The organism is Alteromonas sp. KC3 (assembly GCF_016756315.1).
Classification (GTDB): Bacteria; Pseudomonadota; Gammaproteobacteria; order Enterobacterales; family Alteromonadaceae; genus Alteromonas.
In genome coordinates this window covers 2,998,920-3,056,590 of the sequence record NZ_AP024235.1, presented here as the reverse complement: position 1 = coordinate 3,056,590, position 57,671 = coordinate 2,998,920, and the positions used below count along the sequence as shown (strand labels likewise).

Genomic DNA, 57,671 nt, shown 5'->3' with positions numbered 1-57,671 from the left:
AGTGTTGTTTTTTGTTTAGGTGAGGAGCCTATATAGATTCATGCGGTTTTTCGTTGGCTATCGGGTAGAAATGTAATTTTGATGCGTTTGTGTTTTACTAATGCGCTACCTAGCAGTTAAATACGAAGGAACGTGAATATGGTTAAATATCTAGCACCTCTATTAATTTTTTTCCCTTTTTTATCTTTTGCGCAGCAAGTGGTAGACCCTGATTTTACGCCACAACACACTGCTTGCTATTTTTGTCAGTTTGAATCTTCACCGGTTGTCGCCGTTGATAGTGCGCACCACAATTTTCATACCCTTGACGGACGCTACAAACCGTTCGCGAAAGTGCTTGAAGCCGATGGTTTAACGCTGAAAAATCATTCGAAACCTTTTTCTCGTGCGTCGCTTGCTGAAATCGACGTGTTGGTTGTGGCTAATGCGCTAAATGAAAGAAATACTCAGAACTGGGATTTGCCTAATTATCCGGCGTTTACTCGCGAAGAAGTCGAAGCTGTTTATCATTGGGTAAATAACGGTGGTTCACTATTTCTTATTGCTGATCATATGCCGTGGCCTGCTGCCATGTCAGACTTGGCAGAAATATTTGGCTTCGGGTTCATCAATGGCTATGTGGAGATAATTAATAAACAAGAGCAGTTTTTTGACCGTCAGTCACAGAGTATTTTGCGATCTCCTGTTACACCAGCAGATGGCGAAAACGTGGTAGATGTCATTCAGGGCTTTTTAGGTCAAGGTTTTACAATACCTCCGCAAGCACAGCCTGTACTTCAATTTACACAACAATCAATAAATTGGATGCCATCAAAATCATGGGCCATCGAAGACGATACGCCTTCACAAAGTGCCATTGGACTCTATCAGGGGGCAATAATGGAATTCGGAAAGGGTAAAGTGGCTGTATTTGGCGAAGCGGGTATGTTTACTGCGCAAGTTGTTAAAAGTGACGACGAGTCGTGGGCGATGGGAATGAATTCACCATCAGCAAAAGACAATCAACAGCTACTATTAAATATCGTGCGTTGGTTAGTGTCATACTAATTGATGAAAAAGCTTCTCAACCGGCAGTTGCGTAGCTTTTATCACTGATGTGTTTGAATTTTATTCACTTGTACAACGTATCCTATTCTTTCTATCAGATTTTTGACTTAAGTGTTGCCATACGGCTAAAAATCGATAATGGTTATAGGTAGAGCAGGGAAGGTAAGGTTGAGGAATTAACGCACTTTAATAAGTTTCGATTGAACTTTGCTCTTGCATCCCCATATAAAAATGACATTTCAAACTAATTGAGAACAAGTATGACAGTTGAGCGTGAAAATCGCATTGAAATTCCTGTGCTTGCCTTGCGGGATGTAGTGGTATACCCGCATATGGTCATACCCCTATTTGTTGGGCGTGAAAAATCAATCCGTTGCCTTGAAGCTGCAATGGAAAACGATAAACAAATATTTCTAGTCGCGCAGAAAGACGCTGGCGTCGATGAGCCAGAGGCTGATGACATTTATACCGTTGGTACTATTGCAACCATTCTCCAATTACTAAAACTGCCAGATGGCACAGTAAAAGTGTTGGTAGAAGGCAGTGTAAGAGGTCAAGTGGACGGCTACCAGCAGTCAGAGCCGTATTTTGTCGCTAATGTTGAAAAACTCGAAGATGAAGCAATCGACGAGAGTGAGCAGGAAGTGCTTATTCGCTCAGCGGTGTCGCAATTTGAAGGCTACGTAAAGCTTAATAAGAAGATTCCACCTGAAGTGCTTACGTCACTCAATGGTATCGAAGACGCTGCACGCCTTGCTGATACGATGGCTGCGCATATGCCGCTTAAGCTGACAGAAAAGCAGAAAGTACTTGAGATGCAAGGGGTGAATGAGCGCCTTGAGTATTTGATGGCGCTAATGGAAGGTGAAATAGACTTATTGCAGGTCGAAAAGAAAATTCGTACCCGCGTCAAAAAGCAAATGGAAAAGAGTCAGCGTGAGTACTATTTGAATGAGCAAATGAAGGCCATTCAAAAAGAACTCGGCGAGCTTGACGACGCGCCAGATGAATTTGAAGCACTTTCTAAGAAAATAGCTGAAGCAAAAATGCCAAAAGAGGCAGAAGACAAGGCAAAAGCGGAATTACAAAAGCTTAAAATGATGTCGCCTATGTCAGCAGAAGCAACTGTATTGCGCAGCTATATCGAGTGGCTAACCAATGTGCCGTGGAATAAGCGCTCGCCAGTGAAAAAAGATCTTTCACGCGCAGAAGGTGTGTTGAACGAAGACCATTACGGCCTCGAAAAAGTTAAAGAGCGTATCTTGGAATACCTCGCAGTACAGCAGCGTGTTAAAAAGCTTAAAGGTCCTATATTGTGTCTTGTGGGGCCACCGGGAGTGGGTAAAACCTCGCTGGGGCAATCTATTGCTAAGGCTACTGGTCGTAAATATGTTCGTATGGCGCTTGGCGGTGTGCGAGATGAAGCGGAAATTCGTGGTCACCGTCGCACCTACATTGGTTCACTGCCAGGTAAGTTAGTGCAGAAAATGGCGAAGGTGGGCGTTAAGAACCCACTGTTCTTGTTAGATGAAATCGACAAGATGTCTTCAGATATGCGCGGTGACCCAGCGTCAGCCTTACTTGAGGTACTTGACCCTGAACAGAACAACAGCTTTAGTGATCACTATTTAGAAGTTGACTACGACTTATCTGATGTCATGTTTGTGGCAACCTCTAATAGTATGAACATTCCAGGCCCGTTACTGGATCGTATGGAAGTCATCCGCTTGTCGGGTTATACCGAAGATGAAAAGCTTAACATTGCTAAAAAGCACCTAATTGGTAAGCAGATGGAGCGCAATGGCCTGAAATCCAAGGAGCTCGAAATTACCGATTCAGCAGTTATCGGTATGATTCGCTACTATACCCGCGAGGCCGGCGTTCGTGGCCTCGAGCGCGAAGTATCAAAAGTTTGTCGCAAAGCGGTAAAAGACATTTTGCTTAAGAAGAGTAAAGGCAAAGTTGAAGTTACCCAAGACAACCTTAAGGACTATTTGGGTGTACAGCGTTTCGACTATGGCAAAGCTGATAAAGACAATCAAATAGGTCAAGTTACAGGTCTTGCTTGGACACAAGTAGGCGGTGATTTGCTGACAATTGAAACCACATCGGTGCCTGGTAAAGGTAAAATGACGTCTACAGGCTCGCTTGGTGACGTTATGCAAGAGTCGATTAAAGCTGCGATGACGGTAGTAAGAAGCCGCGCTGAAAAGCTGCGTATAAACGATGACTTTTATGAAAAACGTGATATTCATGTTCACGTTCCTGAAGGTGCTACACCTAAAGATGGTCCAAGTGCGGGTATTGCAATGTGCACAGCACTGGTTTCGTCACTTACTGGAAACCCGGTTAAATGTGATGTTGCGATGACAGGTGAAATTACGCTTCGTGGCGAAGTGTTAGCTATCGGCGGCTTGAAAGAAAAGCTATTGGCTGCGCATCGTGGTGGTATAAAAACCGTTGTTATTCCAAAAGATAACGAGCGCGATTTGGAAGAAATTCCAGATAATGTTAAGAAAGATTTATCAATTCACCCCGTTAAGTGGATTGATGATGTATTAGATATTGCTTTGCAAGAGCCGGTTGAAAGCTTTCAAGTGGTGAAAAACTAACTAGTTACAATGGCTACATTGCTTAATTTTAAAGGCGTGTAGCCATTTTTTTGAAATAATTGCTTAAAAATTGTTCGTTAAAGTAAAGAAATACCGTTTTTTTTGAAAAATGGGCTTTCAACACACAAAAGTTGTGTTACCTTTAAGTGGTATTCGCTTGAAGCCTTGCCACAAAAGGGATTGCAGCGATTCAACAAAAAAGTTAATTATTTGTGACCGAAGCTTGATGTTAACGATCAAGCTTGCTATAACGTTCAAGCAAAATCGTTTTGGACAAACAGTATAATAACAATCGAAGGGGATCATAATTGTGAACAAGTCTCAACTTATCGACCAAATCGCTGCTGGTGCAGACATTTCTAAAGCAGCTGCTGGCCGCGCTCTTGACGCATTCACTGACTCAGTAACTGCTGCGCTTAAAGACGGCGACCAAGTTGCACTAGTAGGCTTTGGTACTTTCTCAGTTCGCGAACGTTCAGCTCGCAGTGGCCGTAACCCACAAACTGGTGAGACTATTCAGATTTCAGCAGCGAAAGTTCCTTCTTTCAAAGCTGGTAAAGCACTGAAAGACGCTTGTAACTAAGCAAAGAAATTATAGAAAAAGGCGATGGCTAGTCCATCGCCTTTTTTATTTGTAAACAGTAGATAGCAATAACGCGACACAAGCTGAAATGTGCCTAGCTACTGACGTTGAAGCACCTCGTCATTGAACATTACATCTAATTCTCTTGTTTGTTGTAGAAATCCCACAATAACGAATACAAATAGTGAGTTTAGGTCGTTTATATTCACTGGCATTGAGTTATAATCACCGCTTATTTTGTCTGTCGTACACGAAAATAATCTGCGAGAGATAACTGTAGTAAGCAACGGAGTTGAAGAACAATCATGCTAGAAAGAATCAGAGAAGGTTCTCAAGGCCCATGGGCGATGGCCATTATTGCGCTTATCGTTTTGAGTTTCGTATTCGCTGGTGTAGGTAGCTACCTTACCTCGTCTGGTACCACTGCAGTGGCAACTGTGAATGGCGAAGAAATCTCGGCACAAGAACTAGAGCGTGCGTATCAAAATCAGCGCGCGCAAATGGAGTCTCAATTTGGTGAAAGCATTGCTCAGCTTTTCTCTAGCGAGCAGTACCTAGCAGACTTTCGTAGAAACGTCTTAGATCGCCTAATCGCAGAAAAACTTATTCAGCAACAGGCTCAGGATATGGGGCTGCGAGTAAGTGATGAGCAAATTCGTGAAACCATTGTACAAATGCCAGAATTCCAGTTTGGTGGGCAATTTGACAACGAGCGTTTTCAAGCAATTTTGCGTCAAAATGGTTTCCAAGTAGCTGACTTCCGCAACTATTTGCGCACTCAGATGACACAAAATCAGCTAACAGCGGCGCTTACTAACTCAGCATTTTCATTAGATGGCGAAGTGGAGCTGGCAAATGCGCTTCAACGCCAAACACGTGACGCTAAGTACGCTGTTGTAAGCTCATCAGCGTTTGCTGACAGTGTTGAAGTAACTGATGCTGATGTTGAAGCGTTTTACAATAACAATATTGCGTCATTTGATACTGAAGAACAGGTTAAATTGGCGTATGTGAAGCTTAGCGTTGACGATCTAAAAGACCGCGTGTCTGTCGATGAACAAGCTGTTCGCACATATTACGACAACAACATCAATAGTTATGGCAAAGAAGAAGAGCGCCGTGTGTCACATATCTTAATTGATGCTGGTGATGACGCCGATGCAGCTCGCGAGAAAGCACAGGCACTAAAAGCTGAACTCGACAACGGTGCGGACTTCGCCGCGTTGGCTGAGGCAAACTCAGATGATACTTTCTCTGCAGAAAACGGCGGTGACCTTGATTTCATAACGCCTGAAATGATGGATCCTGCGTTTGATGAAGCTGCATTTGGACTTGAAAACGTCGGTGATGTTTCTGACGTTGTTGAAACAGAGTTTGGTTTTCACATCATCAAGTTAACCGAGTTAAGAGAAGCGCAAATCAAGTCATTTGACGAAGTGGCGGACGAAATTCGTGATACGTTACTATATGACGCGGCGATGGAGAAGTACTTCGAACTTCAAAATACCATGGCAGAAATTGCGTTTGAGGTTCCAGATACGTTAGAAGACGTGGCTAATGCTGTTGACTTACCAGTCCAAGAATCTGTGTTATTTAGTCGTAATACCGCACCGGTAGAACTAAGTTCTCCTGCAGTATTAGACGCTGCCTTCTCTTCACAGCTAGTTGATGAAGGACTTAACAGCGACATTATCGAACTGGATGACGAAAATATTGTGGTTGTGCGCGTGACAGAGCACCTTCCTCAGCGCACGCAGTCTTTAGACGAAGTTCGCGAGGGTATTGAAGCATCTGTTAAAGCAGACAAAGCGAAAGAAGCTGCTGAAGCATGGGCGTTTGACATTGCGCAACAAGTACGTGCGGGCGAAAGTGTTGATGATGCACTGGCGGCTAAGTCTGTCACTTGGGAAACTGCGCAGGCAGTACCAAGAGCCGGTGGAACGTTAGCTCGTGCAATTGTTGATACGTTATTCTCGCTTGCCCTAGAGGGAGAGAAGAAGGTAGACGTAGCGACTACGGTAAACGGCGATGTTGCAGTCGTGGAGCTTGAAGCTGTAAATGCCGCACCAGTGCTTGATGCAGAGTTGGGTGAAAGCTTGAAGCAACGTCTGGCTCAAATGCAAGGTCAGCGTGTATACCAACAGTATATTGAAGCATTGCGTGCTAAAGCGGATGTAACAGTGTCGGCGGCACTGTAGTAAACATCACACTCATACGCTAACTAAAAAGCCCCTTCCATTCATGAAAGGGGCTTTTTTGTGTCTCACTAATACCGAACGCATTCTTGTAAAGCGGTCAGCGTGTTTTAATTACACTTAGTAAATTCAATGGGTAACGAATAGCATAAATGTATAGAAAGCAGCGATAACACCGGATAACACAATGATGTAAACAAAGCCTTGCTTTCCTTGTTCCAGCGTGTACTTATTTAGTTGTAAGTAACCAAACCATAACAGGGAAAGGATGAGCGGAATTAGAACAATAATCTTTATCACATCAGTACCTTAAAACGTTATACCTAAAGCGTGCCAATCGTCAGAGTCCAGTGTGCACCGCAAAAATTAAGACATTCTATTTATAGCAAGCAGGCTGTTGAATTGCCACATCATTATTAATATCAAACTCGTTTCCAATACGCTCACTGTCATTGCTTTGTAGTAAAAGTGTTATTGCATTGTCACCTTATACTTATCTAATAGCCTAAAGCGTATAACAGGCAAGTTAAGTGTTATGTCCATTCAGTCTTTACCTCAAATTCCACTAACACGTAGTATCCACTTCGCTGAAGTATTAATGGCGCGAGAATCGATTACGCCTATTGATGCAGGCTGTCAGAGCTATTTAATGCACAGACTGGAAAAACTTGGTTTTATCTGTGAAAAACACAACGTAAAAGGCGTCAAAAATCTCATTGCCCGTTGGGGGAGAGGTCCTTGTCACTTTGCGTTTTCGGGACATACCGACGTAGTACCACCTGGACCTCTTGAGAAGTGGAAGTCCCACCCCTTTAGCCCTGTTATCAGTCAGAACAAACTCTATGGTAGAGGAGCTGCTGATATGAAAACAGGTATAGCCGCTATGCTTGCAGCAACTGAGCGCGCTATTGGCGGTATGGATCCAACTAAAGTGACTTACTGGTGGTTGATTACCAGTGACGAAGAAGGTGAAGCGCTATGGGGTTCCAAATGGATAAAAGAAGCACTTGATTCGCAAAATGTGGCACTGGATATGTGCTTGATTGGCGAGCCTACGGCAACATCAAGCACAGGCGATACCATAAAAATAGGGCGAAGAGGGGCACTGTCTGCCACGGTTACCGTAGCCGGAAAGCAAGGCCACGTGGCCTATCCAAAGACGGCAATCAATGCCATCCACAAGGCAAGTGACATAGTACAAGCATTGAAAAATTACACATTCGATGAGGGGACTGATGATTTTCCTGGTACTACACTTCAAATTACGCACATGGATACGGGAATTTTCACCGACAATATTATCCCAAGTAGCGTTCGAATTGAATTCAACGTTCGGTATTCTTGGCAGTTTGATGAGGAAAGTCTTAGTACCCTTTTAATACGCTTAATCCACAGTGCTGATGCAACAGCGATAATCAACTTTTCTCGTCCGTGTGAGTCGTATTTAAGTAAACCTACTGATAAAGGCAACTGTCTAATCTCATGTGTAGAGAAGGCGATAAAAAGCGCGACAGGTAAATACCCTGTCGTTAGTACATCCGGGGGCACGTCAGACGGACGGTTCTTTGCGGGCGATAATACGCAAGTCGTTGAAGTGGGTGTGCCGAATACCACAATCCACCAAATCAACGAGCACATTCATTTGTCAGATTTAGTCACACTTGAAGATATCTATACTGATATTTTGCTACAGATTGGGAAAAGTGAGTAATCTACAAAGACTAATAGCGAGTGCGTCAATCGCGGCTCGCCGTACTCGTAATATTACGCTGACGCCTTAAATTCACACTGTTGTAGATAGCGCTTACGTTTTTTATCTGTAAGTGCAAGCATATCGACAACTACTAAGCCATCGATACAGTCATTGAAATCTGGGTCAACATTAAAGCCTAAAAAGGCGACGCCACCGTCTTTGGCAACTTCAGAGTATTGCTTGTACAGAGTGGGTACATTAACGCCCATATTGGCAAGCAAATGCTTAAGCTGGGTGAATTCCGCTTTGTAATCGGTACCAGAGAATGAATGCAGTGCATCTTGGGTTATTTGGTACGGGCGCTTACATGTGGCTTCTCCAAACTTTGAGGGAAAGTATGTTGAATAAAACTGTACAATGAGATCCTTTGCAGGCTGAGGATAGGCATTGCTAAGGGATACCGCACCGAATAAATAACGGTATTTAGGATAGCGACTTAAGAATGCACCAATGCCAAACCATAGGTAGTCTAAGCTGCGCTTACCCCAATAGCGTGGTTGCACAAAGCTTCTGCCTAGTTCCAAGCCTTCTGCGAATAAGGTTTTATTGTTATCACTGTAATCAAATAACGTGGCTGAATATAACCCAGTAGGGTGCTCCGGCTGAGTCAAAAGTTCTGCATCACCAAATCGGTAAGCGCCCACTATTTCAAGGTCTGAGTCGTCCCACAAGACAAGGTGGTAGTAATGCGAGTCGTACTGGTCAATATCGCGACGTTTGTTCGTACCTTCACCTACGGCTCTAAAGGCAATCTCTCTTAGGCGGCCAATTTCGCGCATAATAGGCGAGCAATTTTTATGTTGATAAAGGTAAATTGACTTACCATCGCCGGTTTGACCAAGGTGCTCGCACTGGCGTATTGCTCTTGCTAACTCTTTTCTATCTTCTGGCATTGCGATAGACGCTTGTGTATCAAACACACCTTTTTTATTGCTACCTATTCGGTAAAGGTGCCGCTTGAAAAGCTTGACTTGCTCCTTAAGCGGTATAGTTGTTTGGCTGTAAGACTCAAAGGGTATAAGTTCGCCAATGCGCATGGGGAGGTGTTTGCGACGCTGTTTAAACATTTCCTTAACGAGTAGGGCAGTGGCCAATGGTTTATACACCATCGACACACCATAAAACAGCGGGCTATTCTTTGCATCAATATAAACTGGCAAGATAGGTGACTTTGCTTGGCGTGCAATACGCAAAAAGCCCGTATGCCAGCGAGTGTCTCTTACACCTTGTGGACGTAAACGAGAGACCTCGCCAGCGGGGAATATTAATATTGCACCCTCTTCATTTAAGTGTGATTGAATCGCCGATAAATGTTGTTTAGGCGTGCCACCTTGCATGTTGTTCACGGGGAGCAGCATATCGTGCAAGGGTTCGATCGCCGTTAACATTTGATTGGCGACTACTTTTAAGTCATGTCTCACTTCACTGACGAGTTTGATTAGCGCTAGTGCATCTAAAGACCCAATGGGGTGGTTGGCAATAATTACAACACGTCCTTCACTGGGGATCCGCTCTTTTTCTACATCACGTGTCGAATAACTAATGTTGAAATACTCGAGAACTTGCTCGACAAAATCAATATCTTCGTAGTGAGGGTATGTTTCGCCAAACTCGGTAATTTCTTGTTCGTGCAACAGATGACGTAGTACAAATGACAGCGACTTGAATAAAATCGGGTTATTTGCGACTTGAGGGTAATGTTTGTTCAGTACATCGTTTACAGTAAACATAGTGCCTGTGTATCTCTTTAGATTTTGCCGAACAATAGCAGGCCAATATGACGCTTTTCACACAGTTTGATGTCAGTTATTTGACAATGTTAATGAAATGTAATTGTGGCTAAGCTGCATGATAAGCGTCAGATTTTTTAATAACTGTGTACAGTAACTACGCTGCCTTTGAACGAGAGGGTTTTACATTCAGCGTGGCCACGTTAGTGTTTTCAATGCAGTCTAAGTAGTGAATGAGTGTCAGGTTGCCTTTCTCGTCTTCACCCAATGCACTGCAGTTCTCAATCCAGTCTCCGTCGTTAATATAATGGATCCCTTGTTCCATACTGCTTTCTGGGTGATGTATATGACCGCATACAACGCCATCAAGGCCCATTTCTCTGGCTCTGTTGCAGCAGGCTTCACGGTAACGCGCGATAGCGTCGTTTGCCCCTTTAATATGCTTTTTGATATATCCTGCTAGCGACCAATACTCTCGCTTTCGCCATGCTCTTAAGCGGTTATATTCACGATTAAGAAATAGCAAAAGGTCGTACCCTTTATCGCCAATCCATGCGTGAAACCTACCCATAGTGACATCGCCATCAAATTGATCGCCATGTAGTACTAGATAGCGTTTACCTTGCGCTGTGGTATGAACAAGTTCGCGTTCAATTTCTATATCACCAAAAGCCATGCCTGAATAAGATTGAATGGGTTCGTCATGGTTGCCAGGTAAATAAACAACCCGTGTACCTTCTTGGCTCATTTGCATGAACTTGTGCATGACTTGATTGTGGGCTTTTGGCCAGCGAAATTGCTTGGTCATTTGCCACATGTCAACAATATCGCCAACTAAGTAAAGTGTGTCGACGGTAATACTGTCTAAGAAAGAAAGTAAGTATTCGGCTTTGCAGTCTCGATTGCCCAAATGGATATCGGAAAGCCAAAGTGTGCGGTAGTGAATCTTTTTCATAGCGAAGTCCCAAAGCGATGCCTTGGAACGCCACTATAGAAGTTGTAATTGACAGTTAAGTGACGCTCGCTTGACCATTGTGTGACACACAGAAACGTGCTTTTTGTTGTATGGAAATAGCATTTTCAAAAATTTAAGGTGAAAAAGTATCTTGAAATAGGTAGTCTATTCTCATCAAGGATGAAGTATGACAATGTACATGGCAGTACATATTCTCGCTCTATTGTCATTTCCTAAACGTGTTTTCTTTCATCCTTATGATTTTTGTTGCAATAAACTTGTATAAGGATGAAACATGAAGTTAAACAAAAAACTCGCTCCAATTCCTCTATTTGTTTCGCTTGCGCTAACGGGCTGTATTGAAGTTGATGACGACAGTAACGATGGCGTCGTCGATGCGTTAAATCAACAAAACGCTGTGCTGACTGAGCAAAATAACCTTTTAGCTGAACAATTAGAAAATAGTCAGACTTCTGTAACGCTTTCTGGTTTAGTGATTGGTGTCGATAGCGAGACACCTGTAGATAATGTGTTGGTTACTGTTTATCAGGGGGAATCAGTTCTTGCCGAGAATGTCGAAGCTGACAATGGGCAATTTACTATTGAAGGGTTGCCATCAAGTTCAGATTTGACTGTTGTAGCATCAACTTCCGATGGCAGCTACATGAGTCGCGCATACTTTATAACAACCGCACCGGTAAGTACCGGTGAAGGGTTTGACGATATCGGTACTTTAATGCTATCTGAGCCTGTCAACGTGACTTTCTCAGTTATGGATGAGAGCACTGGGGAAGCGATTAGTGGTCTTTCTTTTACTGGTTTCTCATATTCTGGTGTGGCAACTAGCAACGTGTTTGATTTTGCTCATAGCACCACGTTTAACGAAGAGACGCAACAGTACGACATTACGCTACCAAAAGACTTGGCAGTAACTTTGCGTGCAGATATTGACTTGGATGATGACGGCGCAGCTGATTTCGCTACTGCCTCTTTAGATTTTGTGAGCATTGTTGATGATAAAATGTATATCTACAATGCCAATGAATTGGACGCATCAGAGATTACACTGGGTGAACCTGAGGTTATTGTCGATGAAGAAAAGTCACTCTCCATCACACTTATCGATACGCAAGGAAACGTGTTAGACGAAGCAGCATTTATTGTTGAAATTGAAGATGAGACAATAAATTCATCGTTTGATAGCGAAGCGCAAGTGCATGAAATGACTGTGCCTTTCAACAATTATAGTGACATAGAGATGCCGTCATTCACTAGCGATGATGTTACTTATTCTACGGGTAGGATTTCGCTATCAAGGTATACAACGTCTCAAACAAACGAAACGCGTATTAGCGTAAATTTGTCTGGGTATGACTCTAATAGCTACTACAGCATTGCAGATGAAGAAACCCTTAATCTTGTTTTGGTAGCGCGTGAAGTGGTACCAAGTTCTACTGTTGAATTTATCACGTCTAACTTAAACAGTGATGACTTCGCTTACTCTGTTTTTTACAGTGAAGCGGTTAGCATAGATAGTGAAGAAGTTAGCTTAGTGTATGAAGACGTTACCGTTACACGTGGAAATGATTCAGCGGACGACACTGTACCAGCAGGGTATACGTATGTTAGAAGCACAGACCGAGAAGTAAGTGTAACAGCAAGCCAAGCATTAGGCGGCATAAAGCATACCTTTACTCCTGATGAAGCTTTACAAGGGAACACGTCATACCGTTATGAAATTGGCGAAGTTACCCCTGCTTCAGGCACGCTTGCAACTGAATTGTATGAAGACGAGTACTCATTTACCACGCCTGCAGGTGATACTGGTGACTTTGATATTAATTCATTAGTGTTAGATAACTTTAACTACTACACAAATGGTGCTGTGATCGTTAGTGAGAATACTGCCGGTGTTGCCAATCCTGCATATCCTTACAGCAGAAATGTGAGTGTGCTACTACCTACATCAATAGAATCGCTAAACTATCTTATTTTGAATACACAAAGTTACTCAGAAAATGGAAATGTGTATACACGAGAAAGACAGTATGAAATTGTTAGAGATGGCCATGTTTCGGCGACTCCCTATTTGGCTCTAGATGTTGCAGAAAATGAGATTGTTGATAACAATTCAAGCGAAAATATTATGGTCGGCACGACTGCTACCGACGGTAGCCACGTCTACAGACGTTCAATCAATATCTATCTTGAAGACAATACAGCTGATTATCCTGTAACCGTGACTTTCTCTTACGAGTATCAAACAAAAGAGGGTGAAACTGGCTCAGGAACAATGACGTTGCCTGTTCTATAAACCTACTATTGTTTCGCAAAGGCTGATATTTGATATCAGCCTTTTTTATTTCAAACCCAATAATTCGGTAACTTCTACCAACTTACTGCGCATCCATTTGTTGACTAAATCATCTGCATACTTTTTGTGCCAATACATGTAAACCGGTAGCAGTGGGACCTCAAACGGAAGCGGAGAAACTATAATGTCGAACTTTTCACTAAGCTGATAGGCATAGCGCTCTGGCATTGTCAGAAGAAGTGAGCATTGACTGGCGACGTGCACAGCTGCAAAGTAATGTTCACATTGAAGTGCAATGTTACGATGCATGTTATGTTGGGCAAGTGCGAGCTCCACGCTATCTAGCTTAGAGTCTTTGAGCGTTACCAAGATATGTTGCGCAGCAGCGTAGCCCTTTATTGTTGGATTTTTCAGGTAAGGATTGTTTGGTGCACTCACCACGACAAAGCGCTCGTTGCAGACAAACTGTGACTGAATGTCTTCACTTGTTGGAACCAGAACGTCAATCACAAGATCCAGCTCTTTTTTCGTTAACAACGGCTCTATCTCAGGCCATGTGACTTGTCTGCTACATACTGCAATATTGGGAGTATGGGTAATAAGGTCAGGCATAAGTGTGGGAAGAAACGTCGACTCTAATATATCCCTCAGACCCAGCTTTAGCTGCCTTGCCGAAGCAGTAATATCAAAGGTCACATCACCTTGTACGGTTTGTTCTAATGCATCAACGGCCTGACTGACTGGAGTAATGATTTTCTGGCATAAAGGTGTTGGTACCATTTGTCGGCCATGGCGGACGAACAGTTCATCTTTGAAGTTGACTCGCAATCTGCCTAATGCATGGCTAACGGCTGGCTGGGTTAAATGAAGGTGCCTTGCTGCTTTAGTTATACTACCTTGTTCATAAACTGCTCTTAACACGATAAAGAGGTTAAGATCGATCTTACCATGCATCATATTTATGGCTTTCCATAATAACACATCATTTTTGTTTATTTTAAAACAGCGTACACTGCTTCAATTGTTAATAAAAGGTTTCTTTTGTAAGGGGCGTGTTTATGCAGGCATCAGTACTTACTGAGGTATTGTTACCTCTGGCATTGGCGTTCATCATGTTTGGTATGGGGTTAACGCTAACCCTTCAAGACTTTTCGCGTTTACTTAAAGCACCAAAGGCTGTGCTATCAGGGTTTGTAGGGCAAATTGTACTGTTACCCATCTTGGCATTTTTGTTGTGTCTTGTTTTTTCACTGCCTGAGTATATTGCTGTAGGTGTGATGGTACTGGCGGCTTGCCCTGGGGGGACAACGAGTAATTTAATCAGCCATATTGCCAAGGCTAACCTTGCCCTGTCAGTGAGTCTTACTGCAATTTCAACGATTGCCTGCGTCTTTACGACGCCTTTTATCATTCAATTTGCCATTAATTATTTTGTGCAAGACAGTGCACCATCGTTTTCAATGATGCAAACCGTGGTGGGGCTTGTCAGTGTTTCAATTGTGCCAGTAATCGTCGGCATGGCCATACGCGTAGCTAGCACTGAGTTTGCTAAGCGGACTGAAGGGTTCTTTCGGCAGTTCTCAATGTATTTTATGTTGTTGATGATTGCAGGTGTGCTGATTTCTGAGAAAGATAGCTTGGCCACATCGTTAGAAGACGCTTTTCTTGTATGTGTAACGCTGAATATTTCGTCCGTAGGGCTAGGTATCTTACTATCGAGATTAGCCAGTCTAAGCGTAAAAGATGGGCTCACGCTAGCGATAGAAATTGGTGTACAGAATGCTGCGCTAGCAATGTTAATTTGCATAAGTTTTATAAAGTCGCCTGACTATGCTATCGCCCCAGGCGTTTATGGCATAGCCATGTATATTGGGCCGGCATTGCTTGCGCTTTGGGCTAAGAGAAAGGCGCGAAAACACCTGCACAGTGAAAAAACACATCAGGCGCTATAAGTTACCCATAACTACAACGTTATTAATGAACGCAAAAAGAGAGAATAAAAGTATGCGCATAGTCATTACAGGAGGCGCTACGGGGTTAGGGCAGGCGCTCGCAATAAAATGGGCCGAGAAGCACCCGGGAATAGAAGTGTGTATTGCTGATGTAAACACTGCTAGAGCAAGTGAAACCCTAGAGTTGTTAAAAGGGCTTGGCGCAAAAGCTTTTTATGTGCATTGCGACATTACTTCAGACGACGATGTTCGTGAACTTGTTCAAAGAATAGAAGCGCGTTGGCAGGGGATAGATTACGTATTTAATAATGCGGGCGTAGCTACTGGCGGAAGCTTACTTGATGAAACTTTGGAACAATGGCAGTGGGTTTTTGATATCAATATGCTTGGTATGGTAAGAGTCAGTCGTGCACTCGTACCACTTATGCGACAACAAGGGCACGGATATTTTGTCAACATCGCATCCCAAGCTGGATTGACTCCCATACCTTATATGGGAAGCTACAATGCCGTAAAGGCGGCCGTTGTGGCTTTTTCTGAAACAATGAAATTCGAACTGGCTCCCGACAATATTAATGTCAGTGTCGTATGTCCCAGTTTTTTCAAAACGAACTTAGACGAGTCAATGAGAAGTAGTAACCCCGCTGCGCATAAAATGATAAATCGCTTCTTTAGCAAAGCCGACATTACAAAAGAAGATGTCGCAGAGTCTATTTACCAACAGGTTCAAAAGAAACGCTTTTTGATACTTACCCATAAGTTAGGCAAACGCGCTTATTGGCTGAAGAAATTTCTTCCTAACCAGCGTTACATTAACAGTATGCTTGGTCAGACAAAATCGATGAAACGAGCAATGGAAAAACGCTAAATTCTTTAAGTGGAAATGATATGTCACATAATGTAGTAGATAGAGCGGACAGTGTTCGAATTGGAGAAGAACTTAACACTGAGGCCGTCGATGACTGGCTAAAGTCGTCGTTGTCACAGCAGGCGTTAACAGCCCCTAATACTAAGCTAACGCTAGAAGGTAAGCCTAAAGTAACCCAATATGCGGGTGGTGCGTCTAACTGGACTTACTGTCTTGACTATGAAAATACGTCGTTAATATTGCGCAGAGCCCCTGCAGGCACCAAAGCAAAAGGTGCACACGATATGGGGCGAGAATATCGCCTGCAAAAAGCGCTTAAACCTGTATATCGCTATGTACCTGAAATGTTGGGGTTTTGTGATGATGAAAGCATCATTGGAACTGACTTTTATGTTATGGAGAAGCTCACAGGTATTATTCCCCGAAAAAATCTGCCTAAGGGGCTAGAAACCACCGAGTCGCAAACTAAACTGCTGTGTACCAATGTTCTCGATAGCCTGATTGAATTACACAAAGTGGACTTTAAGAGCACAGGGTTGTCGCACTTGGGCAAAGGGCAAGGGTACATAGAAAGGCAAATAAGCGGGTGGAGCGAGCGTTACAGTAAAGCAAAAACCTGGAATGTGCCATCGGGTAAAAAGATTATGCGTTGGCTTGAAAAGCATATGCCCATTAACGAGCGCATATGTATAACGCACAATGATTTTCGCTTTGATAACGTGGTGCTTAACCCAAATAGCTATACCGAAATTATAGGTGTGTTGGACTGGGAGTTGGCCACACTAGGCGATCCATTGATGGACTTAGGCAATACATTGGCTTACTGGGTACAAGCTGATGATGACTTTTTAGCACAGTCAACCCGAAGACAACCGACACACCTGCCGGGCATGTTGACGCGCAAACAGGTAGTGGCGTACTACTGTAAAGAAATGGAAGTTGATGTAGAAGATTTTACGTTTTACGAGGTGTATGGTTTGTTTAGATTAGCGGGTATTGCTCAGCAAATTTATTATCGCTATCACCACGGACAAACAAACAACCCAGCATTTAAAAACTTTTGGATTTTTATACATTATTTAATGTGGCGATGTAATAAAGCCATAAAAGCATCAGGAAAACGATAATGACAACAAGACAAAATATTCTGATCACAGGTGCAAGTTCAGGACTTGGCAAGGGAATGGCCATTGAGTTTGCAAAACAAGGTTGTAATTTGGCGCTGTGTGCAAGACGTGTAGATAACCTCGAAAAGGTTAAGCAAGAACTATTAGATTTAAACCCTAATATCAATGTGTTTATTCGCGCATTAGATGTCAACGACCACGATGCGGTCTTTGAAGTATTTGATGCTTTCAAAGCCGATATGGGACAGCTAGACCGCGTTATTGTAAATGCTGGAATGGGCAAGGGGGCTTCAATAGGTACAGGTTTCTTTCATGCCAACAAACAAACGGCCGTTACTAATTTTGTGTCAGCATTGGCGCAGTGCGAAGCGGCAATGGCTATCTTTAGAGCCCAAAATAGTGGTCACCTTGTCACTATTTCATCGATCAGCGCAGTGCGTGGTTTCAGACGTGCTATGACGGTTTATGCTGCAACAAAAGCAGGATTAACCTCTATGACTGAAGGGATTAGAATGGATGTGATGAATACACCCATTAAGGTGACGTGTATCCACCCGGGTTTTATTCGCAGTGAGATAAATGAAAAAGTCGAAAAAGTCCCTTTTATCGTTGATACCGATGTTGGTTGTCGAGCAATGGTGAAGGCGATAAATAAAGAAAAAGCGAATGCATACGTACCAAGCTGGCCATGGGCGTTACTGCATTGGGTGATGCGAATTGCGCCTGCAAGTAGTATGCGAAAGATGAGCTAATACACAAAAGCACAATTATAGTTGAGCAGATACAAAAAAAGCGCCGTAAGGCGCTTTTTTACTACTAATCTTAAAGATTAACCTAGTGCTTTGATTTGTGCAGCTAGACGGCTCTTATGACGAGCAGCTTTGTTCTTGTGAATCAAGCCTTTAGTAGCCATTCTGTCAAGAATCGGAGTAGCAGCAGTAAGTGCAGCTTGTGCAGCTTCTTTATCGCCACTAGCGATAGCAGCAACTACTTTTTTGATGCTTGTACGAGTCATTGAACGGCGGCTAGCGTTATGCTGGCGACGCTTTTCGGCTTGGATTGCACGCTTCTTAGCAGACTTAATGTTAGCCAAGGTGTAACTCCCAAAATAAATTCATGTCAAAAACGAGGGTGCGGATTGTGCCTAGCAAACGCCTAAATGTCAAACGATTTAAAACTTAAATCGTACCGCGTTAAACGCGCAAGCTATTGAACACAAAGTATGCTCAACACGTTGCACATTCTTTGCGACATTTTTAGCGGACATTAAGAGAGCGCAACGCTCAACCATGGCATCCCATATCGGGCGCGGATTATAGCAAGAAACTTACTAAAGGTGCACAACTATTTTGAATAAATCGTTTCACCCTCACACACCTTTGGTTATCATGATTTAATCATTCTTTATTATCACAGTGCGGCGCACCTCATCTTCTGCGTTTCGGCACTTTATAACCTGGAAGTATTACGTGTCGCGCAAGTTAATTAAATCGGGAATAATCGTCAGTGTTATGACACTGGTCTCACGCGTGCTAGGACTTGTTCGCGATGTGGTGGTGGCACGTCTTATGGGCGACGGTGCGGCAGCGGATGTATTTTTCTTCGCAAACAAAATCCCTAATTTTTTGCGGCGTTTATTTGCTGAAGGCGCTTTTGCTCAAGCGTTTATTCCGGTGCTGACGGAAGTACACGAAAATGATGATAAGCGGCAGTTGCGAGAGTTTGTTGCGAAAGTTAGCGGCACACTCGGGGCTATTGTTTTCGTCGTCTCTATTATTGGGGTGATTGCATCTCCTGTTTTGGCTGCGCTTTTTGGTACGGGCTGGTTTATGGATGGCTTGAAGGCGACGAAGCAGGGGATAAGTTTGTGCTTGCCTCTACTATGTTAAAGATCACATTCCCTTATCTGGCGTTTATCTCATTAACGGGGCTAGCTGGCGCCATTCTCAACACGTTAAATAAATTTGCCGTGGCGGCATTTACGCCCGTATTACTGAATGTTTGTATAATAACGTGTGCTATTTTTCTTGCGCCTACCTTTGAACAGCCCGCCTATGCGCTTGCTTGGGGGGTATTTATTGGTGGTATTGTCCAGTTTTTATTTCAACTTCCCTTTTTGTTTAAGGCTGGCTTATTGGTAAAACCTAAATGGGGATGGCACGACGAGAATGTCGTTAAAGTGCGCACGCTCATGATACCGGCACTGTTCGGTGTATCGGTCGGTCAAATTAACTTGTTGTTTGATACGTTTATTGCCAGTTTTCTTGTTACTGGGTCAATCAGCTGGCTGTATTATTCTGATCGCCTGCTGGAATTTCCTTTAGGGCTATTTGGTATTGCCATTGCTACTGTAATATTGCCTACGCTGTCGCGAAACCATGTCAGCAACAACCCCAAGGCTTTTTCAGCCAACATCGATTGGGCATTTAGAATGGTATGTCTGTTAGGTATTCCAGCTGCCGTGGGCCTTGGTGTTATGGCGCGTCCTATCCTTACTGTGATATTCCAACGCGGTGCGTTTACCGCAGAAACGGCCATCATGGCGTCCTATTCCCTTACCGCGTATTCATTCGGCTTACTCAGTTTTATGTTGGTAAAAATATTGGCACCGGGGTTTTATTCTAGGCAAGACACTAAGACCCCCGTTAAATTCGGTATTTGGTGTATGGTTGCCAATATGGTGTTCAATTTAGTGTTGGCGGTTCCTTTTGGCTACGTTGGACTAGCAATCGCTACCAGCATGTCTGCAACATTAAATGCAGCACTGTTGTACATTACGCTTCATCAACAGGGGGTTTTTGTACTTAGTCGTACCTCTGTATTATTTATTTTGCGTGTGGTAATCGCGAGCGCGGCGATGGGAGGGCTTATCTACTACCGCGATAAAGGTCTCGCATTTTTTGAACTGTCGTTGTCTACTCAAATGCTTGAGGTAGGAATGACAATCTCAATGTCTGTTGTGCTTTTCCTTATCACAATGTTGATATTGGGAATGCGACCTCGGCATTTTAGAAGCGGCGGCGACTAGCGTTTTGGTGGCTGGCTTACGCTTGGTATTGTGCTCGTGGTCGGCTATAATCGCGAGCTTTGATTTTCTAGCAGTTATAAGGTAGTGGCTAAAAGTGGAATTTATCCGCGGGCTAAACAATGTAAAACCGCACCATAAGGGGTGTGTGCTCACTATTGGCAAGTTCGACGGTGTGCACCGTGGCCATCAGGCTGTGTTAGCTAATGTGCTTGAAAAAGCAAAGTCTCTTTCACTGCCTGCAACTGTCATGGTGTTTGAGCCTCAACCTGAAGAAGTCTTTATGCCTGAAAGGGCGCCAGCGCGAATCAGCCCACTTCGTGAAAAATACGAGTTGCTCAAACAGCAAGGCGTCGATAGATTGCTAGCGGTGCGCTTCAATGCCGAGTTTGCCAAACAAAGTGCGGACACTTTCGTACACGATCTCCTTGTCGACAAATTAGGCGTTAAATTTCTTGTTGTCGGTGATGATTTTCGTTTTGGCAATGGACGCAAAGGCGATTTTGAAATGCTCAAAGCTGCTGGTCGCCTATATGGTTTTGAAGTTGTAAGTACGCAAAGCTTTACTATGCATGCACATCGCATTAGTTCAACCGCTGTAAGAGATGTATTAGCTGATAGCGAGTTCGGGCTGGCTACTGAAATGCTAGGCCGACCATTTGCCATTCACGGCCGCGTGGTGCATGGCGAAAAGAAAGGGAGAACCATCGGGTTTCCTACCGCTAATGTGATGCTTAAACGACAGAAAACACCTATACACGGCGTTTTTGCAGTTCGCGTTGACATAGAGGGCAAGCACTACAATGGTGTGGCAAACATAGGTCGCAGACCAACCCTTAATGGCGAGCAAAATCAATTAGAAGTGCATATTTTTGACCTATCAAGTGATTTGTATGGAAAGCCAATAACTGTTTTTCCTATGGTCAAAATAAGAGACGAAATTAAATTTGCTTCGTTTGAAGCATTAAAAGACCAAATTCAAGCAGATGCTGCACAAGCGCGTCTGTTATTAGCGTAGTTGTTCGTGATAAAGTCACGCAAAATATACGCATAAATTTACTTGCTGCACTGTTTGGCGTTTGTAAAAAATGGCGCGGATAAAATAAGCAGTGCGGCAAAACAAAATTGAACGCCTTCACAATGCCTACTCGGCAATAGGTGAAACCCAAGGTAACCGGATAATACAATTTTATGAGTGATTACAAAGCCACATTAAACCTTCCAGAAACTGCGTTTCCAATGCGCGGTAATCTTGCTCAGCGCGAGCCAAAAATGCTTAAAGACTGGCAGGAAAAAGGGGTATACAGCAAAATTCGTGAAGCGAAAAAAGGTAAAAAGCCTTTTATTCTTCACGATGGCCCTCCTTATGCAAACGGCGACATTCATATTGGTCACGCAGTAAACAAAATACTGAAAGATATTATTGTAAAGTCTAAGAACTTATCCGATTTTGATTCTCCCTATGTACCAGGGTGGGATTGTCACGGTCTGCCAATTGAGTTGATGGTAGAAAAGAAAGTTGGTAAGCCGGGCAAGAAAGTAACGGCTGCAGAGTTTCGCCAAAAATGCCGAGAATATGCGCAGAAGCAAATTGACGGGCAAATGGCTGATTTCAAGCGCCTGGGCGTTTTCGGTGAGTGGGACAATCCTTACAAAACCATGGATTTTAAGTCTGAAGCAGACATCATTCGCGCGCTCGGAAAAATTGTAGATTCTGGTCACCTTGAAAAGGGCTTCAAACCTGTTCATTGGTGTACTGACTGTGGTTCAGCGTTAGCTGAAGCAGAAGTTGAATACAAAGACAAAGTATCACCTGCTATCGATGTAAAGTTCCCTGTTGCTGATAGTGGCGCAATAGCTGAGGCGTTCGGCGTTACAGAAAGCGATCTGCACGCGCACAAAGCTGGCGTGGTAATTTGGACAACGACGCCTTGGACACTGCCTGCAAACCGCGCTATCAGTCTGCATCCTGAACTGACGTATGCAATTGTTGAAATTCAACCTTCGAAAGAGTGGTTGGTTGTAGCGCAAGACCTACTAGAAAGTTGTATGAATCGCTATGGGGTTGAAGACTTCCGCGAAGTAGCAACGTGTACAGGTGCTGCGCTTGATAAGCTTAAGGTTAACCATCCGTTCCTAGACCTAGAAGTGCCGCTTATTCTTGGCGAGCACGTAACCACTGAATCCGGTACTGGTTGTGTTCATACGGCCCCAGCACATGGTGTAGACGACTTTAACGTAGGTAAGCAATACGACATTGAAGTGTATAACCCTGTTGGTAATAACGGTGTTTATCTTGAAAACACGCCGTTGTTTGCCGGACAATTTGTATTTAAAGCCAACGATGAAATCATCGAAACTGTGAAAGAAAAGGGCAACCTTGTTCTTAACGTTAAATACGAGCACAGCTATCCACACTGCTGGCGTCATAAAACACCTATCATTTTCCGTGCAACACCACAGTGGTTTGTCAGCATGGACAAAAAAGGGTTACGTGCAGAGTCACTTGAACAAATCAAACAGACTAAGTGGATCCCTGATTGGGGCCAAAATCGCATTGAAAAAATGGTAGAAGGCCGTCCAGATTGGTGTATTTCTCGTCAACGTACTTGGGGTGTGCCAATTCCACTATACGTACATAAGTTGACTGGTGAAATTCACCCTGAGTCAGCTGCGCTTATGGAAAAAGTGGCGTTAGAAGTTGAAGCTAAAGGTATTCAAGCGTGGTGGGACATTGACGATGCGGCCCTTCTTGGCGGAGAGTTAGAGCACTACGAGAAAGTAACGGATACTCTAGATGTATGGTTTGACTCGGGTGTGACACATTATTTTGTTGTTGATCAGCGCGATGACATTCCAGCATCAGCAGATCTTTATCTTGAAGGCTCTGACCAGCATCGTGGTTGGTTTATGTCGTCACTGATGTCATCGACTGCGATGCATGGACATGCGCCTTATAAAGAAGTACTAACCCACGGCTTTACCGTTGATGCTCACGGTAGAAAAATGTCTAAATCGGTGGGTAACGTAGTTGCACCACAAGAAGTTACCAACAAGTTAGGTGCGGATATTCTTCGTCTTTGGGTTGCATCAACTGACTATCGTGGAGAAATTGCGGTATCAGATGAAATTCTAAAACGCGCCGCCGATTCGTATCGTCGTGTACGCAACACGGCACGATTCCTACTGGCAAACCTCAATGGGTTCAAAGTAGAAGACGCAGTTGCTGAAGATGACATGGTAGCGTTAGACCGCTGGATTGTAGCTCGCGCCAAGGCGCTTCAAAGTGAGCTAATCGACGCGTATAACAATTACGATTTACTCGTTGTGTCGCAGAAGCTTATGCACTTCTGCTCCATCGAGCTAGGTTCGTTCTACTTGGACGTGATAAAGGATCGCCAATACACTGCAAAAGCGGATGGTGTAGCACGTCGTTCTTGTCAAACTGCGATGTACCACATTATTGAAGCGTTAGTGCGCTGGATGGCACCGATTACTAGCTTTACTGCACAAGAAATCTGGGAAACGTTACCAGGTGAGCGCAGTGAGTTTGTTTTCACTGAGACCTGGTATGAAGGCTTCAGTGATTTTACACAAAGCGACACGTTCAACGATGAACTATGGCACCAAGTACTAAGTGTGAAAGACGCTGCTAACCAGGCAATGGAGCAAGCGCGCAAAGATGGCGAGCTAGGTGGTTCATTAGAGGCAAGCATTTCACTTTATGCGTCTGAGTCACTTTACGATGTATTAGCAAAACTGGAAGACGAACTTCGGTTTGTGCTTATCACTTCTGGTGTGAGCTTGACCAAGGTTGAAAGTGCGCCAGAAGGTGCGACAAAAACCGATGTGGACGGTTTGTGGCTAAGCGTTGATAAAGCAAGCGGAGATAAGTGTGTTCGTTGCTGGCATCATCGTGACGATGTAGGTACACATGAAGGCCATGAAGAACTATGTGGTCGCTGCGTTACCAATATCGATGGCGATGGAGAAGAGCGTCATTATGCTTAACCTTTTTCGCGATACCGGTCTTCGATTTTTATGGATAAGCGCAGTTGCGTTTATCCTTGATCAATGGAGTAAGTATGCGGTGATTGACAGTATGTCGTTGTATCAATCGATACAAATATTGCCGTTCTTTAACCTGACCTATGTGCACAACTACGGTGCTGCTTTTAGCTTCTTAGATAGTGCAGGTGGTTGGCAGCGTTGGTTTTTCACTGCTATAGCAGTTGTTGTTAGTGTCGTTATATTGTGGTGGTTAAAGCAGTCTCCTCGGTCGCAAAAAATGTTGCCGGTGGCGTTTGCGTTCATCCTTGGTGGTGCCCTAGGTAATGTGTATGACCGTCTTGTTCACGGCTATGTTATCGATTTCCTCGATTTTTACGTAAACAACTATCATTGGCCAGCCTTTAATATTGCTGACAGTGCCATCTTTATTGGTGCAGCGCTATTGATTATCGACATGGTCAAAAATGGTGATAAAAGCAATAACGCCAACAAAAGCGTACAAAATAGTGAAACCTTAAAGTAAGTTTCGGAAAAGTCATGACAGATTCTTTAGTAATTAGTGCTGACAGCGAAGTGATTCTTCACTTTGACTTAAAGTTAGAAGATGGCTCTGCGGCAGATAGTACGCGAGTTAACAACAAACCCGCTAAAATGGTAATGGGTGATGGCAGCCTTACTCCTAACTTTGAGGCGTGTTTGTTAGGCCTTAAGAAAGGTGACAAAAAGGCGTTTACGTTAGCGGCAAACGACGCGTTTGGTGAGCCAAACCCAAACAATATTCATTATATGGATAGAAGTCGCTTCAGTGCCGATTTGAGTATCGAAGAGGGGATGATCTTGGCTTTTTCTCAGCCTGATGGCTCTGAAATACCGGGTATTATTCGAAGTGTGGCAGGCGACTCTGTGACAGTAGACTTCAATCACCCTCTTGCGGGGCAAACTGTCATCTTTGATGTGGAAATTGTCGATGTTAAGCCAGGTGCTTCGGCACAAGAGGTAAATTAATCATGCAGATTCATTTGGCAAATCCCCGTGGTTTTTGCGCAGGCGTAGACAGAGCGATCACCATCGTAGAGCGCGCTTTAGAAATGTTTGAACCGCCTATTTACGTTCGACACGAAGTTGTTCATAACAAGTTTGTGGTTGACGGTTTACGCGAGCGCGGTGCCTTGTTTGTAGATGAGTTACATGAAGTACCTGATGATAGCATTGTCATCTTTTCAGCACATGGTGTATCACAAGCGGTGCGAAAAGAAGCTGATGAGCGTGGACTTAAAGTTTTCGATGCGACCTGTCCATTGGTGACTAAGGTGCATATGGAAGTAACAAGGGCGAGCAAAACAGGCACGGAGTGTATCCTTATAGGCCATGCTGGGCATCCAGAAGTAGAAGGTACGATGGGGCAATACAGCAATGAAGATGGCGGGATTTATCTTGTGGAATCCGAGGCTGACGTTGCAACATTAGAAGTTAAAGACCCGACTAATTTATACTATTGTAGTCAAACTACTCTGTCGGTAGATGACACCGCGGATGTGATTGACGCCTTACGTGCAAAGTTCCCTCAAATTAATGGCCCACGCAAAGACGATATTTGCTATGCAACGCAAAATCGCCAAGATGCGGTACGCGACCTTGCCCAAGACTGCCAAGTCTTGTTGGTTGTAGGGGCACAAAACAGTTCTAACTCTAACCGCTTAAGAGAACTTGCTGAAAAAATTGGCGCCAAAGCGTACCTTATTGCCGATGCAAACTGTATCCAAAAAGCGTGGTTAGACGGTGTCGAGCACATCGGAGTTACTGCTGGCGCGTCGGCACCCGAAGTATTAGTTCAAGGCGTAGTAAACCGATTAAAAGAGTGGGGCGCTGTGTCTGCGTCTGAACGCGCTGGTCGTGAGGAAAATGTCGAGTTCGCGGTTCCTAAGGAACTGAGAGTTAAACAAGTCATTTAACCTACATTCCTTAATACGTACTTTTTTAAAACACCGCGCATTGTCGCGGTGTTTTTGTTTCCACTTTAAGACAAAAAATGTAATTGGGTATTAGGAATAATTGCCGATACCTATATGCACAGCCACCGTATTGTATTTATGGCAATAACTTGATTTTATAACATCACAAGCGCGATGAAGTGTGGCATCGTTTATGTTGTTCTCATCCAATAGACGGTTGCTGTTAGCAAGTAGTCAGTAAGTTAATTCAAACTTTGCGTGCGCGTATCGAAAAATTATACGTTTTAATAACCAAGAATACGCAGTCACTTACCGTTTTGTCTTACTATACTACAGTGGCAGTAGTGCCAAATGTAATCTCACGTAGATGGCAGTAATGATGATAACAAACAAGGTGACAACGAAGCCTATTATGCAAGACCGCTTCTTCAAACATCATGGTGCAGGGTTAATTGAAATCCTAATTACGCTATTTATACTCGCTGTCGGGCTACTTGGTGTTGCTGCTTTACAGTTTACGGGGTCGTTTGCAAACAAAGATGCCATTAGCCGCACCCAAGCTGAAATGGTGGCCTCTCAGGTTGCTGAACGGCTTCGAGCCGCAGCACGTCCTGCCTCGGTGGGAGATGGCATGGTGGTGCCTAATAATTACTTTTCTGCCAATACGTATAACTTTGCTGGTCTAAGTTGTTCTGGGTCGTCTCACCCTTATCGTTGTTACTGCTTAGTGAGACCGGCGGGTATTCCCAATTGCGAAGGTCAAGACTGCAACGAAGTGCAAATGGCAGCTTATGATGGTTGGGCATTGTCTTGCTCGGCTGTACAAACTAATCCTCAAACAAAAGTGCGAGTGAGCTGCGACGATAACAACAATGCTGATGTGTATAGTTGTAGTGCCGGCTCTCGCGTAGAGATTTTGTTAACGTGGCCGGTGACGTCATCGGGCAATCAAAAGTATACGCTCAATGCGCGATGCAATGCAGCAGAAGGTGATAGTAACGCCTGCGTGTTTAAGGATATCACGCTATGAGACGTATTCCCCACGCTCCAGCGCACCAAAATGGTTTTTCACTGGTTGAGTTAATGGTAACGCTAACGCTGGGCTTGTTGATTTCTGCTGCCGTTATCCAAGTGTTAGTGAGTAGTAGCGTAACTAACAAGCTCAATCAAGCGGTGGCGCAGGTCCAAGAGTCGGGACGATTTATTATGGGTCGCCTATCGGCTGAGTTCTACGAAGTTGGGCGCTACGATTTGGTAACGGCAAATATCGACAATTCAGTTGATACCATTGCTGAAGCCGCTTATGTACAAAATAATCCCATTGCCATACCTGGCGACTTTGGCTCTATAGCTAGCCTGGGTAGTGTGCAAACCGCATCAGGTGGTAGCGACAAACTCGTGGTGAGTATGCTGGGAACAGAAGATTGTACGGGCAATAACCATGGCTACGCAGTCGATGCTGAGTTTCATGTTGTGAATCACTATTTTGTCAGTGGCAATGCGCTGAAATGCACCGGATACGACGGACGTGTATTGCGAGGTTTAAAAGTACAAGCTGTTTCACCCAGTACAGTGACGCTGCTTGACAACGTTGAAAGCTTTCAAATTCAGTTTGGCGTTTCAGACACTATCACGTCTTCTAGAGGTCAAGCTATTAGATACGTTACTGCCGATGAAATTGGTGGGCTGCGCAATACAAATCAACAAGTTGTATCTCTTCGGTGGGCGTTAATGCTGAAAAGCTATCAAAACGAAGTACAGCAAACGCAAGCGCAGAAATACGCCTTGCTTAATGAAGCCGCAAGGACAATGAGTACTTCTCATTATTACCAAGTTTTTTCTAAGACATTGGCGCTTCGCAATATGAAGAATTTTGTAAGGAGTTCGCAATGAGGCAACAAGGTTTGGTCATGGTGTTTGCACTACTTGTACTCTTGTCCATTACGGTATTAGGAGTAAGCGCCGTTACTAGTAGTTTATCTCAGTCGAAAATGGCCGTGTCGATGCAACAAAGCGGATTGGCTTTCGACGCTGCAGAGTCGGCGATCGCGGGCGTATTTTTTGAATCAGAAGATGAAGTGTTGTTAAGTGATGCAACCAAAACTGACCCACTATCTGAAGCGCGCCAAGGAAATATATTTGACCCTGTAGCAGATACTATGAGCTGTTTTGATGAAGGTCAGTGGACTGACCGATATATGACCGAGGGAGGGCTGGCCGTTGGGGATAGGCATGTTACAGACGGTACCTATCAAACTGCTGCCTCCTCAAAAAGCTGGTCGCGTACCGCGTTTGTGAGAGAGCAAGCGTGTCGTGGATCAAGTAATGTTATAGGCGGCAGTAATATCAACTGCCATATGTTTGTTATTCGTGGTTGTGGAAAGGTGTCTGGTAAGTCGTCAGTGGTAGCTAATACACTCGCAGCATCTGTATTCGGACCAGCATCTCAGTAGGTGGCGTTATGAAGAAAATCTCAAGTTATCTTGCCTCCATTACACTTTTTAGCTGTATTGGCTTTTCCGCGGTTGGTGATGACCTCGATATTTATTTAGGTAATGCCAACAGTGCGGTGACCTATAACCCAAATGTTCTGTTTATAATGGACTCATCAGGCAGTATGGGCGGGTATGATGGAACGTCGCAGACACGAATGTTGAGAGTGCAGAACGCACTTAAAGAGGCCCTTCAGTCGGCAACCAATATCAATGCTGGTCTTATGCGCTTCTCTGACTACGGTGGCCCCATTCTTTATCCCGTGCGTAACATTGATGAGGCAGTGAGACCTGAAATCATTATTTCGACAAGTGAAGATGACCATGATGCACATGAAATCGACGGCACGGTAACCACGCAAAGCAACGATCTTGTGCTAAGTAGCGGCACCAAAACGGTCACCTCTGGCTTGCGTTTTACAGACCTTAATATCCCACAAGGTGCAACGATTGTTAGTGCTAGCATTCGATTTACTTCAGAAAAATTCAACGTAGCAGGCACATCATTTACTATTGCAGGCGAAGCGTCTGCTGCAAGTGCTGCATTTTCAACGACCAATAACGACTTGTCCTCACGCACGAAAACGGGGGCAAGTGTCGAGTGGTCAACAGATAATAGCTTCCCCTCATCGGGCGAAGTAATCACTACACCAGACATCAGTAGTGTTATTCAAGAAATCGTCGATTTGAGTGCTTGGTGTGGCGGTAAATCACTGAATATTCTTATTGAAGGAAGTAGTACAGACTCGGCGAGTAGTCGAGAAGCAAGAGCAAGTGATGTTGGGCAAAGTGGTGCGCCACAGCTTGTTATTTCCTATGACGATTCAACCGCTACTGGTTGTATTCAAGGTGAGGGAATTTATCAGGTTGGTAACTCAAAAGATAACTCTGAAGAAGACACTAATGGCTACCCGAATACCGGTAACGAGCTGACATTCAATTCTTACTATAACGACAATATTGGTATTCGTTTTCGCAATGTTAACATTCCTCAAGGTGCGGTAGTAACCGAGGCGTACCTTGAATTTACCGCATACAGCACACGTACTTATGGTAATGCGAGTATGCGTATTCGCGGTGTTGCCGATGACGATGCAAGCGACTTTCACCCAGATAGACGTTATCGATTAGCAAACCTGCCAAAAACGTCAGGTGTTACCTGGTCTATGCCATATTTTTACAGCAATAGTGAATATCGCTCTCCAAATATTAGTAGTATTGTTAAAGAGATAGTCGATCGTAGCGGCTGGGTTGCTGGCAACGATATGGCGTTTGTTTTAGATGATTTTGTGTCGTATCGCGGAGCCTATACCTATGGCGGCTCACCATCAAAAGCGCCCAAACTTATCGTCAAGTTTAACGGTTCAGCAACGCCTGGCGCTTCTGCTACGGTAAGAGAGCATTTAATCAGTAAAATTGACGAACTCAGTGCCAATGGATTCACCCCTATAGTTGATACGCTCCTAGAGGCGACAAACTATTACGGTGGATTGGCAGTTGATTACGGTTTGCGACGTGGCCAGGGTGATGTCAGCAGTTCGGTACGACGTAGTACCCGAGTCAGTCACAGAAGTTCGTATCTGGGTGCTGACTCTATACTGCCGTCGGGTTGTACCGTCGATAATTTATCAAGCAGTAACTGTATCAACGAAGCTATCCCAAGCGGTGCAACTTACATCTCGCCTGTTTCTGACCTTCAATGTCAGACCAATAACCATATTGTGTTACTTTCAGATGGTGAAGCGAACAACAACCACAGTGTAAGTAAAATTCAAACGCTGCTAGGGAAGTCGTGTACAGGAAGCGGTGGTGAAAAATGTGGTTTGGATCTCGTTAAAAATATCAGCAAATCAGAAACGTCCGTCATCGGACCCCGAGTTATCACCCACACCATTGGCTTTGCTGCCAACAGTACGGCTAACAATTTCTTAAATCAATTAGCGTTACAAAGTGGTGGTGGATTCTATCAGGCAGACAACAGTACTGATCTACTTGAAGCGTTCAATACGATTTTGCGCTCCGTAAAAGATATCAACGCAACTTTTGTATCGCCAGGTGTTGCCGTTAACCAATTAAACCGACTTACTCACCGCGATGAGCTTTATTTTGCACTGTTTAAACCTAGTGAAGGTGCGATTTGGCCCGGCAACTTGAAACGCTATCGGTTAAGCGGAGACGAAATTTTAGATAAGAACAGTTTAAACGCGGTAGATAGTGTGACGGGGTTCTTTGCTGAGAATTCTCACAGCTATTGGTCTACGTTAGCCGATGGTAGTGAAGTGAGTGACGGAGGCGCAGCCAGTAAGCTAGGTGCTAACCGCCACATCTACGTATTTGAGGACGCTGGTAGCATCGTACGAAGTGCTAATTCACTTCACGAAGACAATAGCAGCATAACGATAGGAGACTTGGCGCTTGAGAGTGAACCTGATGCAGAAGCGCTTCGTGCAGCCATATTAAAATGGGCACGTGGTGTTGATGTAAAGGATGACAACGGCGACGGCAGCACAAGTGATTACCGTCCTCAAATGGGAGACCCCATTCATTCCCAGCCTATTATCGTGAACTATGGCCTAAATGATTCAGCGATTTTTGTTGCGACAAACCAAGGTATGTTGCACTCGTTTGATACGCAAACGGGTGAGGAAAATTTCGCTATTATGCCAAAGACCTTACTTCAGAATTTACACCACTTCTACAAGGATGCTTCGTCATTTGAGCACAAGTACGGCATTGATGGCGACCTCATCTTGCGCACCGTTGATGAAAAGAAATACCTGTACGTAGGAATGCGCCGTGGTGGTCAGAACTACTATGTTTTTGATGTAACGAATAAGACAGCACCAACCTTAAAATTTAAAATTGAAGGTGGTACAGGAGAGCTTGCCAAACTTGGACAAACGTGGTCTAGACCCACAATTACCAAAGTGCGTATGGGAGACCAAGTTAAAAACGTGATGATTGTTGGTGGCGGCTACGACGACGCTCAAGATGATCGCATTGTTAGGTCGAGTGACGGTATCGGCAATGCAGTGTTTATGTTTGATGCGGATAATGGCAGTTTACTGTGGCATGCCAGTAACGCTGACGCCAACCTTAATCTCACGAATATGACATACAGTATCCCTGGGCGTATTTCCGTGATAGACAGAGACAACGATGGATTTGCCGATCACATGTATGTCGCTGATACAGGTGGACAGCTTTTCAGACTCGATATTTACAACGGCAAATCAGGAAGCAACTTTATAAAAGGTGCACGTTTAGCTGATTTTGGCGGCGACACGGCAGAAACGAATCGTCGTTTTTATTATGGTCCCGATGTTACAGAGATCGCGTTGGGTGATGAGTTGTACTACGGTGTTGCTCTTGGTAGTGGCTGGCGAGCGTCACCTTTAGACACGGTTGTTGAAGATAACTTCTACATGTTAAAAGACACTGGTGTGTTTAAGCGAGACATCAATGGTGACTATTCGTTTATGACCACCGTGTATGAAAGTGATATGTACAATGCAACAAGCCATGCACTAACAAGTAGTGATGAAACGGCGCGCGAATTAGCGGCTGCAACGTTTGCCAACAAAGCAGGTTGGTATCTAAACTTAACTACTAATGGCGAAAAAGTACTATCATCACCGCTCATTCTTGATTACAAAGTATTCTTTACAACCTACGTACCAGCTGTGAGTAGCACAAGCGCTTGTGCACCACCGACCGGCAATAGTCGTGCTTATTTGGTGAGCATGTTTAATGGCAATGCGGTCACTGATCTCAATAATAATGGTGTGCTTGACGACGGCGATCGTGTTGCTGAACTCAAGCAAACAGGGATAGCACCAGAAACTAAAATTCTTATCGAAGATATTGTTAGCCCTGTGGTGTGTTTGGGCACCGAGTGTGTATCTGCCGTTATCGAGGTGGATGAAGATGGTAACAATGAAGCCTGCATTTCAGCATTTGAATGCTTAGCGGAAAATATCTATGGACGATTTGAACGAATTCAACGCGGAAGCTGGCACTCAGAGACAGAGAGAGAATAAAATGATTAAAGGTGTTCGACAAGCGGGTTTCTCCCTTATTGAGCTTATGATTGTAGTAACGATAATCGGTATTGTGGCAGCAATTGCTTATCCTTCATATCAAGGAGTTATTGCCGATGGTTATCGCGGTACTGGACAGGCAGACTTATTGGCTTTAGCCGCGGCAATGGAGCGTCATCACAGCGGCTCTTTTAGTTACGAGGGGGCAGCGAGCGGCGGCGGTAACACAGGTGCACCAACGATTTTTGCTACTTACTCACCATCGTCAGAGCCTGCTGCTAACAAGCGCTATGACTTAACTATCGTTGCCTCAAATGCGACGTCATACCAACTTAAAGCGACACCTGTTAGTGGGTCTAGTCAGGCGTCAGACGGAGCATTATTTTATTATAGCGACGGTCGAAAAGGATGGGATCAAAATAACAACGGTAGTCTTGAGTCATCCGAGTACTGTTGGTCTTGCTAACTGGAGTGTAAAACGCTCAATCAGAGTTTAGACACAGGCTTAACCTGCAATTTCCCAAAAAGCACTATGTCATCCCAATGCTGTTCGTAGAGTGGGGTAATGGAGGCGAGTGCTTTTTGGTTCGTTTGGATTTGTCGCTGCGCTTTTGACTCAACAATTGTTATCAGTAACAACTTTGTTTGAATATAAGTATCAAGAACTAACACCGAAGTACTGACGAAAAAGAAGAGGGCAACAAGTACCTCTACTAAAGCCACTCCGCTGTTTCGAATATGCTGTTTTTCATTGCACATACCAACTCCCCGTGATTGGAATTATTTTTTGCAACGAGGGTTTGCGCTGTAAAGTCGTTAATATCTTGCTGGAGTAATGCATACTTCCCGCAATATGTTCGATTAATTGCGTATTTGATAAGAATGCACCATTGATACTCGCCCCGCTTTTCAGTGACAACGTGTATTTCGTTGGTGTAGTTGATAGGTGCACCAAAAGGCCCTCGAAAGTCGTATTTTTAGCCAATGTTATGTTGCCGTCTTTAACAATGATAAGCATAGGCGACGCGCTATTGGCATGATCTACATCGTTATCATCTATAACACAATCACCAACAACCCAATGCACACTTGCTTCTGCAAGATCATCACAGGCCTTGCGAAGGTCTGGATTGGGAAAATACAGCCCTGTTAGTTTTTTAATTTTACGATTGAATAAGAACTCAGTAATTGCAGGGGAAAAGGCCGTTGCTTGAACAATCGTCGGAATATTTAACAGGGCTGGGTAGCGCAGAAATTGTTCACCCAACGTAATGTTGTGGTTCACTGAGCTCACAGTTATGTGAAACTGCTCGAGGTGCTGTTGATTTTTAGCAAGAAGCGAGAGTGCGTTAATTGAGTGGGTTACATCAGCATTTATGTTGGGGATATTTTGGGGTGAAGTGGTACGCAACTGTGCCGCAATATCGCGTAGTGATTGAGTCAGTGAGACCTCTATATCGTCACTAGATGTAATCGACCTATCGACATCCAAAAAATGCTGCACTGCACGGGATGTTGCCCCCGTAAGAAAGGCCGTTATTGTCAAAAGGATTATCACAATACCAAGAATTACCATGCCGCGCTGTCGTCTACTTTCAGCGATAGCATTGTTAATTGAAATGCCATAGATACTCATCAGTTACCCTTGTTAACGCGCATTAGGAATGTGAATGGTAAATTTCAGGGCTGACACGATAGCGAAATTTTTTGTGCTCTTTGCATCTATTTCAACCTCATAGACACCGCCTAGTGCATTATGCTGTATGGGGGCAATTGAAAAATGCGTGATACGCAAAGACTGACTATCGGTAATATCGTGCCACCCTTTGGCTTTACATGATGCTCCCGATACTCGCTGTTCAATTGCATAGTCACGTAAACGAAAACCCATAAGTTCTCCCTCAGCTTGAGTTACCTTACCATTGTGATTTTTATCGAATGAGAAGGTGACACAACTATGCTTTTTCTCTTTTGGGAAATTGCTGATGCTAATTGAACTGCCTGCTGTAGGGCTGAGGTTAATGGGTGAGAGTACTGGCGGCATGTTGAAGTCGGCCTGGCTCAAATTGCGTTTTAAATAATGATGCAAGGTTCGGATTTCGTCCTTTAAGGCAATTTCGAGCTGCATCTGAAGAAAAGCGTGATGCAGCATTGCAACATTGCTTGTGGCGTAAGAAATGACTAGCGCGCCTAGGGTCGCTGCAATCAGCAACTCAACCAATGTAAACCCTTGAAACCTCAACATAATGCAACGCCTGAAAGGGGAGTATTTGAACAAGCCCTTACTCTGCCCAATACACTTATTGTCACTTTGCCCGTTAGTGACGCGTGAGCAATTTGCAGTGTTGTGTTGCCACCAAAAAAAACCGTCCCTAGTGGCGAAAAGGTCACATGCTTTTTGTTTTCTTTTTTGTTCACAATAGTGGCATTAAGTGCATGGGATTGTATCGACCACACTTTGTCATCAACAGCGCATTTATGAAGTGTGTGGCAGTCGCAGTTTTTGTCCACACTCACCGCAACGCAGCTGCTTTTATTCATTTGTAAATGCAGGTGCACAGGTGCTTTTAGTGAGATAGCAGCAGAGCGTGCCGTGGTAGCAAGCTCTGTAATAGCCCCTAGTGCGCGCCTAAATTCAATTTCTTGTTTCCACTTAACGAAAGAAGGAAGTGAAAGCGCACTGATAAAGCTCACCAAGGTAACGACGAGCATGACTTCTAACAAGCTATAACCCTTATATCTTAACTGTTTGAAAAGAAGAGATGTTGTGTCGCGTAAAACCATACGTTAGTTCGGTTAATCTGAAGTAGGTAAATTGATAGCGTTACTGTATCGGTGAATACACGTGAAGGAAGCTGTACTATGGAAGGGAATTGGCAGAGAAAGGCATTTGTAGCCAAAAATGAGGGGGTTACACTAGTCGAATTACTTTGCGCTATCGCAGTAGTAGGCATTATCGCCGTCGCACTACACAGTCAGGTTTTTGGGTCATCGCAAAAGGTAAATAAGCTAAAAGCAAAGGCATACATTATTGAAATTCAGGCATTGCAGGCACGCCATTGGCTGCTCACCGGATTATACTTGCCATTATCATCACTGCCTTCTGTACCAGTTGACGAGGTTACAGTGTTAGAAAACAACGTTAGCAAAAATACCTATGAAATTACGTTTAGCATGGGGTTTTACACCAACGGTGATAAGTGTAAAACCCTTGTATTGACGCCGCAGGGCGTAACGCCTAGGTCATGTATGTAAGAACACGCTAGAGAAGAGAGTTAGCTACAACTTAGCTCAGTGCCGCTTAAGTCTTCTTTAACGCCATTACCATTACTATCTACCGCAACAGAAATACGTCCATAAAGTGATAGTAATAAGGCAGAAGCATAAGCATTATCGTTCGTTTTTGGACACATTGTTATCGTGGCTGCGGTATCAATACCACCTTGTTCGTCAAATACTATGGCGCCACTGATACCGTAAATCGCGTTTGCAGAATTTAGCGGGTCACTGCTTACAATTAGTTCTTCGGTATTATCACGAGTGCCGTTGCCATTGGCATCGATAAACACCATTTTTGCATTTTTCCAATCGTTGACACACGCCGTATAGTTTTCGGTAGGGCACAAAACGACATTTGTTTGTTCGTCGACAGCAGTAAACCTAGCGCGTTGTGCTACCGCACTTAAACTATTTAAGTCAGCAGTGATTTTGTTTTTGATAAGGATGCTTTGAATATTGGGTGCCACCGATGTAAGGATAATTGCCAAGATAGCCACAGCGACTAGCATTTCCAATAACGTGAGACCGTGTTGCGATTTCAGCGAATGAAATGATGAGTTACGAGCTACGACATTTTTCATACGGTGTAATTAACTCTTTAACTTAGATTACAAATAATAAATTGTGCGATGGATCAAACACACTAATACATTATAGGTTAAACTAATTCTCAGTCGGTAGGGTATGTAATTACTCCTTAGCGCATATACGACCATACACTTAACGTGCTTATCAAAAACAACAGCATAATAGCACTAACATCTCGTTGTATATTATCGTAAACTCATTAGACAGGACGCCTCAACATTACGTGGAAATTATGATGCAAAAACAAGCGGTTATTGAAGAAATGAAAGTGCTGCCTGAAATTGACGTGGAATTTGAAATTGCTCGTCGAGTCTCATTTATCAAAAAGCAGTTATTAACGTCTGGCCTGAACGCCCTTGTGTTGGGCATTAGCGGCGGTATTGATTCGTGTACGTTAGGGCGACTAGCCCAGTTAGCCGTGGATGAGCTAAATCAAGAAAATCATGAAAATTATCAGTTTATTGCAGTGCGTCTGCCATACGATACTCAAGCTGATGAAGACGACGCGCAACAGTCTATTGATTTCATAAAACCTACACATGCTGTTACGGTTAATGTACAGCCAGGTGCAGATGCTATTCACGTCTCTACAACCGAGGCACTTGCGCAAACTAACTTACTGCCAGAAAGTGACGCCAAAAAAGACTTTGTGAAAGGTAATGTTAAGGCGCGTACCCGCATGGTAATTCAGTATGAGATAGCGGGCATGGTTGATGGACTCGTGTTAGGTACTGACCATTCTGCTGAAAATATTACAGGCTTTTACACTAAATACGGTGATGGCGCGTGTGATTTAGCACCTCTGTTCGGGTTAAGTAAGCGCCAAGTACGTGCAATAGCGGCACATTTAGGTGCACCACATAATGTGATTACAAAAGCGCCTACGGCCGATCTAGAGAGTTTAGCGCCGCAGAAGGCTGACGAGCAGGCGTTAGGTATGACCTATGACCAAATAGATGACTTCCTTGAAGGAAAAGCGGTTTCTGCAGAAGTGGAAGAGAAATTGCTCTATATTTATGAGCGTACACAACATAAACGTGTGCCAATTCCAACAATTTACGATGAGTTGTAGTCATGAAGAAAATTGAAGCTATCATTAAACCGTTCAAAATGGACGACGTTAGGGAAGCGCTAGCTGAAGTCGGTATAGCAGGGATGACAGTGTCAGAGGTGAAAGGCTTTGGTCGTCAAAAAGGCCATACTGAGCTATATCGCGGCGCTGAGTACCAGGTCGACTTCCTACCGAAGATTAAAATTGAATTAGTGCTGGATGATGAGCGAGTAGAGCAGGCCGTTGAGGCCATTCAATCATCCGCAAAAACCGGCAAAATCGGCGACGGAAAGATTTTTGTCTACAACGTAGAGATGGCCGTGCGAATTCGCACTGGTGAACAAAACGAAGACGCTATTTAATTTTATCGTAAGAAAGTACAAAGGGGAGCAGACAGTAGTGTGCTCCCCTTTTCTTATTGTGCGTTATTAGTGGTCGTGGCCACAGCCGCCAGCGCCATGTGCGTGGCCATGCTCAAGCTCTTCGGCGGTGGCTTCTCGTACATCAATGACTTTCACGTCAAAGGTAAGTGGAATACCTGCAAGCGGGTGGTTTCCATCAACCACCACTTCGTCATCGGTGGTCTCAATAATGATCACAGATTGCTCACCTTGTGGTGTCGTCGCTCTGAACGACATGCCAACTTCTACGTCCATACCTTCAAACATTGAGCGAGGAACGGTTTGAACCAGTTCATCAGCGCGCTCTCCGTATGCTTTTTCAGGTGTAACAGCAATGTTGAAGCTATCATCTTTCGACTTGCCAATTAATGCATCTTCTAATCCCTCAATAAGAAAGCGGCGTCCTAGCAGCACTACCAGCGGAGACTTCCCTTCTGATGAATCAAGTGTTGTACCATCTTCGGTAGAAACGGTGTAGTGCAGCGTTACAACGCTGTCAGAGGTAATTGTCATAACAAATCCTAGTTGGGCCCTAAACAAAAATAGGGCAGTAAAAAATGTAATACAGTACTTTTGAGTTGGTGTACTGTTAACGGCGTCTCTTCACAATATTGCTCGCTTGTTGCTCAATATTGTACGGCAATGCATTAGGGTAGCAGGTCACAGCAGTATTATCAGCCAATCTGTGTAAATCCGAGGGAGTTGTATCGTTATTGAGTACTGCAAGCAGCCATGTTTCTTGTCCGAGAGCCACGCTATTAATGACTTTCCCCGCTATACGCCAATTCTCTCCAAGTTGCTTTTCTAACGATGCACCAGGAGCAATATCAACGGTGCCATCTAGGGTTAGACTAAACGCTGCGCGTTTATTTTTCCCCAGAAAACGGGTGCGTGCTACAACCTCTTGACCCATGTAACAGCCTTTATCAAAATCGATGCCCTCTAGGGCATGCACGTTCATCATCTGAGGTACGTATTCAGCAATAGACGCATCATCTATTGTGGCATGCACGTTCTTAATCTGAAGTGCACTAAACACGCTATGGGGAAAACAGGTAATATCAAGTGACCCAAGTTGTTCGCGAAGTGCACTAGCAACGTCGCTTTTTACAATCGCTATAACACCGTTTTCTTGAAGGCCACTATTGTAAAGAATGCCGCTTTCAGCAGAATAGCTTGCTAAATTCTTTTGAGAACTCGGTATTGAAGTAAGTGCTGCAAAGTCTGCGTGGGGGAAGTGTGTTTTGAGCAATGCTTCAGCAACGTTTGAAGAGACAAAAAATGACTCATACGACGGTGTCGCATCAATTATGTCTACCTTAGAGAACACTCCATATTTGTTTAACTGAGCCAACGAATGGGCGCCTGATGATGTATTTGTGATCATCAATAGTTGCTTGTCATGGCGTGTTACTACACCTAATGACCAGGTTTTACCTTTATTGTCACAGTGGGCATAGTGACGAGCAATGCCGTCGCTTAGTGCCGTGATATTAACCGTTAACTGACCGTGCAGGTAGCTGTCAGCTTGCTCACCTTCCAGTGAAATAATCATATTGTCACTTAGCTGTACGGCAAACTGTTCAGGTAGTGAATGTAAAGCGGTGAGTTGCGTCATAACGGGTTCTCATAAATAACGAATGATGTGGTAAACGTATGGCAAAAATCAGGATATTCAAGTCCCTGCTGGCGCCAAAAGTTAGGACTTTGGTTAGTATGCAAAGTATACCTATTCCAATTCATGTTGGGCACAACCAATAAAGCGAATCGAAAAGGCGTTATCAGACCAAAAGAGCAGTGATCCACACACCGCTTGCGTGGTATTATCCTATGTGAATTCAAAACGATAATTAAGACACTATGTTTGAACCAAAAAGACTAGCACGATTAAAATGGGCTTGCCGAAGAGGTATGCTCGAATTAGATGTACTTTTACTTCCTTTTGTTGAAGAAGCGTTTGATGATTTAAGTTATGAAGATCAAGTGACATTTGAGCGCTTACTCACTAGCGATGATCCAGATTTGTTTGCGTGGATTATGGGACACCAGAAGTGTGACGATCCAGAGTTGGCGGCAATGGTCGCAACCATAGTTAACCGTGTCAAAGTATAGGATTGAAATTAGACTTTCTCCTTACCGATATGTAGCCACTGCTCTATCTGTAATAGTCTGTGTTGCATTGGCAGTGATAAGTGCTTCACCGCAAACATGGTCATGGGTATCACCTGTTGGGCTCATAGCGTTTTGGGTTGGGGCTTTTGTTGTCGGTGGCGCAGTGGTATTTATGCTAGACAAGGCCACTATTTTTAGATGGTTCGGCATATTTAGTAACAAAGTTGTTATTCCCGAATATACGCTTTCACTTTCAAGCAATGGTATTATTAGCGTGACCAACGAGTCTGCGCGTACAAAAGGCAAAGTACAGCTTTTCAACACTTTATCACGCTCACAAATCAATACAGATAATATCCCTATGCAAATTCATTCTTCTTCTCAAATGTTTGTGTGGGGACTGTGCATTGAAGTGGCGAGCGTAAAATATCGTTGGTTCGACCGGAGTCATACTCATTTTGCTTGGGTGTTAAAAAATGAATGTTCCGAAGCGGATTATCGCCGATTATCAAGAGCAATAATTTTCGCGAAAAAGGAACGCCTTCAAGGAATTAAATAGATGTTTCGTGAGTATACTAAAGCGTTGTTTAAGCGCGTAGATACAAGGCAGTTGATGCAATTCAAGCCACCTACATTGCCACAGCGTATCTACACCAAAACGCTACACATCGATAACGTACACTATGGTAACTTTTGCAACGAAGTTGACTGGCCTGCTGGTGATCAACTACATCCGTTGTATTTGCAAATGTTGTCGCTTCCACTTCAAATGCAGTGTCTGCTTGATAAGCAAAGTCCTTTTCCTTTACTGGGACTTATTCATGCAGCTAATCGTATATCCATCGTTAACGAGTGTGACATTAGTGAAGCGTTTGAGTGTCGTGTGCGCTTTAATGACGTGCAGCCCCATCAGCGAGGGTGGGAAGTTGATGTCATGCTAGAAGCATGGCAACACGGACAATTGGTATATCGCGCCATTAGTAGCTATTTGGTTAAAGTGAAAGCTGTTCATGTCGCACCTCGTGCAGTACACAGCGAATCGCATGAAGAATGTGACACTCAGCAAAAAGCGCTGATTAGTGAAATTACAGTGCCATCCAATACTGGGCGACGCTATGCAAAGCTGTCTGGTGACTATAACCCTATACACATTTCAGCAATTTCGGCCAAAGCTTTTGGTTTCAAGAAGCCTATTGCTCATGGCATGTGGACCCTTGCAAGGGCGGTATCTGCGTTTGTTTCACATTATAGTGGTTCGAACTCACTGCAGTTAAAAGACGTGGAGTGCCGCTTCAAGAAGCCCGTTTTCTTACCAAGTGACATACATATTCACCAACAATGCGTAACGGATAACAGCGCTCTTGTGGATGTGACTAATTTTGACGAGACACTGACTCACGTAGAAATAAAGCTTAGCTTTTAATTTACGTTTGGAGTTGGTGCGATTACAAAAAAAGGTGAGTATTAACTCACCTTTTTTACCTTAGATTAATTACTCTGTACCTTCACCGTCACGGAAGCTTGCTTCAGTGATAAGTGAACCCACATCAGCACTGGATAACTGCTTTTTCGGTGTCAGAATAGTGGGTTTTGGGTCGTCGAGTTGTTCTGGGTGGTCCAAGTTAAAATGTAGGCCACGGCTCTCTTTTCTTTCCATTGCACAGCGTACAATGAGTTCTGCAACGGTAACTAGATTTCTCAGTTCCAACAGATTGTTGCTGACTCGAAAATGCGCGTAGTACTCTGCAATTTCTTGCTCTAACAACTTTATTCTGCGCATAGCGCGCTCTAGTCGTTTGTCTGTTCGCACTATGCCAACATAATCCCACATAAATAAGCGTAGTTCGTGCCAATTATGCTGAATAATAACTTCTTCATCAGAATTGGAAACCTGACTTTCATCCCACGGCGCAATGGCTTCTTCGAAGTCTGCGCTTGGTAACTTACTAATGATATGTTCAGCGGCGGCGGTTGCAAAAACAACACATTCCAACAAGGAATTTGATGCCATACGATTGGCGCCATGAAGACCTGTATAGGCAACCTCTCCGACAGCGTAGACATTATCAAGATCTGTTTTTGCGTTAAAATCAGTAATGACGCCACCACAACTGTAGTGTGCTGCAGGTACCACAGGAATAGGCTCGCGGGTTATATCTATGCCGAGTGAACGGCACTTTCGATAAATGTTAGGAAAGTGTTTAACAATGAAGTCAGCCGGCTTGTGACTGATGTCGAGATACATACAGTCTGCGCCTAAACGCTTCATTTCATAATCAATCGCGCGAGCCACAACATCACGCGGTGCCAAATCGCCGCGTTCATCAAACTTGTGCATAAAGCGTGTGCCGTCAGCATGGCACAAATTAGCCCCTTCACCACGCAGCGCTTCTGTAATTAGAAAGTTTCGAGCCTGCGGGTGGAATAAGCAAGTGGGGTGGAACTGGTTAAACTCCATATTGGCTACTCTGCAGCCAGCCCGCCACGCCATTGCAATGCCATCGCCGCTTGAAACGTCGGGGTTAGACGTATACTGATAAACTTTGCTGCCCCCACCGGTTGCAAGCGCTATAAACGGTGCTCGTATTACTTCCACATGTTCTTGTTGTCTATTCCAAACGTAAGCCCCAACGCAGTGGTTCTTTTTTGATTTTGAAGGAATAAGATCAATAGCATTGTAGCGTTCGAATATATGAATATTCGGATGTGTTGATACCGCGTCGTTTAACGTGATTTGTAGCGCTTCTCCTGTAGCGTCAGCGGCATGAAGAATGCGACGGTGGCTATGTCCACCTTCTCTCGTTAAATGAAAGCGTTCCTCTCCATTTTCACTTTTTTCCGTATCAAAGGGCACGCCGTAGCTAATAAGCCACTCTAGTGATGCTTTTGCGCGCTCAGCGGTAAAGCGCACGGCGGGCTCATCACATAAACCACCACCGGCTTTAAGTGTATCTTTAACGTGTGCGTCAATGGAGTCTTGTTCATCAAATACTGCCGCTATGCCACCTTGAGCATAACGCGTTGAACCTTCGTTTCTATCGCTTTTGCTTAAAACGATGACCTGACAATGGTCAGCGAGCTTCAACGCAAGGCTAAGTCCAGCTGCGCCACTTCCAATTATCAATACATCGCAACGGTGTTCTATTGCATTTGATGTGGAAGTTAGTGAAGACGATACAGATTTCATGTATTTTTATATCAATTCAAACGAGCAAAGGTTCGGCAAGTCTAAAGGATGAGTGACAAAACACAATAAGTGTTAGGTGTAGATACACGCATTTTTTAAAATTTTTAATGCTTAGACAGAACTTTTAATAAAAGAACGCGTCTACATCCATGCTTATGAGAGCTAGGGTGTGGTAGAAGTAGGGAGTAACGGCTCGAATGAGCGAGCAGATAACCGACCAACAATTGGTCGAAAAAGTACAGCGTGGCGATAAAAATGCGTTTAATTTGTTGGTAACTCGCTATCAACACAAAGTTATGCATTTGGTTTCTCGATATGTAAAAAACACAGGCGATGTGGCGGATGTAACACAAGAGGCGTTTATTAAAGCCTATCGTGCACTGCCTAACTTTCGTGGCGATAGTGCCTTTTATACGTGGTTGTATCGCATTGCGGTAAACAGTGCGAAGAACTACCTTGTATCACAAGGGCGTAAGCCGCCTGCAAGCGATGTGGATGCAGATGAAGCAGATTACTACGAAGGCAGCGATGCACTTAAAGAGCAATCTACGCCGGAGAGAAGCCTTTTATCCGAAGAAATAGAAGAAACGCTTTTTAAAGTGGTAGAAAAACTGCCCGATGATCTGCGTATGGCAATTACACTTCGAGAAATAGAAGGGCTTAGCTACGAAGAAATAGCGAGCGTGATGTCGTGCCCTGTAGGGACGGTTCGTTCTCGTATTTTCAGAGCGCGAGAGGCCATTGATAAAGTAATTCAGCCGCTGTTAGAAAATTAATCGAAATAAATTAAAAAAAAGATGAACTTTCTTTTTTCGTCGATGACTAACAGCTGTGTTAGGGTAGTTAACGATCAAATTGATCTGGATATGAATATATGACGCAACAGCAAGAAAAATTGTCCGCATTCATGGATGGTGAGATAGAAGGCAATGAAATTATCGATGCGATAAAGCACGATGAAGCGCTTCAGGCCAAATGGCAACGTTACCATGTTATTCGCGGTGCAATGAGAAAAGAAGCGAGTGTCGCCCCACAATTAGATATTACGGCAAGTGTTGCAGCCGCATTAGAGAATGAACCCGCAATTGTGGCACCTAAACCGTCTCGCTGGCGCTCAATACCCGTGCTCGGTAGTGTGGTTCCATTTGCAAAGCAATCGGGTCAGTTCGCTGTAGCAGCCTCTGTTGCCGTTGCCGTTATTTTAGGTGTACAGCAATTTAACCAGCCTGCGCCAAGCGAACCTTTTGAAACGTTTTCGACAAGACCTCAAGGTGGTTTATCTCCTGTGAGTCTTGAGCAAACTCGCGCACTTCCTCGTAACGATATGAACGAAATGCTAGAGACAAAACGGAAAATCAATGCGCTGATAGCCGATCACGAGCAACAAATTAGATTGAAGCAAGCTGAGGAAGCCAGCGACAGTGACAAACAAGACTCGGAGGCTGAGCGCCCAGAGTAGCTGTTTGCAAGTGCTGTTGATTATCTTCAGCGTTGGGCGGTTAGCGTCACGCATCTACATTTAAGTGTAATTGTGTCATAATTACATGTGAGCAGTTTATTTTTAAAGTGCAAACCAGCATCTACTGCTGGTTTGTCTGTTTCTGAGGCAAGGAAAATGCGCCGTACTTCTCTTTTCTTTTCAATTGTCATTCTAGGTCTTTCTATATCGCATGCTGCCGCCCAGACGAGTGCAGAGCCTGAAGCGGGTAAAGAGCCCTCAGCTCATACACAGCCCTCAGCTGATGCACAGTCTTCAACGTCAACAGAGCCTTCAGATAATGAGCAGCCCTCGGCGCAAGAAATGCCTTCACAACGAGAGAATGCAACTACCTCTTCGAATCCATATAATACTGTGCAATGGCTGTCTCAGCTGCAGCGCGTTATTTCGTCTGCTAATTTTCAAGTGACCTTTGTACAGACCATCGCTGGGAAAGAAACCGTTCCGTATCTATGGCGCCATGGCATTTTGGAGGATGGTACCGAAGTTGAGCAGTTAAGTTTGCAAAACGGCCCAGGTCGCGAGCTCATCCGTATCAACGACGTTGTCAGCGTTTTTGAGCCAGATGTTCAACCTTACAGTTTGCACTCTAATCATATCAATGGCCCTATACCGAGTGCGTTGGTCTATCACCCCGAAGAGCTTCTCGAAGCGTATGAATTTGTTCCCGTTGGTCGCGCAAGAGTGGCTGGACGACCTGCTCAACAAATTCGCATTGTTAGTCGTGATAACACGCGTTTTGGTTACCAGCTTTGGTTAGACGAAGAGTCAGGTATGTTGTTGAAACTGAATATGCTCGACTTGCAAGGCACTTTGCTAGAGCAGATTCAGGTGACTGCCTTTGCTATCAACCCTGAACCGTCTGATTATTTTTCGAGAGTAAACCTTAGTTCATTACCGAAACCAATGGCAATGGGGACCAGTCAAACCCGTGAGCACAGTTGGGATATTGGCTATATGCCGACTGGCATGAGAGAAATAAAGCAAGATACACGGCGATTAGCATTAACAGGTCAAGTGGTAGAATATAAACTATTATCTGACGGTCTTGTGGATGTGTCTGTTTATGTACAACCAGCAGAAGACGCGTTAGGCGGCGATTTAGCACTGCGCAATGAATTGAGTACTTTTTTGACGCTAACTGATGGTAAGGCGCAAGTGACAATCGTGGGTGAAATTCCATTGCAAACGGCCAAGGCTATTGCAACGTCACTTGGCCCCAAGGCTGTGAATTAAATAAAGAGAATACAGGCTGTATGATTAAAGAAACTGCTACTGTTGTTGCCGTTGATGGCGATTTAGTTATTGTCGAGGCGGCAATCAAGTCAACGTGTAGTAGTTGTCAGGCACAAAGTGATTGTGGAACGGGGCTCGTCTCTCGTGCATTAGCGCCGAAAACACAACAACTGACATTGCGCTCTCCTATGCCTGTGAATGTGGGGCAACAAGTCAGTGTTGGGATCCCTGAAGCGGGTGTATTAAGTGCATCGGCATGGCTATACCTGATGCCATTAATAGTGTTTATGGCATCTTTTGTGTTGTCGTCTTTTTCGCTTGTAGCGCTTGGGCTCGAGCAGGAACTTTGGGCTTTGTTGCCAAGTGGTGTGGTGACTTTTTTTGCGTATCGGTTTATCGCAAGAAAGCTTCATAAGACTGAAAGTAGCAAATATCAAGCAGTATTGCTCGGGAAAATCAGCGCTTAACTTTTAACAAGGTAATGACGTTTAAGCTGCAAAACAAAAAATACGGCCGAATGATCACCATCTGAGGTAGTTTCAATACCCGTGTAAATCTACACATCGCAAATATCACCAAAATTACGTCATGCGAATTCGCTTTTCGCTTAAGAAATGGGTAAAATCCGCTCGCGCTGCGTATAACTCGTAGCTTTATTTTGTTTAATGAATTTTTCTGCAGGTAACTTCCAGCATTATGCAACAGTCGCACATTCGTAATTTCAGTATTATCGCCCACATTGACCACGGTAAGTCTACGCTTTCTGACCGTCTAATTCAGCACTGTGGAGGGCTTTCCGATCGCGAAATGGCTGAGCAGGTTCTCGATTCAATGGACCTAGAAAAAGAGCGCGGTATTACCATTAAAGCGCAAAGCGTTACGTTAAACTATGAAGCACGAGATGGTGAAACCTATCAGTTAAACTTCATCGACACGCCAGGACACGTTGATTTTACTTATGAAGTATCGCGCTCTCTTGCGGCCTGTGAAGGTGCATTGTTGGTTGTTGATGCAGGGCAAGGGGTTGAAGCGCAAACCTTGGCAAATTGTTACACAGCCATTGAAATGGATATGGAAGTTGTTCCAATTCTTAATAAAATTGACTTGCCTCAAGCAGAGCCTGATCGCGTTGCCGAAGAAATAGAAGACATTGTTGGTATTGATGCGTTAGACGCAGTGCGTTGCTCTGCGAAAACGGGCATTGGTATTGAAGACGTATTAGAAGTTATTGTTAACAAGATCCCACCCCCTCAAGGTGATCGAGAGGCGCCATTAAAAGCACTTATCATCGACTCTTGGTTCGACAACTATCAAGGTGTTGTGTCTTTGGTACGTATTGTCGAAGGGCAGCTGACCAAAAAAGACAAAATTCAAATTATGTCGAATGGCCAAGCTCATCAGGTCGACAAAATTGGTGTGTTTACGCCAAAACCTCTTGAAACAGGTGTGCTACGAGCAGGTGAAGTAGGCTTCATTATTGCGGGTATCAAAGATATCCAAGGAGCGCCCGTTGGTGACACGATCACCCTTGCAAGGGAGCCAGCAAAAGAAATGCTTCCTGGGTTCAAAAAAGTGAAGCCACAGGTATATGCGGGCATTTTCCCAATAAGTTCTGATGATTACGAAGATTTCCGCGATGCACTCGCTAAACTAAGCTTAAATGATGCGTCTCTTTTCTATGAGCCAGAGAGCTCGGCAGCATTAGGCTTCGGATTCCGTATTGGTTTCCTAGGCATGCTTCATATGGAAATTATTCAAGAGCGTTTAGAGCGCGAATACGATCTCGGACTTATCACGACAGCCCCTACAGTAATTTACGAAGTAGAAACCACCAAGGGCGAGATTCTCACCGTAGATAGCCCAGCTAAGTTACCACCCGTTAACGACATTGCCGAAATTCGCGAGCCTATGGTTGAAGCGAACATTCTTGTTCCTCAAGAGTACTTGGGTAACGTTATTACGCTATGTGTTGAGAAGCGTGGTATGCAAACCAATATGACATATCACGGTAAGCAAGTAGCAGTAACCTATGAGCTGCCAATGGCAGAAGTAGTGCTTGATTTCTTCGATAGATTGAAGTCAACCAGTCGTGGCTTTGCATCACTTGATTATAACTTTAAACGATTCCAAACCTCAGACATGGTAAGGGTTGATATTCTAATCAATGGTGAACGAGTGGATGCATTAGCTGTGATTACCCACAGAGAAAACTCACAAGGCCGAGGTCGTGAACTCGTAGAGAAACTGCGCGAGCTGATTCCTCGCCAAATGTTTGATATTGCAATTCAGGCAGCTATTGGCAACCATATTGTTGCACGAAGCACAGTTAAACAGTTGCGTAAAAACGTAATTGCAAAATGTTACGGCGGAGACGTTAGCCGTAAGAAAAAGCTACTTCAAAAACAAAAAGAAGGTAAGAAGCGAATGAAGCAGGTGGGTAATGTTGAGTTACCACAAGATGCATTCCTCGCAGTACTCAAGGTAGGTAAATAATGGCGAATTACTTCTCCCTGATTTTGGTTGCACTCACCTTAGTGACAGGGCTAATCTGGCTAGTGGACAGCCTAGTGTTTGCGCCTAAACGCAAAGCGCGTCTGCAGGCCGCGGCTACCGCAGAGGGTGCGGCGTACGGAGAAGATCCCCAGCTTCCTTATTTAGTAGATACCTCACAGCAAATATTCCCTGTAATTGCGTTTGTGTTGGTACTGCGCTCGTTTCTATACGAGCCGTTCCAGATACCCTCAGGTTCGATGATGCCTACTTTGTTAGTAGGCGATTTTATCTTGGTAGAGAAGTTCGCATACGGTGTTAAAGATCCGGTATTCAGAAGCAAAATGATTGAAACGGGTGTTCCTGAGCGCGGTGATGTGGTTGTTTTTAAATATCCAGAAGACACTTCGATAGATTATATCAAGCGTGTTATCGGGTTACCCGGCGATACAGTGGTGTATCAAAACAAGCAGGTCTACATTAAACCCAAATGTGAAACTGGCAGTAACTGTCCAAAGCTAAAGGCGGTGCCACTTGATTTCAAGGAGCGCGGAGAGTTTGTACAAGATATGGCGCAACTGATGCGTTACACCGAAGATTTGGGCACAGTAGAGCACGATATATTACGTCATCCAGTACGTGAAATATCACCAGTCAACTTCTACACCCAACCTGGTACGCGCAGTAACGAATGGATAGTTCCAGAAGGTCAATATTTTGTGCTAGGTGATAACCGTGATAATAGCCGAGACAGTCGTTTCTGGGGATTTGTACCTGATGAAAACCTAGTGGGCAAAGCAGTCGCTATTTGGATATCATTTGAATTTGAACGACAGCCTTCTGATGCCCTTCCTTCGTGGGTTCCAACCGGAGTTCGATTTGAGCGTGTAGGTGGCATTCATTAATGCAAGGTATTGATAAATATCGTCGTTTGTACAAAGCGATAGGTTACACATTTAACGATGAAGCGCTATTAGAACAAGCGCTAACCCATAGAAGCGCAGCAAAGCAGCACAACGAGCGCTTAGAGTTTTTGGGTGATGCTATACTCGGTATGATAGTAGGGGAGACGCTTTTCAAGCGTTTTCCTACGGTTCCCGAAGGAAAACTCACGCGTATGCGTTCTACCTTGGTTAAAGGAGAAACATTGGCAGAGTTGGCGAAAGAGGCGAGCGTTGGAGAACTGCTCAACCTAGGCCCTGGTGAGCTTAAAAGTGGAGGCCATAGAAGAAGTTCAATTTTGGCCGATGCGGTAGAAGCGATTCTAGGGGCAATATACTTAGATTCAGGTATGGACGAAGTGCGTGGTGTTATCGACCGATTATGGGAGTCGCGCATTGTAAAGCTCGACCCTAATGCGCACCCCAAAGATAGCAAAACACGCCTTCAAGAGTTTTTACAAGGTCGCAAGCAAGCACTACCTACCTACGAAGTATTGTCGATTTCGGGTAAAGATCATGCGCAGACATTTGAAGTGAGCTGCAAAGTAGAAAGCCTAAGTGACGCTGTAGTTGCGTCAGGCAATAGCCGTCGTAAAGCAGAACAAGAAGCTGCGCGTTTAACCTTGGAGAAGCTAGATGACAACGCATAATGAAACCGAGTCTGGTGCATTGCCTGATGTCCAAACACGTTGTGGTCTAGTGGCTATTGTTGGTCGTCCAAATGTGGGTAAATCAACACTTCTCAACCGACTTCTTGGTCAGAAGGTCAGTATTACCTCGCGCAAACCCCAAACAACGCGGCATCGCATTTTGGGAATTGATACCGACGGTGATTACCAAGCTATATATGTTGACACGCCCGGACTTCACCAAGACGAAAAACGTGCTATAAACCGTTACATGAACCGCGCAGCATCGAGCTCTTTGGCTGAAGTGGGCCTCGTGCTGTTCGTCGTGGAAGGCGATCGCTTTAACAGCGAAGATGAAATGGTACTGTCGAAGGTGAAGCAGTCAAATCTGCCTTGCTATCTTATTGTCAACAAGATGGACAAAGTAGAGAACAAAGAGGCCTTTATGGTGCACCTTCAAAAGCTGGGTGAAAAGCACGCTTTTGAGCACATTATTCCCGTTAGTGCCAAGCAAGGAAAAATGATCGATGGCATTCGCGATCTTGTGGCTGAATCGCTACCAAAAAGTGAATTCTTCTTCCCAGAAGACTATATAACCGACCGCTCAAGTCGATTTATGGCTGCTGAGATTATTCGAGAAAAACTCATGCGTTTCACAGGCGATGAATTGCCTTATTCAACGACAGTTGAAATTGAACAATTTAAGATGGCTGAAAATGGTGTTTATCGCATCAGTGGTCTTATTTTGGTTGAGCGGGAAACACAAAAGCGCATGATCATTGGTAAGGGTGGCAAGCACCTTAAAACTATCGGTGAACAAGCGCGAAAAGATATGGAAAACTTGTTTGATAACAAAGTTTTCTTAGAGTTGTGGGTTAAAGTGAAGCAAGGGTGGGCTGATGACGAACGCGCGCTGCGCTCTCTTGGTTACGGTGACGACAGCAATTTCTAAACGAATATCGCTATACATTAAACCGTAAGTCTGATGCCAAGTGATCTTGGCATCGCCCCTTCTCGTTATCATCTCAAATTATTAATATCGGTATAACGCGGGAGCGTGATATGGCAATATCAGATATGCGCAGGCAGTACTCAAAAGGGTCTTTGAGTGAGTCAGATTTAACTTCTAATCCTTTTCTTTTATTCGATAAGTGGCTTAACGACGCCATCGCCGCAGGCATTCCAGATCCAACCGCGATGACGGTTGCAACGGTAGATGCAACTGGGCAGCCTTCGCAGCGTATTGTTTTACTCAAAGATGTGAGTCAAAAAGGATTCGTCTTCTTTACTAATTTGGGCAGTCGAAAAGCACAAGAGCTCGCGGTAAACCCTAAAGTCTCTTGCCATTTCCCTTGGTTTTTTATGGAACGTCAAGTTCGAGTGTGCGGCACGGTGGAAAAGCTGTCAGTGTCTGAGAATGCTAGCTACTTTTTCTCTCGCCCTAAAGACAGTCAACTTGCGGCTTATGCATCTAAACAAAGTAAGCCAATAAGTAGTCGCGAATTATTGCTTACCCAGTTCAAACAGCTAAAAGATAAGTTTGCTAACAAAGAGCTTCCAGTTCCAGACTTTTGGGGAGGCTTCAGAATAGTGCCACATCAAATAGAGTTTTGGCAGGGCGGAGAAGACAGGCTACACGATCGGTTTGAGTATAATAGAGCGGCCGACGACACCTGGACCACTCAGCGCTTGATGCCATAGCGCTAACCGCGATTAAATGGGCGCTTCATGATAGATAGTCATTGTCACCTTAATCTTGCCCCGCTGGCTGATGACATAGATAACGTTATCAAAGGGGCAGCACTTGCGGGAGTAGAGCGGATCCTTGCTCCTGGCGTGACGATAGCGTCATGGCAGGTGCTTCAGAAGATAAGTGAGCAGTACAGCCATGTTGTTTCCATCGATACCGCAATAGGCCTCCACCCCTATTTTTTGTCACACTCTCAACATGCCGAGCAAGTTGCTGCGGTGGGCCGAGACGGCACTATCTCGTATTTAATAAGTGCGCTGGAGCATGCATGTGAAACTATGCATTCGTCAGTTAAAGCGATAGGCGAAACGGGTTTAGATGGGCATATACAAGTGCCAATGCCTCTTCAGCAGAACGTGCTGGATGCGCAACTCACTATTGCCAATGACGTTGCCTTACCCGTTATTTTACATCACCGAAAAAGCCACCATTTATTGTTTGAAGCCCTTAAGAAAACACAGCCTAAATATGGTGGTGTTGTACATGCATTCTCAGGCAGTATAGATGTCGCTAAGCGTTATATTGACCGTGGGTTGTGCTTGGGTATAGGAGGCACTATTACGTACGAACGCGCCAAGAAAACGAGAGACACAGTCGCCTATCTCGTCAAGCACCACCTAGACTCGTTATTGCTTGAAACCGATTCGCCTGATATGCCGATGCAAGGTCGCCAAGGTCAGCCAAATTTACCTCGTTATATTGGAGATGTAATCGATACACTTACGTCGATTACAGGCGTAAGTGCTATGGTATTAAAGAAACAAACGACAAAGAATTACCAGCGGGTTTTTTTAGGTGAAAGGGTTTAGGGAAGTGATTAGCCAGTTATGTCCTATACACAGGCCTACCTAATTGCCTCAGCAAATCTCATTTACTTAAACCGTTTAGACTCGATAGTGTCAATTACCCACGGACGCAGCTTATAGAACCCTCTGGTGACATAAATCCCCAAAAGCAAGGCAAGAAAAACCAAGATACATGCAATCAATGTTAACTGATAACGTAAGGTTAGCGGGCTCTCAAGCACCGCTTGGGTATTCATGTGAATGTTTACATACCCTAAAACCACACCGTTTTCATTGGTAACGGGTTCGACGTAGGTTAGGGGGGTAAGGCCATCTGTTTGACTCATGGCAACGACGCTGTCGATTTTTGGTAGGGGAGCCAAATATCGTCCATCTTTATCAAAAACCGAGACCCCTACAATGTGTGGTTCTTGTGTCAAGACAGCAGTAATTTTTTCGATACGCGCGCGCGTTAAACCTGTTTGAGAAGTGTTAGTTGTGGCGCCATGCGTAACATCATCATCAACACTTTCGTCACTTGAGTGTGAGGGTTGCAATAGCTTTGCGTATTGTCTAGCGATACTTTCACCAGAGAAGCGTGTTTGCACGGTTAGCCAATCTTGCTGATATTGCTGGAACAACAAAACCAGTGCGACAGCAAGTGCTATAACAACACACACTACAAGCGTGTGAAACAACCTCTTTAGTGCGGTATATACCGAGTGGGAGTCGTTGTTAGCTTGCACATACTTTGGTGGATTAGCGTTTGCCAATAGTGCCGCCTTTATTTATTGATAATGCTTAATACTTCTAACACTAGGATAACTCGAAATAATTTAAAAGAGGATATTTTATTAGAAGAGGTAATTGGTTAGCATTAGTTCATCAATCATTTTCGGATATACCCCGTGCAATCTACCATCGACACGCTGTTAAGTGCTCAAACTGATGATGCTCGCCATAGTGCTAGCGCGTTAGTCTCCTTTGTTTCAAAGCAACACTCTGAAGTCGCGTTTTCTCACACTTTAACCATCGCTGGTCAGGCCCTCACAGGCCATTTACTGGCAGGCGCTTTATCGGCTTTAGCACACCGTTTTACGCCAGTAAGTATTGCATTTCATGCGCTGCATCAACAGTTTGGAGATGACGTCGTAGAGGTAAGGGGAAACCTAGAGAGTGTTGAGCGTGAAGTCCTTAATAAAACCCTCTCAGGGGTCAGTGCATCATTTAACATTGATGTAGGTGTCCAAGGAGAGCGACCACGTCTTGATACGCCAGGTCTGTTGGTAATGGATATGGATAGCACGGTTATTGCTATAGAGTGTATTGATGAAATTGCAAAGCTAGCTGGTGTGGGGGAGCAGGTTGCTGAAGTTACCGCTAAGGCCATGCGCGGAGAAATAGCCTTTAATGATAGCTTGGTGCACCGGGTGGCTTGTCTTGAAAATGTGCCGGTAGCTCACCTCGCGCAAATTCGAGACAGCATTCCTCTTATGCCTGGCATTCAAGTGCTGTTATCAACTCTCAAGCAACATAAATGGAAACTTGCCATTGCTTCAGGAGGCTTTACCTATTTCGCAGATTACCTCAAAGAAAGGCTGGGACTTGATTATGCAATATCTAATACGTTGGAAATCAGTGACGGCAAGCTAACAGGTAAAGTAGTAGGGGAAATTGTTAATGCAGATGTCAAAGCGCGCACCGTAGAAACGTTGGCCCGTGAATGGTCTATCCCATGTAGTCAAACTGTGGCAATGGGAGATGGCGCAAACGATCTTGTTATGATGGCGCAATCAGCACTGGGTGTCGCATGCCATGGAAAACCACTTGTTAACGAAAAGGCTGATGTAGCAATCCGCGTGGGAAGTTTACACAGTATGCTGTACTTCTTAGGCTCTTAAAGTGTACTAACGAAAAAAGAGCGCTAAATGGCGCTCTTTTGTTGCGGTGAGTTTTCAAATTAGTTAACTATGCTTGATTTGCAAAAAACGATGCGGCGTGTGATGCGCTCTTTAACGTTTTATTAGCCGTAACATCTTCAATACTAAATCCATAGCGTATTAACACCTCGTCGGTCACATCGATAAGGTGGGAACACGCAGCAATACTCCACATCTGCTTTTCTAGGTCACGAGCACGATGCATGGCGTACATAGTGACGTAGTTAATTTCGGTTTGCAGCATCGTCATGTCTGGCTTACCCGTTGTGGTCAGCATTATATGTAAAGCGATAAATTGACCACGCGTCATCGCTTCTTTGATAAATGCTCTGCGCTGTTCGTTATCGTCAAATTTATGCGAATAGCGGGGAATTATCGCCATTCTTGGGTCTTTTTGCGAGACGTCAAATGAGATAAATAACTCTTCTCTTAGCGGCATGTTTTCGAGTTTAACGGCTTTAATACCGCTTTGTACGAAAGGTGACTCCTGCTTTCTATCTCTGAAAAAGAACTCCAAATTGACTTTGTCTTGCTCTGCAAACTGAGTAGTCAGGGTTGTTACGCGTTCATCTTGTTTGCCAATGATACAAGCTTGAGGCGTATAGCGAATGCCTTCTTTATTCATCAGAAATGAAAGTGAGGTCGCATTTCGTGCGTTAATACAACGCAATGCTTGCCCCATACCCGGCACTTCTTCTTCGTCAGACTCAACCTTTAAGCTGCTCTTGTTTTTCTTGATAAGCTCTTCAAAAAATAAGCGTGCACTTTTACCCTCATCGCCGGCAACTGCTTTTAAATGAAGTATGTTCTTTTCGACATTGTGATACACAATGTCGTATTGAAGATGCATAACATCAAAATTTTTGGTGATTTCCTGAAGTCGTGGAAACGCGACTTCCACTCGACCATCAAGTGTACCTTTGTATTCTTTACTTAATTCAATACGAAGACCTAAACCGTGAACAGAGATATCTTCACTTATCCCTTTGTGCACAATATCGTCGGAATTAAAGCGCGCTTCAATTTGTGTTCTTAGTTGATAGCGACTTTCTATCCGCTGTTCTTCGTATTTAAAGCGAACAATTTGAATGTTTGAAGGCGCCCGATTGCGAGGATGACCAAAATTGCGCAGGTGCGTTAAGTTATCGCGATTAAACTTAAATTCGTTATATGTTTCTTGGCCGGTAACAGATGTAACATCGGTAATGTGTGCTAAGTAACGTAAGTTCTTTAGCTTTGACATCAGTCTTGCAGACGGTGGGGTGTTTAACTTTTTAACTTTATTGCCTACCGAATCTGGAATAGATAAGGGTATGTACGCTTGTTCTGGCGTCATTTCGGTCAGTGTAATCTTAAACACGCGCCAACTTACTTTTTTACTGCCAAATCCTAAGAACACCTTTGCAAGAATTTCTTTTTGAAGTAACTCTTCGTAAGACGCTGAATAGAAATAGACCTTATCATTTTGTAGGTGCGTAAAGCTAAATACAAAAATCTCTCTTGCATCTTCAGGCTTATTGACTAAACGCGTTAGCCGCTCTTGCGTTAGCAAAAAATTTAATCGGCAGACATCTTCTTCATCTTGCCAATAATGAATGGTTTCCCTATTCACTTCGTTCATCATTGCATAGCGCGGTACCATGGTAGAGTTAATCACATCAATAAAAACGGGGAGCGTTGGGCTACGAGGTGAAAAGTACTGTTCGCAAATTTTACTTTTTATGGCGTCTAAGGTATTGGTCATATTTACTTTATAGCGGCGTTTGTTGCCGGTAATAAAGTTATCTAGAAACTTATCAAAAGCGGTATTTGGATAATCAGCATCCCGTTGCAGCGCTAGGTAATTGACGTCATTCTTTGTGCTAACTTTTACGAGTTTATAAGCAATACCATTTTTTTTGTCTAACGCAAACTCACTTTCTAGCCCTCTAAAGTAAATAAAGAGTGTTTCGTCTTGGCGAAAAAAGGTGTCTTTAGAAAGTTTGACCTGAAGACCTTTCAGTGAAATGTCGACGCTTAGTCCTCTGACCGATTGCCCTGACTTATCGAAGATTTCTACCGCGACAGCAAAGTTCATCCTTTCGGCGTTACGCTGTTGGTAATCTAATAAGTTAACTGTGGGAACCTTGAATTGTTCTAACACCGCAGACCGCTTCTTTATTTGCGGGCTCTCTTTGTCTGCGCGTTCCTGCGCTAACTCTTTCTCGCGCATTAAACGGAAGTTGTTTTCGGTGTTTTGGACGGCTTCGTATACGCCATAGGTATACCTTCCGAAAACGCGCAATTGCTCTTCAAACTTATCAACCGCTATCTCATCCATGTAGTGAGTGCGGCCTTCATGAACATATTTGTTACACTTGCCGTCAACGTGGCCGCGTAAATCGATGGTGCGCAAGCAAGGCTTTGCCAAGCGCTTTACTTCCATCTTGATAAGAAAGCGTTTTTCTTTGGGAACGTCAGACGCGATCTGAAGCAATACTTGGTTGAACTCAGGTTCATTAACCATAGGCTTTAGCTGGTCTATTATGTCAGCATATTGCTTTAAATCTTGACTCATGAATGCGCAACTTTGTCTTTAAGTATCATTATTTTAGTTGTTATCGGCAATTCAGCCAAACTCATTAATATGAAGCCTTTAGACCTTGTTGTCCCTGAAATCCACGGCTGTCTGTAACAATGTAGCCCAAATATTGGCATGATATGATGTGTAGACAGTTAACGATCCTCTACCGTGTAAAAAGGTCTTGCGGGGTGTACTTATATTGTTGATGTTGGTGATAGAATACTCCTTTTATGTGACGGATAAAATAGCAATATGGCAAAACGTAAAACCGCTTATGTATGTTCCGACTGTGGCGCAGAGTTTCCACGCTGGCAGGGGCAGTGCTCAGAATGTAAAGCATGGAATACAATAAGTGAGTTTGTTGTAGCCAGTGCCAAAGCATCTACGCGTCAATCGTCGTCCGGTTATGCTGGGCAAACTGCTGCAAAAATTGAGACTTTGAATGCCATTGACCTTGAGTCATTGCCTCGATTTAGCTCTACGTTTAAAGAACTCGATAGAGTACTTGGTGGTGGTATTGTGCCTGGCGCAGCAATGTTGATAGGCGGCTCGCCGGGAGCAGGGA

The 57,671-nt window shown here is 44.1% G+C and carries 53 protein-coding genes and 1 pseudogene (1 of these 54 only partly in view); 39 read left to right on the top strand and 15 right to left on the bottom strand.

Annotation, left to right across the window (positions count from 1 at the left end; translation table 11 throughout):
- Positions 1-138 precede the first annotated feature (138 nt).
- The 4 genes from JN178_RS13610 to JN178_RS13595 all read left to right on the top strand — a co-directional run bounded on the left by JN178_RS13610 (position 139) and on the right by JN178_RS13595 (position 6,440).
- On the top strand, positions 139-1,047 hold the full coding sequence (locus tag JN178_RS13610) for a DUF4350 domain-containing protein (RefSeq protein ID WP_202262018.1): 909 nt from the start codon (positions 139-141) through the stop codon (positions 1,045-1,047).
- Positions 1,048-1,307: 260 nt separating this feature from the next.
- Positions 1,308-3,659: an endopeptidase La gene (gene lon, locus JN178_RS13605; protein ID WP_202262017.1), complete on the top strand. Its 2,352-nt coding sequence runs from the start codon at positions 1,308-1,310 to the stop codon at positions 3,657-3,659.
- A gap of 310 nt (positions 3,660-3,969) precedes the next feature.
- Positions 3,970-4,242 carry a nucleoid-associated protein HU-beta gene (gene hupB / locus JN178_RS13600; protein WP_012518978.1) on the top strand — a complete coding sequence of 91 codons (273 nt, stop codon included), beginning with the start codon at positions 3,970-3,972 and terminating at the stop codon, positions 4,240-4,242.
- Positions 4,243-4,547: 305 nt separating this feature from the next.
- Positions 4,548-6,440: a SurA N-terminal domain-containing protein gene (locus tag JN178_RS13595; protein ID WP_202262016.1), complete on the top strand. Its 1,893-nt coding sequence runs from the start codon at positions 4,548-4,550 to the stop codon at positions 6,438-6,440.
- A gap of 126 nt (positions 6,441-6,566) precedes the next feature.
- On the opposite strand, the gene JN178_RS13590 is transcribed toward JN178_RS13595, so the two are convergent.
- Positions 6,567-6,737 (bottom strand): hypothetical protein, encoded by a 171-nt coding sequence (locus tag JN178_RS13590; protein WP_202262015.1) that lies wholly within the window; start codon positions 6,735-6,737, stop codon positions 6,567-6,569.
- Between the two features lie 235 nt (positions 6,738-6,972).
- Here JN178_RS13590 and dapE point away from each other — a divergent pair, with 235 nt between their 5' ends.
- Positions 6,973-8,148 carry a succinyl-diaminopimelate desuccinylase gene (dapE, locus tag JN178_RS13585; protein WP_202262014.1) on the top strand — a complete coding sequence of 392 codons (1,176 nt, stop codon included), beginning with the start codon at positions 6,973-6,975 and terminating at the stop codon, positions 8,146-8,148.
- A 53-nt stretch (positions 8,149-8,201) separates the two neighbouring features.
- Here dapE and JN178_RS13580 read toward each other — a convergent pair whose 3' ends face one another.
- Together JN178_RS13580 and JN178_RS13575 are read right to left on the bottom strand one after the other, a co-directional pair.
- Positions 8,202-9,920: a GNAT family N-acyltransferase gene (locus JN178_RS13580; protein WP_202262013.1), complete on the bottom strand. Its 1,719-nt coding sequence runs from the start codon at positions 9,918-9,920 to the stop codon at positions 8,202-8,204.
- A 157-nt stretch (positions 9,921-10,077) separates the two neighbouring features.
- Complete coding sequence (locus JN178_RS13575) at positions 10,078-10,875, bottom strand: UDP-2,3-diacylglucosamine diphosphatase (protein WP_202262012.1); 798 nt, start codon at positions 10,873-10,875, stop codon at positions 10,078-10,080.
- A gap of 295 nt (positions 10,876-11,170) precedes the next feature.
- Here JN178_RS13575 and JN178_RS13570 point away from each other — a divergent pair, with 295 nt between their 5' ends.
- The gene (locus JN178_RS13570) at positions 11,171-13,189 is read left to right on the top strand and encodes a hypothetical protein (protein ID WP_202262011.1); all 2,019 of its coding nucleotides are present in this window, start codon (positions 11,171-11,173) and stop codon (positions 13,187-13,189) included.
- 45 nt (positions 13,190-13,234) lie between these two features.
- Here the strand turns inward: JN178_RS13570 and JN178_RS13565 are convergent, their stop codons facing one another.
- Positions 13,235-14,146, bottom strand: a complete 912-nt coding sequence (locus JN178_RS13565) for a LysR family transcriptional regulator (RefSeq protein WP_319003229.1) — start codon at positions 14,144-14,146, stop codon at positions 13,235-13,237.
- Between the two features lie 101 nt (positions 14,147-14,247).
- On the opposite strand from JN178_RS13565, the gene JN178_RS13560 reads away from it, so the two are divergent.
- From JN178_RS13560 to JN178_RS13545, 4 genes are read left to right on the top strand one after another with little or no spacing between them, the layout of a single operon-like run.
- A complete protein-coding gene (locus JN178_RS13560; RefSeq protein WP_202262010.1) occupies positions 14,248-15,141 on the top strand; it encodes a bile acid:sodium symporter family protein in 894 nt (297 codons plus the stop codon).
- Positions 15,142-15,193: 52 nt separating this feature from the next.
- Entirely contained in the window at positions 15,194-16,009 is an 816-nt protein-coding gene (locus JN178_RS13555) for an SDR family oxidoreductase (RefSeq protein WP_202262009.1), read from the top strand.
- Positions 16,010-16,029: 20 nt separating this feature from the next.
- Positions 16,030-17,136 carry a phosphotransferase family protein gene (locus JN178_RS13550; protein ID WP_202262008.1) on the top strand — a complete coding sequence of 369 codons (1,107 nt, stop codon included), beginning with the start codon at positions 16,030-16,032 and terminating at the stop codon, positions 17,134-17,136.
- A complete protein-coding gene (locus JN178_RS13545; RefSeq protein ID WP_202262007.1) occupies positions 17,136-17,888 on the top strand; it encodes an SDR family oxidoreductase in 753 nt (250 codons plus the stop codon). The genes JN178_RS13550 and JN178_RS13545 overlap by 1 nt, the downstream gene beginning before the upstream one ends.
- Positions 17,889-17,965: 77 nt before the next feature.
- Here the strand turns inward: JN178_RS13545 and rpsT are convergent, their stop codons facing one another.
- Entirely contained in the window at positions 17,966-18,229 is a 264-nt protein-coding gene (rpsT, locus tag JN178_RS13540) for a 30S ribosomal protein S20 (RefSeq protein WP_202262006.1), read from the bottom strand.
- Positions 18,230-18,587: 358 nt separating this feature from the next.
- On the opposite strand from rpsT, the pseudogene murJ reads away from it, so the two are divergent.
- The 11 genes and pseudogenes from murJ (at position 18,588) to JN178_RS13485 (ending at position 33,122) form a co-directional block, all read left to right on the top strand.
- Positions 18,588-20,164 (top strand): annotated as a pseudogene (murJ, locus tag JN178_RS13535) (murein biosynthesis integral membrane protein MurJ).
- Positions 20,165-20,258: 94 nt separating this feature from the next.
- Positions 20,259-21,179, top strand: coding sequence for a bifunctional riboflavin kinase/FAD synthetase (gene ribF, locus JN178_RS13530; RefSeq protein WP_202262005.1), 921 nt, complete (start codon positions 20,259-20,261; stop codon positions 21,177-21,179).
- A 173-nt stretch (positions 21,180-21,352) separates the two neighbouring features.
- Positions 21,353-24,172, top strand: a complete 2,820-nt coding sequence (gene ileS, locus JN178_RS13525) for an isoleucine--tRNA ligase (RefSeq protein WP_202262004.1) — start codon at positions 21,353-21,355, stop codon at positions 24,170-24,172.
- Entirely contained in the window at positions 24,165-24,695 is a 531-nt protein-coding gene (gene lspA, locus JN178_RS13520; RefSeq protein ID WP_202262003.1) for a signal peptidase II, read from the top strand. The genes ileS and lspA overlap by 8 nt, the downstream gene beginning before the upstream one ends.
- Before the next feature lie 14 nt (positions 24,696-24,709).
- The gene (gene fkpB, locus JN178_RS13515; RefSeq protein WP_159627000.1) at positions 24,710-25,177 is read left to right on the top strand and encodes an FKBP-type peptidyl-prolyl cis-trans isomerase; all 468 of its coding nucleotides are present in this window, start codon (positions 24,710-24,712) and stop codon (positions 25,175-25,177) included.
- Positions 25,178-25,179: 2 nt separating this feature from the next.
- Positions 25,180-26,124, top strand: a complete 945-nt coding sequence (gene ispH, locus JN178_RS13510) for a 4-hydroxy-3-methylbut-2-enyl diphosphate reductase (protein ID WP_202262002.1) — start codon at positions 25,180-25,182, stop codon at positions 26,122-26,124.
- Between the two features lie 379 nt (positions 26,125-26,503).
- Positions 26,504-27,154 (top strand): type IV pilus modification PilV family protein, encoded by a 651-nt coding sequence (locus tag JN178_RS13505; protein WP_442859709.1) that lies wholly within the window; start codon positions 26,504-26,506, stop codon positions 27,152-27,154.
- Positions 27,151-28,017, top strand: coding sequence for a PilW family protein (locus JN178_RS13500; RefSeq protein ID WP_202262001.1), 867 nt, complete (start codon positions 27,151-27,153; stop codon positions 28,015-28,017). The genes JN178_RS13505 and JN178_RS13500 overlap by 4 nt, the downstream gene beginning before the upstream one ends.
- Positions 28,014-28,577, top strand: a complete 564-nt coding sequence (locus JN178_RS13495) for a pilus assembly PilX family protein (RefSeq protein WP_202262000.1) — start codon at positions 28,014-28,016, stop codon at positions 28,575-28,577. The genes JN178_RS13500 and JN178_RS13495 overlap by 4 nt, the downstream gene beginning before the upstream one ends.
- Positions 28,578-28,585: 8 nt before the next feature.
- Positions 28,586-32,656, top strand: coding sequence for a PilC/PilY family type IV pilus protein (locus JN178_RS13490; protein ID WP_202261999.1), 4,071 nt, complete (start codon positions 28,586-28,588; stop codon positions 32,654-32,656).
- Between the two features lies 1 nt (position 32,657).
- Complete coding sequence (locus JN178_RS13485) at positions 32,658-33,122, top strand: type IV pilin protein (protein ID WP_202261998.1); 465 nt, start codon at positions 32,658-32,660, stop codon at positions 33,120-33,122.
- A gap of 20 nt (positions 33,123-33,142) precedes the next feature.
- Here JN178_RS13485 and JN178_RS13480 read toward each other — a convergent pair whose 3' ends face one another.
- The 4 genes from JN178_RS13480 to JN178_RS13465 are packed head-to-tail and all read right to left on the bottom strand — an operon-like array spanning position 33,143 to position 35,380.
- Complete coding sequence (locus tag JN178_RS13480) at positions 33,143-33,415, bottom strand: hypothetical protein (protein ID WP_202261997.1); 273 nt, start codon at positions 33,413-33,415, stop codon at positions 33,143-33,145.
- Positions 33,405-34,292 carry a hypothetical protein gene (locus JN178_RS13475; protein WP_202261996.1) on the bottom strand — a complete coding sequence of 296 codons (888 nt, stop codon included), beginning with the start codon at positions 34,290-34,292 and terminating at the stop codon, positions 33,405-33,407. Before JN178_RS13475 ends, JN178_RS13480 begins: the two co-directional genes overlap by 11 nt.
- A 12-nt stretch (positions 34,293-34,304) precedes the next feature.
- On the bottom strand, positions 34,305-34,901 hold the full coding sequence (locus JN178_RS13470) for a prepilin-type N-terminal cleavage/methylation domain-containing protein (protein WP_202261995.1): 597 nt from the start codon (positions 34,899-34,901) through the stop codon (positions 34,305-34,307).
- The gene (locus JN178_RS13465) at positions 34,895-35,380 is read right to left on the bottom strand and encodes a pilus assembly FimT family protein (protein ID WP_202266724.1); all 486 of its coding nucleotides are present in this window, start codon (positions 35,378-35,380) and stop codon (positions 34,895-34,897) included. Before JN178_RS13465 ends, JN178_RS13470 begins: the two co-directional genes overlap by 7 nt.
- Positions 35,381-35,518: 138 nt before the next feature.
- Here JN178_RS13465 and JN178_RS13460 point away from each other — a divergent pair, with 138 nt between their 5' ends.
- Positions 35,519-35,911, top strand: coding sequence for a type IV pilin protein (locus JN178_RS13460; RefSeq protein WP_202261993.1), 393 nt, complete (start codon positions 35,519-35,521; stop codon positions 35,909-35,911).
- Between the two features lie 20 nt (positions 35,912-35,931).
- Here the strand turns inward: JN178_RS13460 and JN178_RS13455 are convergent, their stop codons facing one another.
- Positions 35,932-36,516, bottom strand: coding sequence for a GspH/FimT family pseudopilin (locus tag JN178_RS13455; RefSeq protein ID WP_202261992.1), 585 nt, complete (start codon positions 36,514-36,516; stop codon positions 35,932-35,934).
- Positions 36,517-36,758: 242 nt separating this feature from the next.
- Here JN178_RS13455 and nadE point away from each other — a divergent pair, with 242 nt between their 5' ends.
- Positions 36,759-37,595, top strand: a complete 837-nt coding sequence (gene nadE / locus JN178_RS13450) for an ammonia-dependent NAD(+) synthetase (RefSeq protein ID WP_269752182.1) — start codon at positions 36,759-36,761, stop codon at positions 37,593-37,595.
- 2 nt (positions 37,596-37,597) lie between these two features.
- The gene (locus tag JN178_RS13445) at positions 37,598-37,936 is read left to right on the top strand and encodes a P-II family nitrogen regulator (protein WP_159626988.1); all 339 of its coding nucleotides are present in this window, start codon (positions 37,598-37,600) and stop codon (positions 37,934-37,936) included.
- Between the two features lie 66 nt (positions 37,937-38,002).
- Here the strand turns inward: JN178_RS13445 and JN178_RS13440 are convergent, their stop codons facing one another.
- Both JN178_RS13440 and ygfZ read right to left on the bottom strand, forming a co-directional pair.
- Complete coding sequence (locus tag JN178_RS13440; RefSeq protein WP_159626987.1) at positions 38,003-38,488, bottom strand: FKBP-type peptidyl-prolyl cis-trans isomerase; 486 nt, start codon at positions 38,486-38,488, stop codon at positions 38,003-38,005.
- A gap of 76 nt (positions 38,489-38,564) precedes the next feature.
- Positions 38,565-39,593 carry a CAF17-like 4Fe-4S cluster assembly/insertion protein YgfZ gene (gene ygfZ / locus JN178_RS13435; protein ID WP_202261990.1) on the bottom strand — a complete coding sequence of 343 codons (1,029 nt, stop codon included), beginning with the start codon at positions 39,591-39,593 and terminating at the stop codon, positions 38,565-38,567.
- Positions 39,594-39,835: 242 nt separating this feature from the next.
- Between ygfZ and JN178_RS13430 the strand changes: the two genes are divergently transcribed.
- The 3 genes from JN178_RS13430 to JN178_RS13420 are packed head-to-tail and all read left to right on the top strand — an operon-like array spanning position 39,836 to position 41,510.
- On the top strand, positions 39,836-40,087 hold the full coding sequence (locus tag JN178_RS13430) for an FAD assembly factor SdhE (protein WP_159626985.1): 252 nt from the start codon (positions 39,836-39,838) through the stop codon (positions 40,085-40,087).
- Entirely contained in the window at positions 40,074-40,646 is a 573-nt protein-coding gene (locus JN178_RS13425) for a hypothetical protein (RefSeq protein ID WP_232369570.1), read from the top strand. Before JN178_RS13430 ends, JN178_RS13425 begins: the two co-directional genes overlap by 14 nt.
- Positions 40,647-41,510 carry a MaoC family dehydratase gene (locus tag JN178_RS13420; RefSeq protein WP_202261989.1) on the top strand — a complete coding sequence of 288 codons (864 nt, stop codon included), beginning with the start codon at positions 40,647-40,649 and terminating at the stop codon, positions 41,508-41,510.
- 69 nt (positions 41,511-41,579) lie between these two features.
- Here the strand turns inward: JN178_RS13420 and nadB are convergent, their stop codons facing one another.
- Positions 41,580-43,274, bottom strand: a complete 1,695-nt coding sequence (nadB, locus tag JN178_RS13415) for an L-aspartate oxidase (RefSeq protein ID WP_202261988.1) — start codon at positions 43,272-43,274, stop codon at positions 41,580-41,582.
- A 197-nt stretch (positions 43,275-43,471) separates the two neighbouring features.
- Here nadB and rpoE point away from each other — a divergent pair, with 197 nt between their 5' ends.
- The 10 genes from rpoE (at position 43,472) to JN178_RS13365 (ending at position 52,627) form a co-directional block, all read left to right on the top strand.
- Positions 43,472-44,050 carry an RNA polymerase sigma factor RpoE gene (gene rpoE / locus JN178_RS13410; protein ID WP_159626982.1) on the top strand — a complete coding sequence of 193 codons (579 nt, stop codon included), beginning with the start codon at positions 43,472-43,474 and terminating at the stop codon, positions 44,048-44,050.
- A 98-nt stretch (positions 44,051-44,148) separates the two neighbouring features.
- A complete protein-coding gene (locus tag JN178_RS13405) occupies positions 44,149-44,733 on the top strand; it encodes a sigma-E factor negative regulatory protein (RefSeq protein ID WP_202261987.1) in 585 nt (194 codons plus the stop codon).
- Between the two features lie 156 nt (positions 44,734-44,889).
- Positions 44,890-46,008, top strand: coding sequence for a MucB/RseB C-terminal domain-containing protein (locus JN178_RS13400; RefSeq protein WP_202261986.1), 1,119 nt, complete (start codon positions 44,890-44,892; stop codon positions 46,006-46,008).
- Positions 46,009-46,028: 20 nt separating this feature from the next.
- Positions 46,029-46,475: a SoxR reducing system RseC family protein gene (locus tag JN178_RS13395; protein WP_202261985.1), complete on the top strand. Its 447-nt coding sequence runs from the start codon at positions 46,029-46,031 to the stop codon at positions 46,473-46,475.
- Between the two features lie 229 nt (positions 46,476-46,704).
- Entirely contained in the window at positions 46,705-48,501 is a 1,797-nt protein-coding gene (gene lepA, locus JN178_RS13390; RefSeq protein WP_159626978.1) for a translation elongation factor 4, read from the top strand.
- Positions 48,501-49,403, top strand: coding sequence for a signal peptidase I (lepB, locus tag JN178_RS13385; RefSeq protein ID WP_202261984.1), 903 nt, complete (start codon positions 48,501-48,503; stop codon positions 49,401-49,403). The genes lepA and lepB overlap by 1 nt, the downstream gene beginning before the upstream one ends.
- On the top strand, positions 49,403-50,089 hold the full coding sequence (gene rnc / locus JN178_RS13380) for a ribonuclease III (RefSeq protein WP_159626976.1): 687 nt from the start codon (positions 49,403-49,405) through the stop codon (positions 50,087-50,089). The genes lepB and rnc overlap by 1 nt, the downstream gene beginning before the upstream one ends.
- Positions 50,076-51,020: a GTPase Era gene (era, locus tag JN178_RS13375; RefSeq protein WP_201283959.1), complete on the top strand. Its 945-nt coding sequence runs from the start codon at positions 50,076-50,078 to the stop codon at positions 51,018-51,020. The genes rnc and era overlap by 14 nt, the downstream gene beginning before the upstream one ends.
- Positions 51,021-51,130: 110 nt before the next feature.
- Entirely contained in the window at positions 51,131-51,769 is a 639-nt protein-coding gene (gene pdxH / locus JN178_RS13370) for a pyridoxamine 5'-phosphate oxidase (protein ID WP_202261983.1), read from the top strand.
- 27 nt (positions 51,770-51,796) lie between these two features.
- Positions 51,797-52,627 carry a TatD family hydrolase gene (locus JN178_RS13365; RefSeq protein WP_202261982.1) on the top strand — a complete coding sequence of 277 codons (831 nt, stop codon included), beginning with the start codon at positions 51,797-51,799 and terminating at the stop codon, positions 52,625-52,627.
- 62 nt (positions 52,628-52,689) lie between these two features.
- Here the strand turns inward: JN178_RS13365 and JN178_RS13360 are convergent, their stop codons facing one another.
- Positions 52,690-53,376: a hypothetical protein gene (locus JN178_RS13360; RefSeq protein WP_202261981.1), complete on the bottom strand. Its 687-nt coding sequence runs from the start codon at positions 53,374-53,376 to the stop codon at positions 52,690-52,692.
- A gap of 135 nt (positions 53,377-53,511) precedes the next feature.
- Here JN178_RS13360 and serB point away from each other — a divergent pair, with 135 nt between their 5' ends.
- Positions 53,512-54,504 (top strand): phosphoserine phosphatase SerB, encoded by a 993-nt coding sequence (gene serB / locus JN178_RS13355; RefSeq protein WP_232369569.1) that lies wholly within the window; start codon positions 53,512-53,514, stop codon positions 54,502-54,504.
- 67 nt (positions 54,505-54,571) lie between these two features.
- Here serB and JN178_RS13350 read toward each other — a convergent pair whose 3' ends face one another.
- Complete coding sequence (locus tag JN178_RS13350) at positions 54,572-57,100, bottom strand: PilZ domain-containing protein (RefSeq protein ID WP_202261980.1); 2,529 nt, start codon at positions 57,098-57,100, stop codon at positions 54,572-54,574.
- Between the two features lie 258 nt (positions 57,101-57,358).
- Here JN178_RS13350 and radA point away from each other — a divergent pair, with 258 nt between their 5' ends.
- Positions 57,359-57,671 carry the beginning of a DNA repair protein RadA gene (gene radA / locus JN178_RS13345; RefSeq protein ID WP_202261979.1) on the top strand. The gene runs 1,055 nt beyond the window's last position, so only the first 313 of its 1,368 coding nucleotides appear in the window; its start codon is at positions 57,359-57,361; its stop codon lies off the right edge, out of view.

What these genes read in the sequence shown, in the direction of transcription:
- JN178_RS13610 (WP_202262018.1), top strand. Translation starts at nt 139, where the DNA reads ATGGTTAAATATCTAGCACCTCTATTAATTTTTTTCCCTTTTTTATCT.
- lon (WP_202262017.1), top strand. Translation starts at nt 1,308, where the DNA reads ATGACAGTTGAGCGTGAAAATCGCATTGAAATTCCTGTGCTTGCCTTG.
- JN178_RS13595 (WP_202262016.1), top strand. Translation starts at nt 4,548, where the DNA reads ATGCTAGAAAGAATCAGAGAAGGTTCTCAAGGCCCATGGGCGATGGCC.
- dapE (WP_202262014.1), top strand. Translation starts at nt 6,973, where the DNA reads ATGTCCATTCAGTCTTTACCTCAAATTCCACTAACACGTAGTATCCAC.
- JN178_RS13580 (WP_202262013.1), bottom strand. Translation starts at nt 9,920, where the DNA reads ATGTTTACTGTAAACGATGTACTGAACAAACATTACCCTCAAGTCGCA.
- JN178_RS13575 (WP_202262012.1), bottom strand. Translation starts at nt 10,875, where the DNA reads ATGAAAAAGATTCACTACCGCACACTTTGGCTTTCCGATATCCATTTG.
- JN178_RS13570 (WP_202262011.1), top strand. Translation starts at nt 11,171, where the DNA reads ATGAAGTTAAACAAAAAACTCGCTCCAATTCCTCTATTTGTTTCGCTT.
- JN178_RS13565 (WP_319003229.1), bottom strand. Translation starts at nt 14,146, where the DNA reads ATGATGCATGGTAAGATCGATCTTAACCTCTTTATCGTGTTAAGAGCA.
- JN178_RS13560 (WP_202262010.1), top strand. Translation starts at nt 14,248, where the DNA reads ATGCAGGCATCAGTACTTACTGAGGTATTGTTACCTCTGGCATTGGCG.
- JN178_RS13555 (WP_202262009.1), top strand. Translation starts at nt 15,194, where the DNA reads ATGCGCATAGTCATTACAGGAGGCGCTACGGGGTTAGGGCAGGCGCTC.
- JN178_RS13550 (WP_202262008.1), top strand. Translation starts at nt 16,030, where the DNA reads ATGTCACATAATGTAGTAGATAGAGCGGACAGTGTTCGAATTGGAGAA.
- JN178_RS13545 (WP_202262007.1), top strand. Translation starts at nt 17,136, where the DNA reads ATGACAACAAGACAAAATATTCTGATCACAGGTGCAAGTTCAGGACTT.
- ileS (WP_202262004.1), top strand. Translation starts at nt 21,353, where the DNA reads ATGAGTGATTACAAAGCCACATTAAACCTTCCAGAAACTGCGTTTCCA.
- lspA (WP_202262003.1), top strand. Translation starts at nt 24,165, where the DNA reads ATGCTTAACCTTTTTCGCGATACCGGTCTTCGATTTTTATGGATAAGC.
- fkpB (WP_159627000.1), top strand. Translation starts at nt 24,710, where the DNA reads ATGACAGATTCTTTAGTAATTAGTGCTGACAGCGAAGTGATTCTTCAC.
- ispH (WP_202262002.1), top strand. Translation starts at nt 25,180, where the DNA reads ATGCAGATTCATTTGGCAAATCCCCGTGGTTTTTGCGCAGGCGTAGAC.
- JN178_RS13505 (WP_442859709.1), top strand. Translation starts at nt 26,504, where the DNA reads ATGATAACAAACAAGGTGACAACGAAGCCTATTATGCAAGACCGCTTC.
- JN178_RS13500 (WP_202262001.1), top strand. Translation starts at nt 27,151, where the DNA reads ATGAGACGTATTCCCCACGCTCCAGCGCACCAAAATGGTTTTTCACTG.
- JN178_RS13495 (WP_202262000.1), top strand. Translation starts at nt 28,014, where the DNA reads ATGAGGCAACAAGGTTTGGTCATGGTGTTTGCACTACTTGTACTCTTG.
- JN178_RS13490 (WP_202261999.1), top strand. Translation starts at nt 28,586, where the DNA reads ATGAAGAAAATCTCAAGTTATCTTGCCTCCATTACACTTTTTAGCTGT.
- JN178_RS13485 (WP_202261998.1), top strand. Translation starts at nt 32,658, where the DNA reads ATGATTAAAGGTGTTCGACAAGCGGGTTTCTCCCTTATTGAGCTTATG.
- JN178_RS13480 (WP_202261997.1), bottom strand. Translation starts at nt 33,415, where the DNA reads ATGTGCAATGAAAAACAGCATATTCGAAACAGCGGAGTGGCTTTAGTA.
- JN178_RS13475 (WP_202261996.1), bottom strand. Translation starts at nt 34,292, where the DNA reads ATGAGTATCTATGGCATTTCAATTAACAATGCTATCGCTGAAAGTAGA.
- JN178_RS13470 (WP_202261995.1), bottom strand. Translation starts at nt 34,901, where the DNA reads ATGTTGAGGTTTCAAGGGTTTACATTGGTTGAGTTGCTGATTGCAGCG.
- JN178_RS13460 (WP_202261993.1), top strand. Translation starts at nt 35,519, where the DNA reads ATGGAAGGGAATTGGCAGAGAAAGGCATTTGTAGCCAAAAATGAGGGG.
- JN178_RS13455 (WP_202261992.1), bottom strand. Translation starts at nt 36,516, where the DNA reads ATGAAAAATGTCGTAGCTCGTAACTCATCATTTCATTCGCTGAAATCG.
- nadE (WP_269752182.1), top strand. Translation starts at nt 36,759, where the DNA reads ATGCAAAAACAAGCGGTTATTGAAGAAATGAAAGTGCTGCCTGAAATT.
- JN178_RS13445 (WP_159626988.1), top strand. Translation starts at nt 37,598, where the DNA reads ATGAAGAAAATTGAAGCTATCATTAAACCGTTCAAAATGGACGACGTT.
- JN178_RS13440 (WP_159626987.1), bottom strand. Translation starts at nt 38,488, where the DNA reads ATGACAATTACCTCTGACAGCGTTGTAACGCTGCACTACACCGTTTCT.
- ygfZ (WP_202261990.1), bottom strand. Translation starts at nt 39,593, where the DNA reads ATGACGCAACTCACCGCTTTACATTCACTACCTGAACAGTTTGCCGTA.
- JN178_RS13430 (WP_159626985.1), top strand. Translation starts at nt 39,836, where the DNA reads ATGTTTGAACCAAAAAGACTAGCACGATTAAAATGGGCTTGCCGAAGA.
- JN178_RS13420 (WP_202261989.1), top strand. Translation starts at nt 40,647, where the DNA reads ATGTTTCGTGAGTATACTAAAGCGTTGTTTAAGCGCGTAGATACAAGG.
- nadB (WP_202261988.1), bottom strand. Translation starts at nt 43,274, where the DNA reads ATGAAATCTGTATCGTCTTCACTAACTTCCACATCAAATGCAATAGAA.
- rpoE (WP_159626982.1), top strand. Translation starts at nt 43,472, where the DNA reads ATGAGCGAGCAGATAACCGACCAACAATTGGTCGAAAAAGTACAGCGT.
- JN178_RS13405 (WP_202261987.1), top strand. Translation starts at nt 44,149, where the DNA reads ATGACGCAACAGCAAGAAAAATTGTCCGCATTCATGGATGGTGAGATA.
- JN178_RS13400 (WP_202261986.1), top strand. Translation starts at nt 44,890, where the DNA reads ATGCGCCGTACTTCTCTTTTCTTTTCAATTGTCATTCTAGGTCTTTCT.
- JN178_RS13395 (WP_202261985.1), top strand. Translation starts at nt 46,029, where the DNA reads ATGATTAAAGAAACTGCTACTGTTGTTGCCGTTGATGGCGATTTAGTT.
- lepA (WP_159626978.1), top strand. Translation starts at nt 46,705, where the DNA reads ATGCAACAGTCGCACATTCGTAATTTCAGTATTATCGCCCACATTGAC.
- lepB (WP_202261984.1), top strand. Translation starts at nt 48,501, where the DNA reads ATGGCGAATTACTTCTCCCTGATTTTGGTTGCACTCACCTTAGTGACA.
- rnc (WP_159626976.1), top strand. Translation starts at nt 49,403, where the DNA reads ATGCAAGGTATTGATAAATATCGTCGTTTGTACAAAGCGATAGGTTAC.
- era (WP_201283959.1), top strand. Translation starts at nt 50,076, where the DNA reads ATGACAACGCATAATGAAACCGAGTCTGGTGCATTGCCTGATGTCCAA.
- pdxH (WP_202261983.1), top strand. Translation starts at nt 51,131, where the DNA reads ATGGCAATATCAGATATGCGCAGGCAGTACTCAAAAGGGTCTTTGAGT.
- JN178_RS13365 (WP_202261982.1), top strand. Translation starts at nt 51,797, where the DNA reads ATGATAGATAGTCATTGTCACCTTAATCTTGCCCCGCTGGCTGATGAC.
- JN178_RS13350 (WP_202261980.1), bottom strand. Translation starts at nt 57,100, where the DNA reads ATGAGTCAAGATTTAAAGCAATATGCTGACATAATAGACCAGCTAAAG.